59 protein-coding genes (1 of these 59 cut by a window edge) are annotated in these 56,717 nt (G+C 47.2%); 39 read left to right on the top strand and 20 right to left on the bottom strand.

All coding sequences use genetic code 11. The features are described from left to right. Positions 1-13 precede the first annotated feature (13 nt). From NSQ39_RS19360 to thiE, 5 genes are all read left to right on the top strand, one after another. Positions 14-442, top strand: coding sequence for a DUF5082 family protein (locus NSQ39_RS19360; RefSeq protein ID WP_175076521.1), 429 nt, complete (start codon positions 14-16; stop codon positions 440-442). Next, positions 439-708 carry a YwqI/YxiC family protein gene (locus tag NSQ39_RS19355; protein WP_175076520.1) on the top strand — a complete coding sequence of 90 codons (270 nt, stop codon included), beginning with the start codon at positions 439-441 and terminating at the stop codon, positions 706-708. Before NSQ39_RS19360 ends, NSQ39_RS19355 begins: the two co-directional genes overlap by 4 nt. A gap of 125 nt (positions 709-833) precedes the next feature. Continuing rightward, positions 834-1,748 (top strand): cidABC operon transcriptional activator CidR, encoded by a 915-nt coding sequence (gene cidR, locus NSQ39_RS19350; RefSeq protein ID WP_046130650.1) that lies wholly within the window; start codon positions 834-836, stop codon positions 1,746-1,748. Then, positions 1,748-2,560, top strand: a complete 813-nt coding sequence (gene thiM / locus NSQ39_RS19345; RefSeq protein ID WP_175076561.1) for a hydroxyethylthiazole kinase — start codon at positions 1,748-1,750, stop codon at positions 2,558-2,560. Before cidR ends, thiM begins: the two co-directional genes overlap by 1 nt. Position 2,561: 1 nt before the next feature. Continuing rightward, the gene (gene thiE / locus NSQ39_RS19340; protein ID WP_175076519.1) at positions 2,562-3,233 is read left to right on the top strand and encodes a thiamine phosphate synthase; all 672 of its coding nucleotides are present in this window, start codon (positions 2,562-2,564) and stop codon (positions 3,231-3,233) included. 16 nt (positions 3,234-3,249) lie between these two features. On the opposite strand, the gene NSQ39_RS19335 is transcribed toward thiE, so the two are convergent. Further along, complete coding sequence (locus tag NSQ39_RS19335) at positions 3,250-4,413, bottom strand: ROK family transcriptional regulator (RefSeq protein WP_175076560.1); 1,164 nt, start codon at positions 4,411-4,413, stop codon at positions 3,250-3,252. Positions 4,414-4,574: 161 nt separating this feature from the next. On the opposite strand from NSQ39_RS19335, the gene xylA reads away from it, so the two are divergent. After that, the gene (xylA, locus tag NSQ39_RS19330) at positions 4,575-5,921 is read left to right on the top strand and encodes a xylose isomerase (RefSeq protein WP_175076518.1); all 1,347 of its coding nucleotides are present in this window, start codon (positions 4,575-4,577) and stop codon (positions 5,919-5,921) included. After that, entirely contained in the window at positions 5,921-7,420 is a 1,500-nt protein-coding gene (xylB, locus tag NSQ39_RS19325) for a xylulokinase (RefSeq protein WP_175076517.1), read from the top strand. The genes xylA and xylB overlap by 1 nt, the downstream gene beginning before the upstream one ends. Before the next feature lie 40 nt (positions 7,421-7,460). On the opposite strand, the gene NSQ39_RS19320 is transcribed toward xylB, so the two are convergent. The 4 genes from NSQ39_RS19320 to NSQ39_RS19305 all read right to left on the bottom strand — a co-directional run bounded on the left by NSQ39_RS19320 (position 7,461) and on the right by NSQ39_RS19305 (position 10,669). Next, positions 7,461-8,999: a solute symporter family protein gene (locus NSQ39_RS19320; RefSeq protein ID WP_175076516.1), complete on the bottom strand. Its 1,539-nt coding sequence runs from the start codon at positions 8,997-8,999 to the stop codon at positions 7,461-7,463. Beyond that, entirely contained in the window at positions 8,996-9,310 is a 315-nt protein-coding gene (locus tag NSQ39_RS19315) for a DUF485 domain-containing protein (RefSeq protein WP_175076515.1), read from the bottom strand. Before NSQ39_RS19315 ends, NSQ39_RS19320 begins: the two co-directional genes overlap by 4 nt. A gap of 171 nt (positions 9,311-9,481) precedes the next feature. Continuing rightward, a complete protein-coding gene (locus NSQ39_RS19310; protein WP_175076514.1) occupies positions 9,482-10,042 on the bottom strand; it encodes a flavodoxin family protein in 561 nt (186 codons plus the stop codon). A 477-nt stretch (positions 10,043-10,519) separates the two neighbouring features. Further along, the gene (locus NSQ39_RS19305; RefSeq protein WP_046130642.1) at positions 10,520-10,669 is read right to left on the bottom strand and encodes an anti-repressor SinI family protein; all 150 of its coding nucleotides are present in this window, start codon (positions 10,667-10,669) and stop codon (positions 10,520-10,522) included. An 800-nt stretch (positions 10,670-11,469) separates the two neighbouring features. On the opposite strand from NSQ39_RS19305, the gene galE reads away from it, so the two are divergent. The 5 genes from galE (at position 11,470) to qoxD (ending at position 16,869) form a co-directional block, all read left to right on the top strand. Next, positions 11,470-12,462: a UDP-glucose 4-epimerase GalE gene (galE, locus tag NSQ39_RS19300; RefSeq protein WP_175076513.1), complete on the top strand. Its 993-nt coding sequence runs from the start codon at positions 11,470-11,472 to the stop codon at positions 12,460-12,462. A gap of 465 nt (positions 12,463-12,927) precedes the next feature. After that, positions 12,928-13,905, top strand: a complete 978-nt coding sequence (gene qoxA, locus NSQ39_RS19295; RefSeq protein ID WP_099047130.1) for a cytochrome aa3 quinol oxidase subunit II — start codon at positions 12,928-12,930, stop codon at positions 13,903-13,905. A gap of 17 nt (positions 13,906-13,922) precedes the next feature. Further along, complete coding sequence (gene qoxB, locus NSQ39_RS19290) at positions 13,923-15,872, top strand: cytochrome aa3 quinol oxidase subunit I (protein ID WP_046130639.1); 1,950 nt, start codon at positions 13,923-13,925, stop codon at positions 15,870-15,872. Between the two features lie 14 nt (positions 15,873-15,886). Next, positions 15,887-16,501 (top strand): cytochrome aa3 quinol oxidase subunit III, encoded by a 615-nt coding sequence (gene qoxC / locus NSQ39_RS19285; RefSeq protein ID WP_046130638.1) that lies wholly within the window; start codon positions 15,887-15,889, stop codon positions 16,499-16,501. Beyond that, positions 16,501-16,869 (top strand): cytochrome aa3 quinol oxidase subunit IV, encoded by a 369-nt coding sequence (qoxD, locus tag NSQ39_RS19280; protein WP_046130637.1) that lies wholly within the window; start codon positions 16,501-16,503, stop codon positions 16,867-16,869. The genes qoxC and qoxD overlap by 1 nt, the downstream gene beginning before the upstream one ends. Before the next feature lie 222 nt (positions 16,870-17,091). Here qoxD and NSQ39_RS23145 read toward each other — a convergent pair whose 3' ends face one another. Then, positions 17,092-17,205, bottom strand: coding sequence for a lariocidin family lasso peptide (locus NSQ39_RS23145; protein WP_425531895.1), 114 nt, complete (start codon positions 17,203-17,205; stop codon positions 17,092-17,094). Here NSQ39_RS23145 and NSQ39_RS19275 point away from each other — a divergent pair. Continuing rightward, positions 17,198-17,734 carry an ATP-binding cassette domain-containing protein gene (locus NSQ39_RS19275; protein ID WP_046130636.1) on the top strand — a complete coding sequence of 179 codons (537 nt, stop codon included), beginning with the start codon at positions 17,198-17,200 and terminating at the stop codon, positions 17,732-17,734. The two genes, NSQ39_RS23145 and NSQ39_RS19275, sit on opposite strands and share 8 nt — an antisense overlap. Before the next feature lie 61 nt (positions 17,735-17,795). On the opposite strand, the gene NSQ39_RS19270 is transcribed toward NSQ39_RS19275, so the two are convergent. Then, positions 17,796-18,056: a spore morphogenesis/germination protein YwcE gene (locus NSQ39_RS19270; RefSeq protein ID WP_046130635.1), complete on the bottom strand. Its 261-nt coding sequence runs from the start codon at positions 18,054-18,056 to the stop codon at positions 17,796-17,798. 234 nt (positions 18,057-18,290) lie between these two features. Further along, a complete protein-coding gene (locus tag NSQ39_RS19265; RefSeq protein ID WP_046130634.1) occupies positions 18,291-19,646 on the bottom strand; it encodes a YjiH family protein in 1,356 nt (451 codons plus the stop codon). Positions 19,647-19,921: 275 nt separating this feature from the next. Here NSQ39_RS19265 and NSQ39_RS19260 point away from each other — a divergent pair, with 275 nt between their 5' ends. Both NSQ39_RS19260 and NSQ39_RS19255 read left to right on the top strand, forming a co-directional pair. After that, complete coding sequence (locus NSQ39_RS19260) at positions 19,922-21,106, top strand: FtsW/RodA/SpoVE family cell cycle protein (protein ID WP_046130633.1); 1,185 nt, start codon at positions 19,922-19,924, stop codon at positions 21,104-21,106. Positions 21,107-21,239: 133 nt separating this feature from the next. Then, complete coding sequence (locus tag NSQ39_RS19255; protein WP_046130632.1) at positions 21,240-22,409, top strand: FtsW/RodA/SpoVE family cell cycle protein; 1,170 nt, start codon at positions 21,240-21,242, stop codon at positions 22,407-22,409. A gap of 33 nt (positions 22,410-22,442) precedes the next feature. Here the strand turns inward: NSQ39_RS19255 and NSQ39_RS19250 are convergent, their stop codons facing one another. After that, positions 22,443-23,624: a M20 metallopeptidase family protein gene (locus NSQ39_RS19250; protein ID WP_175076512.1), complete on the bottom strand. Its 1,182-nt coding sequence runs from the start codon at positions 23,622-23,624 to the stop codon at positions 22,443-22,445. Positions 23,625-23,754: 130 nt separating this feature from the next. On the opposite strand from NSQ39_RS19250, the gene nfsA reads away from it, so the two are divergent. Together nfsA and NSQ39_RS19240 are read left to right on the top strand one after the other, a co-directional pair. Then, on the top strand, positions 23,755-24,504 hold the full coding sequence (gene nfsA / locus NSQ39_RS19245; protein ID WP_175076511.1) for an oxygen-insensitive NADPH nitroreductase: 750 nt from the start codon (positions 23,755-23,757) through the stop codon (positions 24,502-24,504). A 305-nt stretch (positions 24,505-24,809) separates the two neighbouring features. Then, a complete protein-coding gene (locus NSQ39_RS19240) occupies positions 24,810-25,811 on the top strand; it encodes an LLM class flavin-dependent oxidoreductase (protein ID WP_175076509.1) in 1,002 nt (333 codons plus the stop codon). A gap of 2 nt (positions 25,812-25,813) precedes the next feature. Here the strand turns inward: NSQ39_RS19240 and NSQ39_RS19235 are convergent, their stop codons facing one another. Further along, on the bottom strand, positions 25,814-26,062 hold the full coding sequence (locus NSQ39_RS19235) for a hypothetical protein (RefSeq protein ID WP_046130628.1): 249 nt from the start codon (positions 26,060-26,062) through the stop codon (positions 25,814-25,816). Positions 26,063-26,196: 134 nt separating this feature from the next. Continuing rightward, the gene (locus tag NSQ39_RS19230) at positions 26,197-28,617 is read right to left on the bottom strand and encodes a S8 family serine peptidase (RefSeq protein WP_335497575.1); all 2,421 of its coding nucleotides are present in this window, start codon (positions 28,615-28,617) and stop codon (positions 26,197-26,199) included. 460 nt (positions 28,618-29,077) lie between these two features. Between NSQ39_RS19230 and NSQ39_RS19225 the strand changes: the two genes are divergently transcribed. From NSQ39_RS19225 to NSQ39_RS19205, 5 genes are all read left to right on the top strand, one after another. After that, a complete protein-coding gene (locus NSQ39_RS19225) occupies positions 29,078-29,365 on the top strand; it encodes a hypothetical protein (RefSeq protein WP_175076507.1) in 288 nt (95 codons plus the stop codon). A 42-nt stretch (positions 29,366-29,407) separates the two neighbouring features. Next, on the top strand, positions 29,408-30,238 hold the full coding sequence (locus NSQ39_RS19220; protein WP_046130625.1) for a PRD domain-containing protein: 831 nt from the start codon (positions 29,408-29,410) through the stop codon (positions 30,236-30,238). A 249-nt stretch (positions 30,239-30,487) separates the two neighbouring features. Beyond that, positions 30,488-31,870 carry a sucrose-specific PTS transporter subunit IIBC gene (locus NSQ39_RS19215; RefSeq protein WP_175076506.1) on the top strand — a complete coding sequence of 461 codons (1,383 nt, stop codon included), beginning with the start codon at positions 30,488-30,490 and terminating at the stop codon, positions 31,868-31,870. Positions 31,871-31,886: 16 nt separating this feature from the next. After that, positions 31,887-33,326: a sucrose-6-phosphate hydrolase gene (locus NSQ39_RS19210; RefSeq protein WP_175076559.1), complete on the top strand. Its 1,440-nt coding sequence runs from the start codon at positions 31,887-31,889 to the stop codon at positions 33,324-33,326. A gap of 15 nt (positions 33,327-33,341) precedes the next feature. Beyond that, positions 33,342-33,644, top strand: a complete 303-nt coding sequence (locus NSQ39_RS19205) for a hypothetical protein (RefSeq protein WP_046130623.1) — start codon at positions 33,342-33,344, stop codon at positions 33,642-33,644. Positions 33,645-33,716: 72 nt separating this feature from the next. On the opposite strand, the gene NSQ39_RS19200 is transcribed toward NSQ39_RS19205, so the two are convergent. The 4 genes from NSQ39_RS19200 to NSQ39_RS19190 form a co-directional block, all read right to left on the bottom strand. Further along, on the bottom strand, positions 33,717-34,280 hold the full coding sequence (locus tag NSQ39_RS19200; protein WP_341016985.1) for an IS3 family transposase: 564 nt from the start codon (positions 34,278-34,280) through the stop codon (positions 33,717-33,719). After that, positions 34,217-34,429 carry a transposase gene (locus NSQ39_RS23140; protein ID WP_396335458.1) on the bottom strand — a complete coding sequence of 71 codons (213 nt, stop codon included), beginning with the start codon at positions 34,427-34,429 and terminating at the stop codon, positions 34,217-34,219. Before NSQ39_RS23140 ends, NSQ39_RS19200 begins: the two co-directional genes overlap by 64 nt. Positions 34,430-34,605: 176 nt before the next feature. After that, positions 34,606-34,902, bottom strand: coding sequence for a transposase (locus NSQ39_RS19195; protein ID WP_046129823.1), 297 nt, complete (start codon positions 34,900-34,902; stop codon positions 34,606-34,608). Positions 34,903-34,988: 86 nt separating this feature from the next. Then, on the bottom strand, positions 34,989-35,801 hold the full coding sequence (locus NSQ39_RS19190; RefSeq protein WP_046130622.1) for a bifunctional hydroxymethylpyrimidine kinase/phosphomethylpyrimidine kinase: 813 nt from the start codon (positions 35,799-35,801) through the stop codon (positions 34,989-34,991). A 230-nt stretch (positions 35,802-36,031) separates the two neighbouring features. Between NSQ39_RS19190 and NSQ39_RS19185 the strand changes: the two genes are divergently transcribed. The 10 genes from NSQ39_RS19185 (at position 36,032) to NSQ39_RS19140 (ending at position 45,183) form a co-directional block, all read left to right on the top strand. Then, the gene (locus NSQ39_RS19185; protein WP_046130621.1) at positions 36,032-36,847 is read left to right on the top strand and encodes a glycosyltransferase family 2 protein; all 816 of its coding nucleotides are present in this window, start codon (positions 36,032-36,034) and stop codon (positions 36,845-36,847) included. Between the two features lie 19 nt (positions 36,848-36,866). Beyond that, positions 36,867-37,562: a uracil-DNA glycosylase gene (locus NSQ39_RS19180; protein WP_046130620.1), complete on the top strand. Its 696-nt coding sequence runs from the start codon at positions 36,867-36,869 to the stop codon at positions 37,560-37,562. 289 nt (positions 37,563-37,851) lie between these two features. Beyond that, positions 37,852-38,154, top strand: coding sequence for a YwdI family protein (locus NSQ39_RS19175; protein ID WP_046130619.1), 303 nt, complete (start codon positions 37,852-37,854; stop codon positions 38,152-38,154). 33 nt (positions 38,155-38,187) lie between these two features. Then, positions 38,188-39,489: a purine/pyrimidine permease gene (locus tag NSQ39_RS19170; RefSeq protein ID WP_046130618.1), complete on the top strand. Its 1,302-nt coding sequence runs from the start codon at positions 38,188-38,190 to the stop codon at positions 39,487-39,489. Between the two features lie 65 nt (positions 39,490-39,554). Beyond that, the gene (locus NSQ39_RS19165; RefSeq protein WP_046130617.1) at positions 39,555-39,926 is read left to right on the top strand and encodes a DUF423 domain-containing protein; all 372 of its coding nucleotides are present in this window, start codon (positions 39,555-39,557) and stop codon (positions 39,924-39,926) included. Between the two features lie 166 nt (positions 39,927-40,092). After that, positions 40,093-40,737 (top strand): response regulator, encoded by a 645-nt coding sequence (locus tag NSQ39_RS19160; protein WP_175077496.1) that lies wholly within the window; start codon positions 40,093-40,095, stop codon positions 40,735-40,737. Between the two features lie 9 nt (positions 40,738-40,746). Further along, positions 40,747-41,850: a sensor histidine kinase gene (locus tag NSQ39_RS19155; protein ID WP_046130615.1), complete on the top strand. Its 1,104-nt coding sequence runs from the start codon at positions 40,747-40,749 to the stop codon at positions 41,848-41,850. Between the two features lie 112 nt (positions 41,851-41,962). Beyond that, entirely contained in the window at positions 41,963-42,898 is a 936-nt protein-coding gene (locus tag NSQ39_RS19150) for an ABC transporter ATP-binding protein (RefSeq protein WP_175077495.1), read from the top strand. A gap of 16 nt (positions 42,899-42,914) precedes the next feature. Next, on the top strand, positions 42,915-44,036 hold the full coding sequence (locus NSQ39_RS19145) for an ABC transporter permease (protein WP_175077494.1): 1,122 nt from the start codon (positions 42,915-42,917) through the stop codon (positions 44,034-44,036). Position 44,037: 1 nt separating this feature from the next. Beyond that, positions 44,038-45,183, top strand: a complete 1,146-nt coding sequence (locus NSQ39_RS19140) for an ABC transporter permease (protein WP_175077493.1) — start codon at positions 44,038-44,040, stop codon at positions 45,181-45,183. 40 nt (positions 45,184-45,223) lie between these two features. Here NSQ39_RS19140 and gerQ read toward each other — a convergent pair whose 3' ends face one another. After that, positions 45,224-45,763, bottom strand: a complete 540-nt coding sequence (gerQ, locus tag NSQ39_RS19135) for a spore coat protein GerQ (RefSeq protein WP_175077492.1) — start codon at positions 45,761-45,763, stop codon at positions 45,224-45,226. Between the two features lie 255 nt (positions 45,764-46,018). Then, entirely contained in the window at positions 46,019-47,365 is a 1,347-nt protein-coding gene (locus NSQ39_RS19130; protein ID WP_046132440.1) for a TrkH family potassium uptake protein, read from the bottom strand. A gap of 317 nt (positions 47,366-47,682) precedes the next feature. Between NSQ39_RS19130 and bslA the strand changes: the two genes are divergently transcribed. Next, positions 47,683-48,225 carry a biofilm surface layer hydrophobin BslA gene (bslA, locus tag NSQ39_RS19125; RefSeq protein WP_046132439.1) on the top strand — a complete coding sequence of 181 codons (543 nt, stop codon included), beginning with the start codon at positions 47,683-47,685 and terminating at the stop codon, positions 48,223-48,225. 41 nt (positions 48,226-48,266) lie between these two features. Here the strand turns inward: bslA and hemQ are convergent, their stop codons facing one another. Continuing rightward, the gene (gene hemQ, locus NSQ39_RS19120; protein WP_341016556.1) at positions 48,267-49,031 is read right to left on the bottom strand and encodes a hydrogen peroxide-dependent heme synthase; all 765 of its coding nucleotides are present in this window, start codon (positions 49,029-49,031) and stop codon (positions 48,267-48,269) included. A gap of 267 nt (positions 49,032-49,298) precedes the next feature. Here hemQ and pta point away from each other — a divergent pair, with 267 nt between their 5' ends. Continuing rightward, the gene (gene pta, locus NSQ39_RS19115; RefSeq protein ID WP_216899271.1) at positions 49,299-50,270 is read left to right on the top strand and encodes a phosphate acetyltransferase; all 972 of its coding nucleotides are present in this window, start codon (positions 49,299-49,301) and stop codon (positions 50,268-50,270) included. 45 nt (positions 50,271-50,315) lie between these two features. Here pta and NSQ39_RS19110 read toward each other — a convergent pair whose 3' ends face one another. Both NSQ39_RS19110 and NSQ39_RS19105 read right to left on the bottom strand, forming a co-directional pair. After that, the gene (locus NSQ39_RS19110) at positions 50,316-51,269 is read right to left on the bottom strand and encodes an amidohydrolase family protein (protein WP_216899273.1); all 954 of its coding nucleotides are present in this window, start codon (positions 51,267-51,269) and stop codon (positions 50,316-50,318) included. A 17-nt stretch (positions 51,270-51,286) separates the two neighbouring features. Further along, positions 51,287-52,066 (bottom strand): IclR family transcriptional regulator, encoded by a 780-nt coding sequence (locus NSQ39_RS19105; RefSeq protein WP_216899275.1) that lies wholly within the window; start codon positions 52,064-52,066, stop codon positions 51,287-51,289. Positions 52,067-52,254: 188 nt separating this feature from the next. Between NSQ39_RS19105 and NSQ39_RS19100 the strand changes: the two genes are divergently transcribed. The 5 genes in view from NSQ39_RS19100 to NSQ39_RS19080 are tightly spaced (at most 29 nt apart) and all read left to right on the top strand, a layout consistent with a single transcriptional unit that may run on beyond the window. Further along, complete coding sequence (locus tag NSQ39_RS19100) at positions 52,255-53,733, top strand: aldehyde dehydrogenase (RefSeq protein ID WP_046132434.1); 1,479 nt, start codon at positions 52,255-52,257, stop codon at positions 53,731-53,733. Between the two features lie 14 nt (positions 53,734-53,747). Beyond that, positions 53,748-54,533 carry a 2-keto-4-pentenoate hydratase gene (locus NSQ39_RS19095; protein WP_216899277.1) on the top strand — a complete coding sequence of 262 codons (786 nt, stop codon included), beginning with the start codon at positions 53,748-53,750 and terminating at the stop codon, positions 54,531-54,533. A gap of 14 nt (positions 54,534-54,547) precedes the next feature. Then, on the top strand, positions 54,548-54,739 hold the full coding sequence (locus tag NSQ39_RS19090) for a 4-oxalocrotonate tautomerase (RefSeq protein WP_175077490.1): 192 nt from the start codon (positions 54,548-54,550) through the stop codon (positions 54,737-54,739). Between the two features lie 23 nt (positions 54,740-54,762). Further along, a complete protein-coding gene (locus tag NSQ39_RS19085) occupies positions 54,763-55,614 on the top strand; it encodes a DODA-type extradiol aromatic ring-opening family dioxygenase (protein WP_175077489.1) in 852 nt (283 codons plus the stop codon). 29 nt (positions 55,615-55,643) lie between these two features. Beyond that, a protein-coding gene (locus NSQ39_RS19080; protein WP_216899280.1) for an MFS transporter crosses the window boundary here: on the top strand, positions 55,644-56,717 show its 5' portion. 288 nt of this gene lie beyond the right edge of the window; 1,074 of the gene's 1,362 nt are visible here — the first part of the coding sequence; it begins with the start codon at positions 55,644-55,646; the stop codon falls past the right edge of the window.

Here is a 56,717-nt window from a genome sequence, read left to right as displayed (position 1 = left end):
AGAGGTGACAAAAATGGACTACTCAGGCACGCTGGAGAAGATACACGGGGTTCTCTCCCACAAGGCCCAAGAGCTCGAAGAACAAATTTCAAGACTGGAACGGGCAAAGCGCGATGTTGAAAGAGAACAAGGCTTAGGCATCGAAGAAATCAGACAGATTTTGCGTCCGGGTCTTGGAGAAGCATGGACCGGAAGCCGGGCAGCCGACTTTGATGAAGCACGTGATGAAGCGCACACCGCCATGTACAGGATATTTAACGATGATTATGAGAGGTATATCCATAAAATCGATTTGAAAATATTTGCATTAGACGCTGAAAAAGGGGCGGTCGAGGCTGCGAGCTGGTCTGCTGACCGGGCGGACTATCTGCTGGAAAAAGGGGATGAAGCGCTCGATGCCCTGCATAGTACAATCAACGGTCTAAAAGGGTGGTTGAAATGAGCAAAACGATCAAACTGAACCATGGCGCGGTCATGAAACAGCTGGATCAAGTGAAAAGGGCGCTTGACTCGCTCTCTCTGCAAGGGCCGTCTGCCGGATCGCTTGGGCAAAATAAGCTTGATTTTACAGCAAAGTGGCTTGAACGGGAGGAAACCATCCGCGATATGGTGAACCAGTACAAAGAAGCTGTTCAAAAAAATATCGAAGACACTTGTTCAAACGTGGATAGCCTGAAGGAGCAGGATGAGGCCATCGCCAGAAAATAAGCGCCGCCGGCAGCAAGCCGGCAGCGCTTTTTTATATTGGGCGGGGTGCAGAAAATGTTGAATTTGGTTTAAAATATGGTGTGAAGCGAAAATCGTGCACGAAGCTCTGAAAGGATGTCAACCAAATGGACATACGTCATTTAACTTATTTTTTAGAAGTGGCCCGCCTGAAAAGCTTTACGAAGGCTGCCCAGTCGCTATACATCTCACAGCCGACGATTTCCAAAATGATCAAGAATCTTGAAGAGGAGCTGGGAATCGAGCTGTTTTACCGGCGCGGAAGGCAGATTGAACTGACTGACGCCGGCCAAAGCATGTACGTGCAGGCGCAGGAAATCACGAAATCGTTTCAAAATTTAACTTCAGAGCTGAACGATTTGATGGACGTAAAAAAAGGGCATGTCAGGATCGGACTGCCGCCGATGATCGGTTCAGGCTTTTTTCCGAAGGTCATCGGTGAATTTAGGGACAAATATCCGAATGTCACGTTTCAGCTTGTTGAACACGGGTCTGTGAAAGTGCAGGAGGGCGTAGAGGACGGATCGCTCGATATCGGGGTCGTCGTCCTGCCGGCGAAAGAAGAGGTCTTTCACTCGTTTACGATCGTAAAAGAAGATTTAATGCTGCTCGTTCATCCGTCACACCGTTTTGCCGGCGAAAAGGAGATCGAGCTTCGCCAATTGAGTGAGGAACCGTTTATTTTCTTTCGCGAAGACTTCGTCCTTCATGAACGGATCATTACAGCATGTTTGAAGGCCGGATTTCGGCCGAACGTAATTTATGAAACATCCCAATGGGATTTTATCAGTGAAATGGTGTCGGCCAATCTCGGAATCGGCCTGCTCCCTGAAAGAATCTGCCGGGATCTTGACCCCGAGCGGGTGAAGGTCATTCCTGTTGTCAGACCGTCCATACCCTGGCATGTCGCCGTCATATGGAGAAAGGACCGCTATCTTTCATTTGCAGCCAGAGCCTGGATCGACCACACCAAATCGTATATATGGAGCCCGAACGAAAGAATAGGAAGGAATGAAGCATGATGAACCGACAAGATGCCGCCCAAGCAATAGAGAAAGTCAGAAAAGAAAACCCGCTCGTGCATAATATGACGAACAACGTCGTGACGAACTTCACCGCAAACGGCTTATTGGCCCTCGGCGCTTCCCCTGTTATGGCCTATGCAAGGGAAGAGGCGGCCGACATGGCGAAAATTGCCGGCGCTCTCGTATTGAACATCGGCACGCTGAGCCTTGAGGTCGTTGAGTCGATGATCATCGCCGGAAAATCGGCGAATGAACACGGCGTTCCCGTTATCCTTGACCCCGTCGGCGCCGGCGCGACGCCGTTTCGAACGGCATCCGCCCAGCGCATCATGCGAAAAGTCAAGATCTCTGCCGTCAGGGGCAATGCCGCCGAAATCGCCAACACGCTCGGTGAAGAAAGCTGGGTGATAAAGGGAGTTGACGCCGGAGAAGAAAAAGGCGACCGGATCGCTCTGGCCAAAAAAGCGGCCAGCGTCTGGAATACAACTGTTATCATCACCGGTGCCGAAGACGTCATCACCGACGGGACAAAGCTGTATACCGCCGGAAACGGGCATGAGCTGCTGACGAAGGTGACGGGTACGGGCTGTCTCTTGACGTCTGTCATCGGCGCGTTTTGCGCCGTTGAAAAAGAAGCCTGCAAAGCCGCTGTATCAGCCGCGGTTTTTTATGGCTGCGCGGCGGAAATAGCCGCCGAAAAAACGGCGCATCAAGGGCCCGGAAGCTTTCAGATTGAATTTTTGAATCAGCTTGCCGCCGTCAATTCAGAGGATATAGAAGAGCGCGGCTTGATCATGGAGGTGGAGTAGGATGGCGCGTATTGTGCGGAAAAACATGAAAGACATGCTGTCCGTATACTTTATTATGGGCTCAAATAATACGGACGGCGACCCTTTGGCCGTGATTGAAGCTGCCTTAGAGGGCGGCGCGACTCTCTTTCAATTCCGCGAAAAAGGAGACGGGGCGCTAAAAGCGGACGAAAAAAGAGCTTTTGCGAAAAAAGTGCAGGCTCTGTGCCGCGAAGCTGGAGTCCCTTTCATCGTCAATGACGACGTTGAGCTTGCCCTTGAACTTGACGCCGACGGCGTTCACATCGGCCAGGATGACGAAAAGGCCGGGGACGTCCGGGCCAGAATCGGGGACAGGATTCTCGGCGTGTCAACGCATACGCTTGAAGAAGTGCTGCAGGCGGAAAAGGACGGGGCCGATTATATCGGAGCAGGGCCGATTTATCCGACGGAAACGAAGCGGGATGCGAAAGCCGTCCAAGGCGTCGCCCTGTTGAAAGAAATGCGGAAGCGGGGCATCGGCATTCCTGCGGTCGGAATCGGCGGGATCACGCTTGAAAACTGCGCGCCTGTCGTGGAAGCAGGAGCGGACGGCATCAGCATCATCAGCGCCATCAGCAAGTCCTCTGATCCGAAACAGGCCGCTGCTCGGTTTCGCACGAAGGTTGAAGCCGTTAAAAGCGAAAATTCCTAAAACGGGGTTTGCGCTTTTAAAATTGTTCATCTATAAACCGCTCCAAGAACCGCTCAATGATAATATAGGAAACACCGAGCGATGAGGCGGTGCGGCCGAGGGAGGAAATGTTCAGACGGTAATCGGTCAGCGCTTCTTTTTTACTTCTTGACGAAATCGTCTTCTTAATCGAATCGACGATCGCCGGATAAGATTCGACAATCGTATTTCGCAAAATAATCGTCTCCGGATTCAACGTTTTGATGATGTTGACGAGTCCCACGCCTATGTAAAAGCCGAATGTCTCGAACGTTTCCAGCATCTTTTGATCGCCGCGGTCGGCCAGCTCCTTGACCGTTTGATACAAAGGGGCCTTGGTATGCGAAAGATACGGAGAAAAAACGGCTCTTTCCGACGCATACAGCTCCCAGCAGCCTTTATTTCCGCATCTGCATAGAGGGCCGTTAATGTCGATCGACATGTGCCCCGCTTCTCCCGAAAACCCTTGCACGCCCCTGAACAGTTTGCCGTTCATCAAAATTCCTAAGCCGATGCCGGCATTGATGCTTACGAAAATGGCGTGTTCCAAATGTCCGGAATCGCCGTACTCCCTTTCGCCGATGGCTCCGGCATTCGCTTCATTTTCAACGAAAACCGGTACATTGTACGCTTTCTCAAGAAGGCTTTTTACTTGGAGAAGGTGAATCGGTTTATTCGGGGTGAAAACGACGTTCTGGTCATTGTCGACCAGGCCCGGCACACACACTCCGATCCCTGTCAAACCGTAATGGGAATCAGGTATCTTTGCGATGGCAAGTTCGATCAGTTCAATGAGGGCCTGCTCTGTCGCCGGAATGTCCGTCTCATCAAGTTCACGCTCGTATTGCTCAATAATCTCGCCTTCCAGGTCGGTTAAAACGACGATGATGTAATTCGTTCCGATATCAGCCCCGATCGCATAGCCGGCTTTCCGGTTAAATTTCAGCATAACGGGCCGTCTGCCCCCGCTCGATTGACCGCGGCCCGTTTCAAAAATAATGTCCTTTTGCAGCAGGGAAGACACTTGGGAAGAGACCGTTGACTTATTAAGCCCGGTTATTTCTGAAAGCTTTGCCCTTGAGACGGGGGAATTGGCTATGATTTGCTCAAGGATGAGGGCTTTATTCATTTTTTTGACAAGTGCTTGGTCTGCTGTATTCAATCCGATCACTCGCTTTTGATGTAGTGCTTTCATTATAGTACAGCGAATTTAAAAAACTCAAATTTTTCTAATATTGTAATTGAAAGCGCTTCGATCATCTTGTAAAATAAATGGAAAGAAGTTAGTTTAATGGTTAAACAAACTTTTTAGGGGGACTGTGAATGTTTTTTAAAGAAGTAGAAACGGTCAAGTATGAAGGGGCAGACTCGGATCATCCATACGCTTTTAAATATTACAACCCTGATGAACGGATCGGCGGCAGAACGATGAAGGAGCATCTCCGTTTTGCTGTTTCTTATTGGCATACGTTTGATGCGGACGGAAGCGATCCGTTCGGAGACGGGACGATCAGCCGCTCATGGAACAGGATGACGCATCCGCTGGATAAGGCGAAAACGCGCGCTGAAGCGGCATTCGAATTTTTTGAGAAGCTCGGCGTGCCATACTTCTGCTTTCATGACGTTGACGTCGTTCAGGAAGGCGATACATTGCGGGAAACGTTTCTTTATTTGGATAAAATGGTGTCATTTCTTAAGGAGATGATGGAGACAAGCGGGGTGAAGCTATTATGGAACACAGCAAATATGTTTACGCATCCGCGATTTGTGCACGGCGCCGCCACATCCTGCAATGCGGACGTATATGCGATTGCAGCGGCAAAAGTGAAAAAGGGGCTGGAAATCGCCAAGGAGCTCGGCGCTGAAAACTATGTGTTTTGGGGAGGCCGGGAAGGCTATGACACGCTGCTGAATACAAACATGAAGCTTGAGCTCGACAATTTGGCAGCATTTTATCGAATGGCAGTCGATTATGCACAAGAGATCGGCTTTGACGGGCAATTTCTGATTGAACCGAAGCCGAAAGAGCCGACAAAGCACCAATACGATTTTGATGCAGCGACATCGATCGCATTTTTGGAAACGTACGGTTTAAAAGAGCATTTTAAATTGAATCTTGAAGCAAATCATGCCACTCTTGCCGGACATACGTTTGAGCATGAGCTGAGGGTGGCTGCGCTCCACGATATGCTCGGCTCGATCGATGCGAATCAGGGAGATTTGCTGTTGGGATGGGATACGGACGAATTCCCGACAGATCTGTACGGCGCAGTCCTCTCGATGTACGAGATTTTAAAAGCGGGCGGCTTTAAAACGGGAGGCATCAATTTTGATGCGAAAGTAAGGCGCGCCTCGTTTACGGATGAGGATTTGTTTCACGGGCACATCGCGGGAATGGACACGTATGCGCTCGGCTTCAAAGTCGCCTATCAGCTTTTGGAGAACCGGGCGATCGAAAGCGTCATAGAAGAACGCTATGAAAGCTATTCGAAAGGAATCGGCCTCGACATTGCCGAAGGAAAAACGGATTTGAAAAAACTGGCCGCCTATGCACTCGAAAACGACCGCATCGAAAATAAGTCAGGCCGGCAGGAAATGCTTAAAGCAATGGTGAACCGCTATTTATTGAATGCTTTACGGTCAGAGCCGGCAAGAAAGGAGAAACATTAGTGGAATATTGTATCGGGGTTGACCTTGGCACAAGCGCCGTCAAAGCGATCCTCGTCAACCGGCACGGCGGCATATGCGGGGAAGCCTCAAAGCCGTTTTCAATCATCGAGCCTCATGCCGGTTATTCCGAACAGGATCCGCGCGAGTGGGCGGAGAAAACGAAGGAGGCCATAAAAGAACTTGTCGGAGGGCACCGGGGAGGGGCCGATGAGATCAAAGGCATCAGCTTCTCCGGGCAAATGCACGGACTGGTGCTTTTGGACGGCAAAGGAGAAGTGCTGCGGAATGCGATATTGTGGAATGACACCCGTACGACCGAACAATGCCGGCTGATTAACGAAGTCATCGGTAAGGCGCGCCTTCTTGAGCTCGTTAAAAACCCTGCGCTCGAGGGATTTACGCTTCCGAAGCTTTTGTGGATCAAGGAACATGAACAAGAGCTTTTTCAAAAAGCGGCCGTATTTTTGCTGCCAAAGGATTATGTCAGGTATACCATGACAGGGTGCATTCAGAGCGAGTATTCAGATGCGGCGGGCACGCTGCTGCTTGACGTGAAGCATAAAACATGGAGCGGCGAAATGTGCCGGCGGCTTGAGATTCCTGAATCGATATGCCCAGAATTGGTCGAATCCGGAAGCTTTGTCGGCTGTCTCACTTCCAAATTTGCCGAAGAAACAGGCCTCACGCCTGAAGTAAAGGTTTTTGCCGGAGGGGCTGACAATGCATGCGGAGCGGTCGGCGCCGGCATATTACACGAAGGCACCGCTTTGTGCAGCATCGGCACGTCAGGTGTTGTACTCTCGTATGAAAAAGATCCAGATCAACAATTCCGGGGCAATATTCACTTGTTCAACCATGCGGCGCCTGGTGCCTATTATTCAATGGGTGTGACGCTTTCCGCGGGCCGCAGTTTCAGCTGGTTTAAGGATGTATTCGCCAAGGATGAAGCATTTGATTCGTTGATCGGTGAAGTGGAAGAATCCCGGCCCGGTTCAAGAGGTCTGCTGTTTACGCCTTATCTTTCCGGGGAAAGGACCCCCCATGCTGACGCGGAGATTCGCGCCAGCTTCATCGGAATGGACAGCGGGCACAGGAGGGCTGATGTTGTCAGAGCTGTTATTGAAGGCATCACATTTTCCCTTCATGAGAGCATCGAACAATTTCGCGCCGGAGGGAAAAACATCAGCCGCGTCATTTCGATCGGCGGAGGGGCAAAAAGCGAAGAATGGCTGCAAATCCAGGCCGATATTTTTAACGCCGAGATCATCAGGCTGAAAAGCGAGCAGGGTCCGGCCTTCGGAGCTGCGATGATCGCGGCGGTCGGCTGCGGCTGGTTTCCGACGCTGGAAGCTTGCGCTGAACGCTTCGTTCGCATAAAAGAGACGTTTCAGCCCCGCCCTGAATACAGCAGGCAATATCAACATATTTTTCCGGTTTACCGGGATGTTTATCGCCATACGAAGCCATTGAACGAGCGGCTGGCATTTTTGCGCGAATAGCCCGATGCTTTTCTTTTGAGCGTCGGGCTTTTGACGCGGGCTATGACTGGTCCATATGGACGCCCGTATGCGCCTTTACTTGAATTTCCGCAAATGCTTCATCGCCATTGTTTTTTGGCGATAATACCGTCCCGAGATAAGCACCTAAAAATCCGAGCGGAATAGAAATGATCCCCGGGTTTGAAATCGGAATCAGCGGATCTCCAACAAAGATTGCGTTCCCGGCGGGATCCCAAACACTCGGGCTCATCGACACGAGAATGAGGGCGCTCAGGAGCCCGGTCAAGCTGCCGGCCAGCGCTCCGACGGCGTTAAACCGCTTCCAAAAAACAGTGAAAATAATAAGCGGCAGATTGGCGCTTGCCGCAACGGCAAAGGCCAGCGACACAAGGAATGCGACATTCAGCGATTGAGCGAAGACGGCGAGCAGGATCGAAAGAACGGAAACACCGATGGAAGCCCATCTTGCCGCGAGCATCTGCTCTTTCTCCGTTGCACTTCCCTTTCTAATGATTTGACTGTAAATATCGTGTGCAAAAGCGGAAGCTGCTGAAAGGACAAGCCCTGTCACAACCGCTAAAATCGTAGCAAAAGCGATGGCCGAAATAAACGCGAACAAGAAATCGCCGCCGAGCGCCTGGGCCAGGAGCGGAGCAGCCATATTCCCCGCCTTATCCGCGGCCAAAATGTCTTCAAAGCCGACAAATGCGGCGGCGCCGAAACCGAGAAAGACAGTCATAATATAAAAAACACCGATAATCCATGTAGCAGATACGACCGACTTTCTGGCAGTCTTGGCATCCTTCACCGTATAAAACCTGATGAGAATATGGGGAAGTCCGGCTGTTCCGAGGACAAGCGCCAGATTCAGCGACAGCGTTTCAAGAGGAACTTTGTATTTATTGCCGGGATTCAAAAAATCCGCACCAAGTGGAGTAACGGTTTTCATTTGATCGAACATATTCGTAAGGCTGAATCCGAATTTTGAAAACACCATGATGGAAATAACAAGCGTCCCCGCCATTAAAAGAACAGCTTTAATGATCTGCACCCAGCTCGTTGCGATCATTCCTCCGAACACGACGTAGATCGTCATCAAAACGCCGACGATGCAAACAGCCAGCGTGTAGTCAATGCCGAGCAGAAGCTTGATCAGCGCACCGGCGCCGACGAGCTGTGCGATCATATAAAATGTCGATATGGCAATCGTGTTTAATGCAGCGACTCCGCGAACCTTCTTTTGCCGAAAACGGGAAGCGATCATATCCGCCATCGTAAACTTTCCAAGATTTCTGAGCGGCTCGGCCACGATATAAAGAACCACTAAATAAGCGACTAGAAAACCGATGCTGTAAAAAAAGCCGTCAAAGCCGTTTAGAGCGATCATGCCCGCAATGCCGAGAAAAGAAGCGGCCGACATGTAGTCCCCGGCGATGGCCAGTCCGTTTTGAATACCGGTAAGCCCCCCTCCGGCCGTGTAAAATTCACTCGCCGTTTTTGTCTGTCTTGCCGCAAAATACGTGATGACAAGCGTAAGGGCTACGATGATGAGAAACAGAATAAAGGCTGTCGCACTCATGATTCAGCGCCTCCAAATTCCCGTTTGCATTCATCCGCCATTCTGTCAAACTGATCGGCTTTTCTCGTGTAAAGAATGCACAGCGTCCATGTCATTGCAAATTGTGCAATCGCGAAGATCCACGCCCATGTAATCGGACCGGCGGCGGATTCGTTTAAAAACGTAAAATAAGACGTTAAAATCGGCAAAAGGAAATAAAAGATCAGAAAGAAAACCGTCATCGGTACGATAAAGGCACGCTTTTTCTTTAGAAGCTCTTGAAACGCCGGAGATGCAGCAGCCTTGCTGTAATCTATTGTATCTTCTTTCATTCGGTTCATCCCTCCTGTATTTGTCTTAAAAGATACAACAAGGTATGTCACAGGCTCCGGTTTTATTCTTCAAATTTCATACGCAACCTTATTTATATAAGATGAAAGCCCTGACGATCTCTAAAAAATACTGTTTCCATTGCGAGGATTGATTGTTCGCTTTTTCTTTTGTCATACTTTCCACCTCTTATTTGCCGCCAGTTGATGTTTTAGTTCGTTTACAGAAACAAGCGCTGCACGATCGTTTAAAATGCTGCCGGGCTGATTTGCTTTTCCGATAAGATAACCGCCGAATGTCATGCCCATGAAGTCAAAAATATATTGAAACTGCTGAATGAGGGGCAGGCCTTTGATATGGGGCTCGTCATCACCGACAGCGATGACGTATGCCGTTTTTCCGGACATCTGCCGTTTAAAATCATCTCTTCCTATTTCAACAAGCGATTGGGACCAGCGGTCAACAAAATGTTTCATCAGTCCCGACATGCCGTACCAATAGATTGGAGTGGCAAAAATGATGTCGTCTTTATCCAGGATTCGGCTTAACAGGTCTCTGTAATCATCGTCGGGGTAAACCGGAGAGCCTTCACTGTGCCGATAATCCTCCACAGCTTTGACATGATAGTCGGACAAACTGATCTTGTCTGCATCAAGTCCATCTATTAACCGGTTCACAAGTGTTTCTGTATTGCCGTTTTTGCGGGAACTCCCGCAGATTACTGCAATCCCCATAATAAATCTGCCTCCTTTTGTTTCAGTTTATAATGAAAAATAAAGATCAGTAAAATTGATATTTTAGTTTTTTTTCATCGAAAAAACCGATTTTAAAAGCGTATTATATCCGGTAAAAAAGCAGGCAGCCGGTGACATACCGGTTTAAGGGAAGGCTCTGTATCACGTCAGAAATGATGATCTATGGAGGGGGTTGCTGGATTGTGCATATTCGCGGATAAAGCGGAAAAGGAGGATTTGAATATCATATAAAAGAAAGTCAGCATCGGCCTGCCTCTGCCGGAACAAACAAGAGTGGCAGTATTCTCATCTGAACCTGCAGAAAGCCGTCTGAAAGGGCTGGGCAAACGAGGGCCTAGAGCTGAATTACGTCATTATCAATGTTAAATACTCTTTAAAACAGCCGGTTGGATCATCTTGAAAAATCAAGATTCAACAGAACCGCCTGTTTTATTAAATAATTGTCGGGCTAAATATCTACTGCTTCAGCTGTTTGCCGGCATCTTTCTGCTTGGATTGGGAGGAAAGAAATTTTTTGACATCCTCAATATCCAGGCCCAGATTTTTCGCCTCCTTCATTAAAATCACCCAATCTTTGTCCAGTTTGTGTTTCGTTTGAGTATTCATAGACTCCTCCAATATGATAAGACGTTTTACATCCCAAGAAAAAACCCGGATTTTTCCTTGAGATGTACTAAAGTTATAAAACAACACCTTTATGAAAACAATGACAAATTTCATAAAAAATTCACAAATCCAAAAAAATAAACCTACATATTCCCTAAATAAATGACTAAAAAACCCAAAAAATCTTAGATTCTTACTTATTATAATAAACAAACAATTACTGACTGGATAGTATTCAAATAAAAATGATTAATTCTCCCTATTAAAATATTCTCAAAAGAAGCCGACCATGCTTTGAATATTCAAAAAACAGAGGGGGTGATAAGGGGCGGAAACATCGAAAGAAGGGCCCGTGAACCCAGGTGCAGCATGGCATTCAGAAGACTAAGCCTGCCGGGAGGCATAAAGGGCTTTTTGCTTATCGCAAGGAGCGGCTGAAAGGCGGATAATCCAAAAATACTACCAATTCCCTTGTCAAAGTGGAAAAAAAGAACATTGTTTTCAAATGCAGATAAAAAAGTATAGCTTTTAGACGAAAACGACATTTTTTCTTCATGAAAATCTGCTTTAAAGAATAAAAAACCGAACCTTTGGGAATGAGGAGAGGACTTTCTCTTTCATGAAAATATTTTGACAATGCAGGCTGAAAAAGCTGGAAAATGGTAAAATGAAATGGCTTGATTCACTTGGAATGCCGCAGGCTGACCCGCGGCATCGTGAACTTCGGGTCAATCGAGAGCATATCGCAATGTAAATCATTTTGATGCCTGTTTGGCGTCTGTGAAAGGGGAAGAAATGGATTGGCAGTTTTAGTATGCGGAGGAGCAGGCTACATCGGCAGCCACGCGGTGGCGGAGCTGTTAAGCCGGGGTGAAGAAGTCGTCATTATTGATAATCTGCAGACGGGGCATGAGGAAGCTGCTCTCCCGGGAGCGTCTTTTTATAAAGGAGATTTGCGGGATGAAACATTTCTGAAGAATGTATTTCAGGAACATCCAATTGAAGCTGTGATGCATTTCGCCGCGGATTCTCTGGTGGGGGAAAGTGTAAGCGAACCTTTAAAATATTACGATAACAATGTGTATGGAGCAGTTTACTTATTGAAGGTAATGAAGGAGTTTGGCGTTCAACAGATCGTGTTTTCGTCAACTGCCGCGGTATACGGGGAGCCTGACCGGGTTCCGATCGTAGAAACAGATCCGGCAAATCCGACAAATCCGTACGGAGAGACAAAGCTTGCGATTGAAAAAATGCTGAAGTGGGCAGAAAAAGCACATGGGATCCGCCATGTTGTCCTGCGGTATTTCAATGTTGCCGGGGCTCATGTAAAAGGCCTGATCGGTGAAGACCATCAGCCTGAAACGCATCTGATTCCGATCATTCTCCAAGTTGCGCTCGGAAAACGGGACAAGATCATGATATTCGGCGACGACTATCCGACCCCTGACGGTACATGCATCAGAGACTACATCCATGTCATGGATTTGGTTGATGCGCATATTCTTGCCGTAGAAAGGCTCCGGAACGGGGGAGAAAGCGCCGTTTATAATCTTGGAAACGGGACAGGCTTTTCCGTTAAGGAAGTCGTTGAAACCGCCCGCCAAGTGACAGGGCATGAGATTCCGGCAGAGATCGCGGAACGGCGTGCCGGAGATCCGGCCCAACTCATCGCCTCCTCTGAAAAAGCCGTGAAGGAGCTGGGCTGGCAGCCGCAGCACGCCGACCTGGAAACCATCATTGAAAGCGCATGGAACTGGTTTAAAGCCCATCCATCAGGCTACAAAAAGCAATAAGAAGGAAAAAAGAGCTTTTCTTTAATTGAGGAAAAGCTCTTTTTTTGTGGACGTTCTATTAGCTGCCAGAAGTTTAAACCCACCTAAAATGGGGAAATATAAAAAGCAGTTGAAAAGTAAGTTAACCAAGAAAAAAATTAACAATGTTAAATTAATTATTGACCAAACTTTTTTATTGTGGTAAACCTAAATTTGACAGATTTTTTGTCCCGAAATGTCTGTTTCACTCTGCTTGCTAATTGTGTAAAAAGAACTAACATATTCCCAATTTCATCCTCCGATCATCATAATAATACAACGTAAATTTGACGATTTTGTGACATTTGGGTGAAAAAAAGGTGAACTTTCTAAAAAAATAAGGCTAATTGGTGAAGATTTTGTTAGCATAGCAAGGTAGAAGAAAAGTTTTTCAGAATCGCTGTATTCGATATTCTGACCAAATTTTATACATCATTAGGAAGGATGGTGATCCTCTTGTTCAGAGCACTCAAGCCGCTCTTGATGGTTGGGCTGCTTTCTGCTGTCTTTTTAATGGGCGGCTGCAGTCAAATCGCGGTGTTAGATCCTAAAGGACCTGTTGCTTCACAGCAAAGAGATCTTATTCTATTATCTATTGGATTCATGCTGTTTATCGTTGCGGTTGTATTTGTCCTGTTTACAGTCATGATCGTAAAGTACCGTGAACGAAAAGACAGAAAGTCTCCGTATAGTCCTGAAATGGAAGGGAATACGTTTTTAGAAGTTGTCTGGACAGTGGTTCCGATTTTAATTGTTATTGCGCTGTCTGTACCGACGGTTCGAACGATTTACTCTCTGGAAGAGGCCCCTAAAGCGTCAAAGGATAAAGAACCTTTGGTTGTTTACGCGACTTCTGTCGATTGGAAATGGGTATTCAGCTATCCGGACCAAAATATCGAAACTGTCAACTACTTAAACATTCCGACGGACAGGCCGATTAAGTTCAAAATCACTTCTGCCGATTCAATGGCATCGCTGTGGATTCCGCAGCTGGGCGGACAGAAGTATGCGATGGCCGGAATGGATATGGAACAATATCTCCAGGCGGATAAAGTAGGAACATATCAAGGACGCAATGCAAACTTCACCGGAGAAGGCTTTGCAGAACAAACATTCAACGTCAAGGCCATGAAGCAGAGCGACTTTAATAAATGGGTGTCAAAAACTCAAAAAACTGCGCCGAAGCTGACGAAGAGCAAGTACGACGAACTGATGCTTCCAAGGCACGCAGACAAACTGACGTTTTCTTCGACACACCTTAAATACGTAAATCACGGAAACGATGCAGAATATGCTATTAAAGCGCGTGAAAGATTAGGCTGGGAGCCGAAATCTCCGCACTCCAAATCAGACCCGTTTGCAAATGTGAAAACGGAAAACAACGAAAAACAAACTGACGAATCTAAAGACCAGGATTCTCAATAAGAAAGGAGGAAGCTTTCATGCATTTGAAATGGGACGAATTCATAATCACAGGTGATCCGCTAATCCTTGGAGCACAGATTTCCATTTTGCTTACGACGATTGCAATCGTCTTCGTTTTAACATATTTCAAGAAATGGAAATGGCTATGGAAAGAGTGGATTACCACTGTCGACCATAAACGCTTGGGGATTATGTATATCATCGCTGCAGTCATTATGTTTTTCCGCGGCGGTGTCGATGGATTAATGATGCGTGCCCAGCTCGCGCTTCCTGACAACCATTTTTTAGACTCAAACCACTATAACGAGGTATTTACAACTCACGGTACGATCATGATCATCTTCATGGCGATGCCGTTTTTAATCGGATTAATCAACGTTGTTGTACCGCTCCAAATCGGTGCGCGCGATGTTGCTTTTCCATACTTAAACAACTTGAGCTTCTGGACTTTTATGGTCGGAGCGATGCTGTTCAATATTTCCTTCGTTATCGGAGGGTCTCCAAATGCGGGATGGACCGCTTATATGCCGCTTGCCGGCAATGAAATGAGCCCGGGACCGGGGCAGAACTATTATCTGCTCGGATTGCAGATCGCCGGGATCGGTACGCTGTTGACCGGGATTAACTTCATGGTCACGATTTTAAAAATGCGTACAAAAGGCATGACGATTTGGCGTATGCCGATGTTTACATGGACGACGCTGATTACTTCTGTCATCATCATTTTCGCTTTCCCTGTACTGACGGTGGCGTTGGCGCTGATGTCGTTTGACCGTTTATTCGGAACGGCGTTTTTCACCTTGCAGAACGGGGGGATGCCGATGCTTTGGGCGAACCTGTTCTGGATTTGGGGGCATCCTGAAGTATACATCGTTATCTTGCCTGCTTTCGGTATTTTTTCAGAAATCATTGCGACATTTGCGAGAAAGCAGCTGTTCGGTTATAAAGCGATGATATATTCTATCATTGCGATTTCCGTGCTGAGCTTCGTCGTATGGCTGCACCACTTCTTCACAATGGGGAACAGCGCGTCAGTCAACTCGTTCTTCTCGATTTCGACGATGGCCATTTCCGTGCCGACAGGGGTTAAAATATTTAACTGGCTGCTGACGTTGCACCGGGGCAAAATCAAAATTACAACGCCTATGCTGTGGTCGCTTGCATTTATTCCTAACTTTGTTATCGGCGGGGTTACAGGCGTTATGCTGGCAATGGCTGCAGCGGACTACCAGTATCACAACACGTACTTCCTTGTATCGCACTTCCACTATGTGTTGATTGCGGGTACTGTGTTTGCATGTTTTGCCGGATTTATCTTCTGGTATCCGAAAATGTTCGGCCACAAGCTGAATGAACGAATCGGAAAATGGTTTTTCTGGCTGTTTATGACCGGATTCAACATCTGCTTCTTCCCGATGTATTTCCTAGGATTGCAGGGAATGCCTCGACGTATTTACACATATGGAGCAAATGACGGCTGGACGGCATTGAACATGATCGCTACATTTGGCGCATTGCTGATGGCTGCAGGATTCATCGTTCTTTGCTACAACATTTTCTACAGCTTCCGCCATTCAAAACGGGAGGAAAGCGGAGATGCTTGGGGACAAGGTCGTACGCTTGAATGGGCTACGTCTTCTGCGATTCCGCCGCACTACAACTTTGCGGTGCTTCCAGAGGTCACTTCGCTTGACGCTTTCTGGAAAATGAAAGAGGACAAAGTCGATATTCACCCTGAAAGCAAATTTAAGAAGATTCATATGCCGAACAACTCTGGGCGTCCGTTTATTATGTCCCTATTCTTCGGATTTGCGGGCTTCGGACTCGTCTTTGAATGGTATTGGATGGGAGTCGTCGGCCTTATCGGCGTATTCCTCTGTATGATTCTTCGTTCATTTGAATATGATGACGGCTATTACGTAAGCGTTGAGGAAATAAAAGAGACTGAACGAAAGAATGCCAAGTAAAGGAGGCGTGAATGATGGGACATGCAGAACAAGGCAATTCTAACGCTCCTATGGAATACCGGTCTGAAACAGGAAGGCTGAACATCCTCGGCTTTTGGATCTTTTTAGGGGCGGAGATTGCGTTATTCTCTACGCTGTTTTCGACCTACGCTGTTCTTCATAACAGAACAGCCGGAGGTGTATTGCCGGCAGAGCTGTTTGACGCCAAGCTCGTTTTAATCATGACGTTCCTGCTGTTAACGAGCAGTTTCACGTGCGGTATCGCCGTGCATGAAATGCGTCGCGGAAGCTTAAAAGGTGTGATGATCTGGATGATCATTACACTCCTGCTTGGCGCAGGCTTTGTATTCTACGAGATTACGGAGTTCACACATTATGTACATGAAGGTGCCACTTTATCAACAAGTGCTTTCTGGTCGGCGTTCTTCGTCCTGCTGGGAACGCACGGAACACACGTGTCGATCGGTATCTTCTGGATTATCGGTATTTTAATCCAAACGAAAAAGCGCGGACTGACTCCGCAAACTTCTACAAAACTGTTTATTTCTAGCTTATATTGGCACTTTTTAGACGTGGTATGGATCTTCATCTTTACCGGAGTCTATTTGATAGGGTTGGTGAATGTATAATGGCGGCAAAACAATCGGCTGAACACAGCCACTTTCCTTGGAAGCATATTGTCGGGTTCGTGTTGTCCATTGTGCTGACCTTATTGGCCCTATGGGTGATCTATACCGATTTAAGCATGGCTGCCAAGCTGTGGATTATTTTCGGGTTTGCCATCATCCAGGCTGGACTGCAGCTCTTGATGTTCATGCATATGACTGAAAGTGACAGCGGAAAAATTCAAGTCGGGAACACGCTATTTGCAGCTTTTATAGCAGTTGCCATTGTCGTTGGTTCTATTTGGATTTTCGCTGCTCACAGCTATCATGGAGACAACCCTGAAGGCGGATCTCCGGGTGCGAAACATTCTGAGCATAGCGGACACGAATAAACAAGAAAGTTCAACTGATTAAAAAAGAGGCCGGGTTTACCCGGCCTTTTTTATTTTATCGGCTGTAAAGCCGGAGGTATAAGGAAGATTCCGAATTGCCGGCTTTGTCATTTTTCCGTGCATAATTGCAGCCGGTTTGCTGTATGTTTTTCACCCGCGAACCCAGGCGGATACAAAGAAAAGAGGGCCTAAAAAAGGCCCTCTCTCCGCATGTGTCGGTCATTATCCTTTTTTCCCCCGGCCAAATTTGCCATCTCCCGGTTTGCTCTTTTTAGAGAGAGTAACTGTTAGGAAAGCACCATAGCTTTTCACTTGAGCAGCTTCCAATTTGCGCATATTTCGCTCAAACGCGACAGCCGTTTTTCAGGATTTTTTGCGGTATGAGATGAGCCTTAAATTAAATATCGGCCTCGGGGAGGTCTCCTCCCGCAACGACTTGGCCAAAATAGAAAAAGCCGCTTTGTTCGGGGGTGTCAATCTGTTTTTGAATAAGCTTGAAAACGGTTATGATACAGAGCTCGGCAGACTTTTCGGCGGGAGAAATTTATCGGGAGGAGAATGGCAGCGTGTCGCCATATCGCGCGCTTTTATGCGCGATGAATCGGCGGACCTGTTTATATTTGACGAGCCATCGTCTGCATTGGATGTATTCATTGAAGAAGAAATATTCGATAAACTGAGCAGAATGACGGAAGGAAAAACCGTCATTATTGTCTCGCACAGGTTGAGCACGGCCCGTTTTGCCGACCATATCATCTTTTTAGAAAATGGAAGAGTCATAGAGACCGGGACGCACGATGAATTAATGGCCAATCAGGGCAAGTATGCCGAATTGTATCATTTGCAAGCCGAAAAATATGTCTAGAAGGAGAATGCCCGAAAAGGCCGGTCCAAAGACCGGCCTTTTTCATGGTGTGAGCGCTTTTTTAGCGGTTCATCCTTTTTCTGATCAATGGAAGTCCATAAATTAAAAAGGCGGCGATATGAGCGATGATGACGTTGATGATAAAGAGTGCGATCATGAGAGAGTGTCCTGCAGGAGAAAGACTGCTTGTCATGTAGAAAAAGAAGAATACCCACATTAAAATAATAGGCGGGATCGATGAAAGTGCGATCTTCTTGTTGTCCAGCCATAAAAATAACGGAGTGGCGCTTGCAATCAGCAAGTAAGCGAAAAACATATCCATGCGTTTTCAGCCCCTTTCAAAAATGATAGCGCTGTCATTAATGGCGGGTTGGATATTTAAGATGTGTCTAATTAGAGGATATTTTGTGAACATTCTGTTACAATCATTATACCACGTTATGAAAAAAATGATACATACTGGAAAACATTTTCCGCTCCAACTATTGAACCAATTTTCTCTGGGCGCAATGGGGTAAAAAAGCCCTTGGCGCGGAAGCCAAGGGCTTATATCGCTTTAAAAAATAAAGTGTGCGCAAATGACGATGACGGGCAGCGTAATCAATGTCCGAACGATAAAGATCAAGATTAAGTCGAAGAACGTCACCGGAATCTTGGAGCCCAGCAAGAGGCCGCCGACTTCAGACATATAGATCAATTGGGTGACAGATAGACAGGCGATAATAAACCGCGTCATCTCGCTTTCGATTCCGCTTCCCAGTACGGACGGAAGAAACATGTCGGCAAAACCGACGACGAGCGTCTGTGAGGCCGCAGCCGCCTCCGGAACCTGCAGCAGTTCAAGCAGCGGGATGAACGGGACGCCGAGCCATTTGAAGATCGGCGTGTACTGGGCCACGATGAGCGCCGCTGTTCCGAGCGCCATCACGACGGGGGCAACGCCCATCCACATGTCAAGAACGTTCTTGGAGCCCTCTTTGAGAAAGTCTTTCACATTCGTATTCTGCCTGGCTTTTTCAACAGCCTGGCTCATTCCCCATGAAAACGGAGTATAGCCTTCCGGAATCGTCTCCTGATCTGTATCGGCTGTGTCCGTAATGTAGGTATCGGCCTTCCTTGATAAAGGAGGAATCCGCGGGCTGACGACTGCCGCGACGACCCCGGCCAGCAAAATAGTCAGGTAAAACGGAACGAAGAGATGGCTAAGGCCTACTTGCGAAATAATCACGAGGCAAAACGTAATCGAAACGACAGAGAAAGTCGTACCGATGATCGCGGCCTCGCGCTTTGTATAAAAGCCTTCTTCATACTGTTTGCTCGTCAGGAGAACGCCGATCGTTCCGTCTCCAAGCCATGAAGCCATGCAGTCGATCGAAGACCGCCCGGGGAGCTTAAAAACCGGTCTCATAAACTTTTTCGTCAATGATCCGCATAATTCCAGCAGCCCGAAATTCAGCAGAAAAGGCAGGAAAAGTCCGGCAAACAAAAAAACGGAAAACAGAACCGGCAGAAGATCGAACAATAAAGTGCCGCCCGTGCTGTCCGCATATACGGCCTCAGGTCCGATCTTGAAATACGTCAAGATCGCAAAAACCATTCCGCAAAAACGGACGATATACCAGAATGCCGACACATTCAGCAGGTTATAGAAAAAATCGCTTTTTTTTATGAATGCCGGTTGAAACGTTTTGGCGATAAACGTCATGATGAATGTCACGGTAACGATCACCATCATGATCAGCGGGAGCTGCTGTTGTAGCAATCCCTGCAATCCCTTGGAAAAGACTGCAATCGGTATCGTCAGCTCTCCCCCGATTTTCATCGGAATCATAAACAGGATGATTCCGATCAGTGAAGGAACCAAAAATTTGATCAAATCTGCTTTTTGATGCTTTTGAATCGCTTTATCCAAAAAGAAAAACTCCTTATGCTCTATGATTCTCCAAATCTGATAAAAGTTTAATTTTATGCAACATTACACATTTTAATACAATCAGCACAGAAATCAATAACTTCCCTGAAATTCGACAATAGGAAGAAACATCCTTTAAAATAAAAAATGAATGATTTTGTGTGAGATTAATCCGAAACATTTTGTGCGTTTGTACGTCATATCATTTGTGAGGAAGTCGGTTTAAGCCTTTCCTATACAATTTCATCGTGTCAGAAATAAGGGCGGGATTTCGAATGAATCAGAAAAAAAACATTACAAATCCCTTTTACCAGGGGGATTTGATTTTTGCTTTCATTGCTTTTTTTATCACGAGCATTGTGGCGGTTTACGCCGCTCAGCAGTTTAACCAATATAATGAACCTTTTGCGATGAAACAGTCCCTTTATTATTTGCTTGGGGCGCTTATCATCATTGTATTTCTCTACTTTGACCTTGAACAGCTTCAAAAGCTCAGCTTTTATTTTTATCTGTTCGGCATCTTCATGCTGATCGTATTAAAATTCAGTCCTGCATACATCGGGGGCTACCGGTTTGCTCCGGTCATCAACGGAGCTAAAAGCTGGTTCATGCTCCCGGGATTTACTTTGCAGCCGTCCGAATTTATGAAAATCGGCCTGATCATGTATCTGGCATCGTTTATGTCAAAACACGGACCGAACGGCAAGCGGACGATAAAAGAGGATGCCATCTTCCTGTTAAAGATCTTCGGAATTGCCATCGTTCCCTTCGGCTTGATTTTGGAGCAGGATACGGGAACAGCGGGGATCGTCATGTTTGTCATCCTCGTGATGGTGTTCCTGTCAGGGGTGAACTGGAAATTAATTACGATCATTTTTTGCTCGGGCGCCGCTTTGGTCACGATGATCCTGTATGTGATCATTCAATTTCCAAACGTCGCAGAGTCCTTCGGGGTTGAGAAATATCAAATCAACCGCGTGATGACCTGGGTCAACCCGAGCCAACAGAGCGCCGATAATAAATTGCAGGTCGATAAAGCGCAAATGGCGATCGGCTCCGGAAAAGTGTTTGGAAACGGTGTAAGCAACCTTCGCGTCTACGTCCCTGAAGCGCAGACAGACTTCATTTTCGCAGTGATCGGGGAAAGCTTCGGGTTTGTCGGCTGCACGTTTGTCGTCATCATGTTTTTCTTCCTGATTTACCGGCTTGTCGTACTGATCGACCGAATACACCCGTTCAGCAAGTTTGCGTCATTTTTCTGCGCAGGCTACACGGCTTTGATCGTTATCCATACGTTTCAAAACATCGGAATGAACATCGGCATTATGCCTGTGACGGGTGTTCCGCTGCTTTTGGTCAGCTACGGAGGAAGTTCGGTCCTTGCCACTTTAATCGGTTTTGCAATCGTCTATAACGCAAGCTGCCAGTTAACGAAATACCAAAGATATATGTTTAAATAACGGCCTGTTTTCAGGCTGTTATTTTATTGAAGCAGAGCGATTGTCAGGAAACGCCCCCTTTCCGTATATTCTTCGGCATGATTCATGTATAATGAGGGATGGCTGTTTTTGAAAAGAAGTAAGGCGGGGTATTATGAGTCAGAGAAAAAATCATACAAGTCCCTATTACCAGGGTGATTTAATTTTTATATTAAGCGTGTTTTTAATTATCAGCGTTGTCGCTGTTTATGCTGCGCAGCCGTCGTTTTCTTTATTGGGATATCCCGGGAAACAATTGATTTTCTATATTCTCGGTATTTTCATTATCGCCGGCTTTCTTTATTTTGATTTAGAGCAGATTGAAAAGCTCAGCATATACGTCTTTATAATGGGAATCGTGCTGCTGATCGTATTAAAATTCAGCCCGGAATCGATTGCACCTGTGAAGAACGGGGCGAAGAGCTGGTTTCAATTGGGCCCAGTGACCTTGCAGCCTTCAGAGTTCATGAAAATCGGTTTGATCATGATGCTGGCTTCGGTCATTTCAAAAGCGAGTCCAAAAGGTTCCCGCTCCATGCGCGAGGATGTTCACCTTTTGCTGAAGATCGCCGGGTACTCCGCGGTGCCGGTTGGATTAATTTTGATGCAGGATGCGGGTACAGCGGGCATCTGTATGTTTTTTGTCGCCGTGATGGTGTTTTTGTCAGGGGTGAACTGGAAGCTGATCGGCATTATTGCAGGTTCGGGCATAACGCTCGTTTTGCTTGTGTTGTTTTTGGTCATTAATTTCCCTGATTTTTCCAAAGAAGTTCTCCACATTAAGCCGTACCAGATCAACCGCGTCATGACATGGGTCGATTCGGGCCAGCAGTCTGCGAATGATAAGTATCAGACAGAACAGGCCGTGACGGCGATCGGATCAGGAGAAATTTCCGGTACCGGCATTAATCATTTGAAAGTGTATGTTCCTGAAGGCGAGACCGATTTTATCTTCGCCGTTATCGGAGAGAGTTTTGGCTTTATCGGGTGCACGTTTATCGTCATTATGTTCTTCCTCTTAATCTACCGGCTTGTCGTGCTAATCGACAGAATTCATCCGTACAGCAGGTTTGCGTCGTATTTCTGTGTGGGCTATACGGCTTTGATCGTCATTCATGCGTTCCAGAACATCGGCATGAACATCGGCCTGATGCCGGTTACAGGCGTTCCTTTGCTGTTTGTCAGCTACGGGGGAAGCTCGGTTTTGTCCGCGCTCATCGGCTATGCGATCGTATACAATGCGAGCTGCCAGCTGACAAAATATCAAGGCTACATGTTTAAATAAGCGGAAAAAAAGACAGCCTCCACGGGCTGTCTTTTAATGTTGTTCCAAAAACTCCAGAGCCGACGACACGAGGATCTTCGCGGCATTCAGCATTCCTTCCTCATCGATGTCAAATTTGGGATGATGGTGCGGATAGACGGCTCCCGTACGTTCATTTCCCGCTCCGGTAAAAAAGAACGATCCCGGGACGCGCTCAAGATAATAGGAAAAATCTTCGCCGATCATATTGGGCGCAAGCTCGATGACGGCTTCTTCGCCAACGATCTGATTTGCGCATTTCCGAACGATAGCGGTTTCCTTCTCATGGTTGATGACGGGCGGATAGCCCTTTTCATAGTCGAGGCTGAAAGACGCTCCATTGCTGTCGCAAACGCCTTTGATGACACGCTCCATCTCGGTGATGATCGTCTCCTGAACCTGCTTCGAAAAGGTGCGGACCGTTCCTTCGATAACCGCCTCTTCGGCGATGACGTTGAAAGCCTGGCCGGAATGGAATGTCCCGATTGAAATGACGGCCGCTTCCGTCGGATCGACTCTGCGGCTTACGATTTGCTGAAGGTGACTGACGACGGAAGCTCCCGTCAGCAAGGCGTCTGCCGTCAGGTGAGGCGCGCCTCCGTGACCGCCGCGGCCCGTAATCGTGATTTTAAATTTGTCCGCCGCGGCCATCATGGCGCCGGCCTTTACCCCGACCTGCCCGACCGGCATTGGAGCCCAAATGTGGGTGCCGAAGATGGCATCCACCCCGTCAAGACAGCCGTCCTCGATCATCGGCTTTGCCCCGCCCGGTGTGACCTCTTCTCCAAACTGGTGGATCAGGACGACGTTTCCTTTCAAATCCTTTTGATGCCTGCTCAGTGCTTTTGCGGCGACCAGAAGCGCCGAGGTATGCGCGTCATGGCCGCAGGCGTGCATGACGCCGGGGACGGTTGACCGATACGGCACATCTTTTTGATCCTGTAAAGGAAGCGCGTCAAAGTCGGCTCTGAGGGCGACCGTTTTCCCCTGACGGCCCCCTTTGATGATGCCGACGACCCCTTGGCCGCCGACATTTGTCCTAACTTCGACGCCGAGGCTCTCCAAATATTTTGCAATGGTCAGCGGTGTGTTGACTTCTTGATGGGACAGCTCTGGATATTGGTGAAAATGCCTCCTGAGCTCGACCATTTCCGGATATAATTCATCTAATTTATTTATTAAGGACTCCACCGTCATCTTCCTTTCCGATCAAAATATTAAAATGATTCTATCATTTTAACATACGGAATTGAACACTTTTTCAAGACGTTTTGCTTTAGAGATATGCAGATGTTGGATATGATAAAGACAAAGAGGAGGTCTAAAGATGAATAAAACGATTGAAACGATATTACATCACCGTTCGATCAGGTCTTTTACAGATCAGCGCCTGACGGAAGAAGAAATCCGCGTTCTTGTGGAAAGCGCCCAAAGCGCATCGACTTCAAGCTATATTCAGGCGTACTCGATCATCGGCGTAACCGATCAAAGCAAAAAACGGGAACTCGCAGCATTGGCCGGGAATCAGCCGTATGTCGAGAAAAACGGCCATCTGTTTGTTTTTTGCGCGGACCTTTACCGGCATGACAAAATCGCCAGGAATAAAGGAGAGGACATCAAGGAATCTCTGGAAGGAACGGAGACATTTATGGTCAGCGTCATTGACGCGGCTCTTGCCGCCCAGAACATGGCGATTGCGGCGGAATCGATGGGGCTTGGCATCTGCTATATCGGCGGAATTCGAAACGACCTGGATAAAGTCGCGGAGATATTGAAAACGCCTGAATACGTGCTTCCGCTGTTTGGCTTTGTCGTCGGCCACCCGGCCAATCCGTCTTCGAAAAAGCCAAGGCTGCCGCTTGAACATATCTATCATGAAAATACCTACAATCTGGATGAACGCGATTTTCAAAAGCATCTGACCGCATATGATGAAACCATTTCAAGCTATTATGAAAACAGGACGAACGGCAAGCGGAACGACAAGTGGACAGAGCAGATCACCCAAAACCTCAAAGAGCCGAAACGAGCGTACATGAATCGGTTTGTGAAAGAAAAAGGGTTTAATAAAAGATAAAGTGGAGGGGGCGGCAAAAATCCCCGCTTCCAAAGCAAAAGGCTGCCGATCGTGTCGGCGGCCTTAACGCGTGCCTTGTCTCTACTTGATGATGAAATGCTTGATCAGAAGGTAAACAATTAGCCAAATCGGAAGACTGAAAAGGATTCCGAATAAACAGCCTTTTGCAAAGTTTTCTTCTTCATGTGGCGCGTCCGTTTTTTGTATGGGCTCTTTTTCATTCATCAATCCTTATGCTCCTTTGATGTTTGCTTAGATACTATTATTTCTTTTTGCGTCAAAAAAGTAAACCGGGGTGAAACAACATGATATCGCTAAGTATATTGGATCAGTCGCCCGTTTCCGAAGGGAGCACGCCTGAAGCGGCTTTGCAGCAGACGGTGGAGCTTGCGCAAATGGCTGAAAAGCTCGGATACAGAAGGTTTTGGGTATCAGAGCACCATTTTTCGAGAAACCTTGCAGGATCAAGCCCGGAAGTCTTAATGGGGTATATCGCAGCCAAGACGGCAAAAATTCGCGTAGGATCAGGAGGCGTCATGCTGCCTCATTACAGCGCCTACAAAGTCGCTGAGAACTTTCGGGTGCTGGAAGGTCTTGCACCAGGCAGAATTGATGCCGGGCTCGGGCGGGCGCCGGGGGGCATGCCGATCGCTTCGATGGCTTTGCAGGACGGCGGCAGGCGCAAGACCGACAAGTATCCGGAGCAGATTCAGGACCTCGTCACATATCTGCATGATCAAGCTGATGAACACCACCGCTTTCCCAATTTAACCGCATCTCCGAATGTCGGCTCGGCTCCTGAGGTATGGATGCTTGGGTCGTCAGGAGAAAGCGCGAGGCTAGCCGCGCAAGTCGGCGCTTCTTATACCTTTGCCCTTTTTATTAACGGCGAAGGCGGTGAAGACGCTGTCAGGCTTTATAAAGAAAGGTTCAAGCCTTCAGTATTGGGAGACCGGCCGAAGGTGACCGTCGCCGTGTTCGTCATTTGTGCGGAGACGGAAGACGCGGCGGAACGCCTTGCCAAAAGCCTTGATTTTTCATTATTGGCGAATGAACAGGGTATGGTGACAGACGGTTTTCCGTCCTTGGAAACGGCTTTATCGTATCAATATTCGCCTTATGAGAAGAAGAGAGTCGAGGAAAACCGCAAGCGTATGGTAATCGGCACAAAAGAGCAGGTGAAACAACAGCTGCTTGCCCTGGCCGGCGCATACGGAGCCGATGAAATCATGGCGGTGACGATCACGCACGATTTCCGGGATAAACTGAATTCATACCGCCTTTTGGCTGAAGCGTTTCAAAACTGAATTTACCGTTTTCTCTGGAAGATCGTTAACATAAAGCGGACGGGGATCAGGAAGAAGAGGCCGGTGGTATAAGCGGCTGTAAACAGCCAGCTGAGCGGCAAAAGGAGGACGGTGTCAACCGTTTGCTCCGCCGCTTTCTGAAACGGATTCGCTTGCTTTTGCTGCAGATTGACTGCGGCATACAAAACCGTGAAAAAGATAAAGCAGACAGCCATGAAGGATAAGCTGAACAATACGAGAAATGAAATCATGTATACGCAGTCCTCCGGTCGCTTTTTTCACGTTTTTGAAGAGAAGAAGTTCTCCCGTGAACGCGAGGAAATTTTTGTTATCCGTATTTTAACATAAAAAAGCCTTGTTGAGTGATTCTCAACAAGGCTTGTCATTATTCGACGATAAACGGTTCCTCCGTCAGGACGTAGCTCGATTTCCCCTTTGAAACGGCATAAGCGAGCATGTAGTACTCACCAGGTTCAAGTGAGGCTGAATTGTTGATTTTGCCGTTCCACCCGTAGGACTGATAGCCTTTCCCCTGATTTTTATAGACGCCGGCCTGACCGATAAACTCAAGGTTCTTGTCATAAACGAGAAATGCAAGCTCTTCCGCTCCGCCCGGCAAATAGGCTTCAACCGTATATGTTCCCTGCTTTGCGCCCGTTTCAACGGTTACCGATGTCACGCGCGGGTAGTCGGGCTCTTTCACGATTAACAAGGTTGGGATTTCGGCAACTTTCTGGCCTCCCTCGCGGACGGTGACGGTGCCTTCATAAGTCCCCGCTTTTGTTTTGGCCGAGTTGACGGTTACTTTTGCAACGGCTTTTCCTGTTTTGTGTGCTGGGATTGTGACCTGCTTCGTGCCTTTGACGGAAATGCCCTGCCCTTTAAAAGAATAGTCAAGCTGGTAGGCCTTTCTGTATGATGAAAGGTTTTCGATCGTAATCGTCTGTTTTTTTGTTTGCTTTCCTTTGTCCTTCATGAATGTTCCATAGGAATGGCTGCCCGGCGCCACGATTGAAGAAGCCTTGAGGGCGTCCATGATCCGGATGCTGCCCGCCCCTTGAGTGTTGTGAGGATAGAGCTTTCCGTTTTCATCCGTTAATTTTGCCGCAGTATTCATGAGAACGGCTTTGATTTGCTCAGGCGTCCAGTCCGGCTTGGCCTGCTTTAGAATCGCAGCCGTTCCGGCCACATGAGGCGAAGCCATGCTTGTTCCCTGCATGGACGCGTAGCCGTGCGGATGCTGCGGATCGTGCGTAGGAACCGTGCTGACGATATTGACGCCAGGCGCCGCGACATCCGGCTTGATCATCCAAGTATCCATGACAGGTCCTCTGGATGAGAAGGATGCAATCGTTTCACCAAGCTCTTTTGCCAATGTAAACGAGAAGGCCGCCGAGTGCTTACCGGCCTTTATCTGCTGAACGAGGCTTTCCCCTTCTTCCTTCGACAGCTTGATCGTCGGAACGGCCATGCCGATTACATTGGCTTCGATTTCGCCGGCCGCATTATTGTAGACAACGGCTCCGATCGCTCCGGCTTTTTTCGCATTTTCCGCTTTATCCACAAACGGAATAGCCCCTCTTTGGATTACCGCAACCTTGCCTTTCAGATCCTTCCCTGAAAAATCGTCAGCTTGTCCAAGTCCTGCATCAACAAGCTCAACCTCTTTGTTGTTCAGCGCCTGTACGTCTTTTTCTTCATCGTATCCCATCAGCCTAGCCGTGGAATACGAAGAAAATTTCACAGCATATTCGTTGTAAGGAAGCTGGGAGGCGCCTACGGAAATCGCTTCCCGCGAGGTTCCAGGCGATCCGACGGTCCAGTTGTCCGGTCCGCTGTTGCCGTTTGATGTAACGGCGGTTACGCCTTCGGACATCGCCCAGTCAAGCGCAATGCTCGTTGCATAATCGGGGCTGTTCAGCGAATTCCCCAAGGAAAGGTTCATAACTTTCGCTCCGTCGGCGACGGCTTTTTCGATTCCTGCAATCACGTTTTCGGTCGTTCCGGAACCGCCGGGGCCGAGCACGCGATAAGCAAGGAGGGTAGCTTCAGGCGCCACACCCTTGATTTGTCCGTTGGCGGCGATTGTACCGGCAACGTGAGTACCATGGTCAGTTGCTTCTCCGCGGGGATCCCCTGCCGGCGTTTCCTGCGGATCGTAATCATTATCCACAAAGTCATAGCCTTTGTAAGGACCGAAATTTTTCTTCAGGTCAGGATGTGTATAATCAACGCCGGTGTCGATGACGGCAACTTTAATGCCTTTCCCGGTGTATCCCGATTTCCATGCTTGATCCGCGCCGATGAACGGCGCGCTTTTATCCATCTGTGGATAAATCTCGTCAGCGGCCAGCGTTACATTTTTGCTCTTGATATTGTCCGGTTTATAGGTCACGTTAGGATAAACGGCTTTCACCTCTTTGACGGACAGAAGCTTTGGAATCTCACTGGCGGGCAGCTTCATAGAAAACCCGGAAAAAACCCTGTCATATTCGCGTTTGATCTTTGCTTTTTTGATCGTTTTAAAAGCTTTGTCTTTCGCTTTGCTGCGCGCCGTTTTTAAGGAGGCCCTTGTTTGTTTTTCCCCTTCGGCCTTTGCTTCAGCCAGCGATTTTTCTTTCAATTCAACGATGACGGTTGTCTGTTTGTCAGATGTCACGTCAATATCTCCGAAAATCTCGGCTTTCTCCAGTTCAGGAGATGCTTTCACAGATGCCGTTTTTGCCTGAACTCCGGTGAGGAAAGCAGATAGAGTGAAAAATAGAATGAAAGCAAAAATGGAATAGCGGATAACCCTTTTTTTCAACACGTTTTCCCCCTTTGTTTACGATGTTTAGAGTTTCGAACTTTTTAAAAATTCTCTCATTTTTACCGAAATCCTTCTTTATATAGAAATGATTTTCAGAGATTCAATGAATTGGTGAATGGCTATTCGTGTTTATTCACATTTTATTGTGTATATGTTAATAAACTTGTGTATAGATATAGTGGGGAATATTTGTTCTTGTACTAAATGTTGAATAATCATGTGGATATGTGGATATGTATTGTGGGTAATCTGTGTTTATCCTTAGGATAACGTGTGAATAAGTTTAAAACGGCTGTGTGCGATCTTTTCAAGCCGATTCCTTCAGTTTTCAACAAAACTTCTAAAAACTAGTATCTTTTTTCACTCACATTGTGACAAACATTTTCATTTTGGCGGGATAAGATAGTGTCAGGAGTTTTCATAGAGTTGCTAGTTTTAAAAAATTGGAGGGATTGGTGTGAAGGGTATGATTTCTTTTTTAAAAATGTGGATTACCGTACTTCTGGGCTGGGTGATGCCCGTACGCGGGAGTCTGGAGAAGATGCTCAAGGAAGCCGGGCGTACATATGAGCAAAGAGCGGTGTATTCCGGAGGGGTTGCCAAGCAACCGGAAAGGAATGGGGAGCTCATGCTGGAATACAGGCGGGTATTGCCGGCAGATGCCATGAAAGAAAGGGGCCCTGATGTGTGCAAAAAAACGTCAAGACGGGTGAGAGCAGGACCTGAACTTTACATCATCACATAAACAAGGTAAAATCCCACTCATAACGGGAAGTGGGTGACAGCCTTGAAAATCTATAAAGTGTTGAACAACAATGCAGCAATAATAAAGGAGGATGGTCAGGAAAAGATTGTCATGGGCCCGGGAATCGCTTTTCAAAAAGGTAAAAATGACACCATTTCAGCACAAAAGGTGGAGAAAATTTTTACCATTCATGAAGAAAACGAGAAATTCAAACAAATCCTCGAAACGCTTCCGGAAGAACATATTGAAGCTGCCGAAGAGATTATCAGCTATGCGGAAGGGCAGCTGTCCGCACCGCTGAGCGATCATGTCCACATCTCCCTTGTGGATCATTTATCATTTGCCATTGAACGAATCCGCAAAGGATTCGTAATTCAAAATAAATTATTAAATGAAATCAAAGCGCTTTATAAAAAAGAATATGAGATCGGACTCTGGGCGATCGGCTTCGTAAAAGAGAGGCTCGGTGTCGATTTGCCTGATGATGAAGCGGGTTATATCGCGCTGCATATTCATACCGCAAAAATGGATGCGGAAAACATGCAGAAGACGATTAAATACACGACGATCATCAAAGAAATGATTGAAAAAATCGAATGCTGCTTCAATCGGACGATTGATGAAGACAGCATTTCCTATCAGCGTCTTGTCACGCATTTAAGGTATGCGGTCAATCGGCTGGAATCAAATGAGGCATTTCACGTGATGGACGATGACATGCTTTATTTCATCCGGAAGAAGTATCCTGAAAGCTACCGGTGTGCGGCAGGGCTGGCGGATTACGTAAAAACCGAATATGATCTTGATCTCCCGGAATCGGAGGTCGGCTACATTACGCTGCATGTCCAGCGTTTACAAGATTCCCGTATGTGATACCGCCTGATGTTCGTGCAATCAGGCTTTTTTTCGTTCAATTTTCCTATATTTTTTAAAAAAACAATTGACGAAAGCGCTGTCACATAATAAAATGAAAGCGTATCAAAAATAAATACCGGGGATTGTGACTGGTAAAGCAGGCAAGACCTAAAATTTGCTTACATGAGTGGGGAAGAATATGTCCTCTATTCGTTGGCGAATTTTAGGTCTTTTCTGCTTTTTTTAAAACAAAAAGGAGGAGTCATCATGAATCACAAAGAAATTGCCGAACGCCTCATCGAGCTGCTCGGCGGGGAAGACAATATCATCAGCGCGGCTCATTGTGCGACAAGACTGCGCTTGGTCATGAAAGACCAGGAAAAAATCGATCAGGAAAAGATAGAAGAGCTTGACGGCGTAAAGGGAGCCTTTTCCAGTTCAGGCCAATACCAGATTATTTTTGGAACGGGGCTTGTCAATAAAGTCTACGAGCAATTTGCAAAAGCGCTTCAGCTTGATCAAAAAGAGACGGTTCAGCATAATGAAGCTGCAAAGCAAAACATGAACCCTGTAGCCCGATTCGCGAAAACGCTGTCAAATATTTTTGTGCCGATCATTCCGGCCATTGTTGCAAGCGGTTTATTGATGGGTCTTTTGGGAATGATGAAAGCGTTTCAATGGGGCAGCCCGGATTCGGCGCTTTTTAAGCTGCTTGACATGTTTTCAAGTGCTGCATTTATCATTCTGCCGATTTTGATCGGTGTCAGCGCGGCGAAGGAATTTGGCGGAAATCCGTATTTGGGGGCTGTCATCGGGGGGATTTTGATTCATCCAAGCCTCCTCAATCCATGGGGACTTGCTGAAGCAAAGCCGGAAGTATTGCACTTTTTCGGTATACCAATTGAGATGCTGGGCTACCAGGGAACAGTGATTCCGATTCTCTTGGCAGTTTATCTCATGAGTAAAATTGAGAAGTGGACAAGAAAGCTTGTCCCTAATGCGATTGACCTTTTGGTAACACCGTTTTTGACGATCATTTTAACTGGATTTATCGCTTTTATTGCGATCGGGCCGCTGGGAAGAGGACTCGGTTCGGGAATTACGAATGTTTTGACCTTCGTGTACGATCATGCTGGACCTGTTGCGGGATTGATTTTCGGCGGGACATATTCCCTTATCGTTCTTACCGGCGTTCATCACAGCTTTCATGCGATTGAGGCCGGCCTCATCGCCGATATCGGCCGAAACTACCTGCTGCCGATCTGGTCGATGGCGAATGTCGCCCAAGGCGGTGCAGGGCTTGCCGTCTTCTTCCTGGCAAAACGGGCGAAGACAAGAGAAATTGCGTTGCCGGCTGCTTTCTCTGCATTCCTTGGCATTACCGAACCGGTCATTTTCGGAGTCAACCTTCGCTACCGCAAGCCGTTCATCGGCGCGATGGCGGGCGGGGCGCTCGGCGGAGCATATGTCGTCTTCACAAACGTTGCGGCAAACGCCTACGGCTTGACGGGAATCCCGATGATCGCGATCGCCGCACCGTTTGGAACGGCGAATATTGTCAACTATTTAATCGGAATGGGCATTGCTGTCGTCACTGCATTTATCACAGCTTATTTCTTAGGGATCAATGAAGATGAAAAAAAGAACTGATGGAGGATCGGCAAATATGAACCTTCGTGACCAGGAACTTCGCGAACAAGCCATGAAACGGGTTGCAAAGTATGAAGATATTGTCAATCAAGATCCATACCGCCTGCATTATCACATCATGCCGCCTGTCGGACTGCTGAATGACCCAAACGGTTTCATTCAATGGAAAGGCACATACCACCTTTTTTATCAGTGGATGCCTTTTAAGACGGGACATGGCGCCAAATGCTGGGGACATTATTCTTCCAGGGACCTTGTCCGCTGGCGACACGAAGAGATCGCCCTTACGCCAAGCGATTGGTATGACCGAAACGGATGCTATTCAGGCAGCGCGATCGCTGAGAATGACATGCTGCACGTCTTCTATACAGGGAATGTCCGGGATGAGGAAGGAAACCGTGAGACCTATCAATGTCTTGCTGTCTCAAAAGACGGCATTTCATTTGAAAAACGGGGAGTCGTCGCAAGACTTCCCGAAGGATATACGGCACATTTCCGCGATCCGAAAGTGTGGAAAAAAGACGGGCGCTGGTACATGGTGCTCGGCGCACAGACAGAGCGGCTTGAAGGAAGGGCGGTGCTGTTTACTTCCCAAAACTTGACGGAATGGTCGTTTCTCGGCGACTTGACCGGCTCTAATACAGATCAGCTCGGCGAGTTCGGGTATATGTGGGAATGCCCGGATATGATCACACTCGATGGAAAGGATATACTGATCGTCTGCCCGCAAGGATTAAAAGCGGAAGGCTTCCGCTGTCAAAATGTATATCAGTCGGGATATTTCGTCGGGGAAATAGATGAGCGGAAACCGGCGTTTAGGCACGGCGATTTTGAAGAGCTTGACCGCGGCTTTGATTTTTATGCGCCGCAGACGACACAGGATGAATCAGGCAGGCGGATTTTAATAGGCTGGATGGGGGTTCCCGATCAGGACGAACAAAGCCAGCCGACGATTCCGAATGAATGGGTGCATTGTATGACATTGCCGAGGGAATTATCGCTGAAAAACAACCGGCTGGTTCAAAAGCCGGTTCAGGAGCTGCGAACCCTGCGTCAAAACGAAAAAAACGCTCACATTTCTCTCAAGCAGGATACTGAAATGCTCGATGTAAACCAACCTGAAAAAGCGGAGATTTTGCTGATTCCGCAGCATGTAGAAGAAGGGTTTGAGATATCCTTCAGAGGAGCGGCCCGCCTGATTTACAGCAAAACGGACGGTCTCTTGACTTTAGAAAGGAACAGCTATGTTGATGAAAGAACGGAAGCAAGACACTGCCGGGTTGAGAGGCTTAAAGATGTAAACATCTTTTTGGACTCGTCTTCTATAGAAATTTTCGTCAACGGCGGAGAGGAAGTGTTTACAGCGCGATATTTTCCTTACCCGGGAAATAATCCTGTGTCGATCTCCGCCAGAAAAGAGATCAATGCGGATGTGACATCTTGGACATTGGCTTGAAAATCCCTTTATGATATGCTTTTTTTAGATATTGTGCAGTGCAAAGGGGTTGTTTCTTTGGAAAAACGATTGACAGCATCGCATTTGAAAGAAATAGCAGAGCATATTGAGGATACGAGGGAAGAATACAACGAATTGCTCCTGCAAGTAAGGAAGCTGATCCGTGATATTGACGAACAAACCATTCCAATGGAAAAGATAAAAGAGAGCCTTTCAGGCACGTACGAACAAATGAAAGAATATGCCCTTTTTGTAGAATCGATCGAAGCTTTTTTAAAATCATCGGCAAGAAATATAAGCGCGAATCAGGACGGGTAATCCTTCCGTCAAGAATGAAAGAACCCCTTTAATGGAGTGATCCCTGTCAAGTAGACAGCTTTTAAAAAGGTACTAGGCAGCCTGAGTCCTGTATTGATAGGGGCTCAGGTTGTTTAATTTCTTTTGGAACCGTTGATGGTTGTAGAAACGAATGTATTTACATACAGCGTCCTTAACTGCTTCAGCTGTTTTAGACGAATATAAGTAAATGCATTCCGTTTTAAAGTGGCTAAAGAAATTTTCCATACATGCATTGTCCCAGCAGTTACCTTTTCTGGACATACTGGCTTTCATCTGATATTTTTTAATTAGGTTGTTATATAAGCGGGATGTATATTGGAACCCCTGATCGCTATGCAGGAGAACTCCCTTTACATTCCGTTTTTTCTTTGCCTTCTTAAGGGTGTCTACCACAAGCTTCAAATCATTCCTTCGACTGACTTGGTAAGCAACAATTTCATTATTGTACAAGTCTTTAATGGCGGACAAATACAGTTTTTGACCGTTAAACATTAAATAGGTAATATCCGTTACCCATTTTTGATTAGGCGCGGAAGCCGTAAAATCTCTGTTCAGATGGTTGTCTGACATGACATATGCTTCCTTCTTTCCGTAATATGGTTTCTTCTTTCGGATGACTGCCGGATCCCCAATTTATTCATAAGGCGTTGAATACGTTTGTGGTTAATATGTAATCCATATGTTTTTTTCAACCATATCTGTACTCTCCGGTATCCGTAAATCCCCCTATGTTTTTTATGACACTCCATGATTCTTTTTTTCATACTCTCGTCCTTTAACTGCTTTTCAGAAGGCGTTTTTTGTCTTTTTAGCCACTTGTAATAACCACTTTTAGATACTCCAGCTATCTGACATAATAATTGAATAGAACTATTCCCCGCAGACATTTCTTTGATAACTTCAAACTTCTTGCGTGTTGGTACCTCATCCATTCCCCCTTTTACATCTTTAAGAGCTTTTTTAGCATTTCCACCTCTGCTTCAAGGCGTTTGATTTTAGATTCAGGATCTTCAAGGCGTTTTTTTGGTCTGCCCTTGCCAGATCCTGTTGCTTTTCCTCGTTTTTCTTCCAATCCCTTCATTCCCTCGGCCTCATAATACTTCACCCAACGAGCTACCATTGATTTAGATATTCCTAATTCTTTAGCAACCGTCTTGAAACCCATCCCATCTTTCATGTGTAAATCGACTGCTTTTTTCTTGAAAGTCACATCGTATGTTTTCATGATTTCTCCCATAAAAAATCCCCTCCATAGTAGACAGATTAATATCCTTTCTTTTTTCTGTCTACTATGAGGGGATCATATCATTAAAAGGGGTTCTCTTATTTTCCGCTGAGCCGGTGAGCAGAGTGTTTTGTCGGCCCGATGTATTCATTTAAGCGGAATGATTCGCGAATGGCTTCCGTAATGAATTCTTTGGCTGCATAAATGGCTTCTTTTACGCTTGAACCTTTAGCAAGTTCGGCCGTTATCGCCGCCGAGTAGGTGCAGCCTGCGCCATGTGTGTATGGGGTGTCGATCCGCTCCCCTTCGATCACTTCAGCTTCCCGTCCGTCGAATAGCACGTCAACCGCTTTTTCGTGATTCAGCTTGCCTCCTCCGGTGATGAGGACGTGCTTGGCACCAAGGTCATGAATCGCTTTTGCCGCTTCCTTCATCTGTTCAACGGTCGTGATTTCGCCAAGACCGCTGAGCTGTCCGGCTTCAAACAGATTCGGCGTTATAACCGTCGCAAGGGGCGCCAGAAGCTCCCGCAAAGCTTTGGCATGCTCGGGATACAATACTTCGTTTGCTCCTTTGCATACCATGACCGGATCAATAACGACATTTTTCATATTGTGTTCTTTGATCGTTTTTGCCGCAATCTCGATAATTTCAACGGTAGGCAGCATTCCCGTCTTCATCGCATCGACGCCGATGCCATCGACGATCGTAGCGAGCTGTGCCTTAATAGTATTCGTATCGACCGGGAACACCTGGTGGTTCCAACTGTTTTCCGGATCCATGGCGACGATCACCGTTAAGGCCGTCATCCCGTATACGTTCTTTTCCTGGAATGTTTTTAAATCCGCTTGTATTCCGGCGCCTCCGCTTGAATCGGAGCCGGCGATTGTCAGCGCTTTGTGCATTGTCATGATTGTCAAGCCTCCATAAAAGAGATTCCATCTTCAGATTGGTATAGTTTTTATTATAGACAGCTTTTTATAAGAGTACAATGAATTGACTGAAATGTTATAGGCAAGCGGTCCTTCAGCCATTTATCATATGAAAAAGCCAGGGCGCCTTTTGATGCATGTGAAATCGTTCTTTTTATGATTTAATAAGGAAATAAACTGAAAGATGAAGGAGCGCTAATAAACCTGTTATGAATATATCGGTCGTAATCGTAACGCACAATCGGATTCACGCTTTGTGCGAATTGCTTGAATCCATTGCCAAACAATCTGTTAAGCCGTTTGAAGTGATCATCGTAAATGACGCAGGCGAAAAAGTTGACGTTGTGCAGTATCTTTATTCAGAACTTCCGATCAAGGTGATCGATCTGAAAGAAAATGTAAAACATGTAAAAGCGAGAAATATAGGGGTGAAAGAAGCGGCCGGAGATGTTATTATGCTTTGTGATGACGATGACTTTTTCACTCCGTGCCATATGGAAAGAATGGCAAAAGCTCTTGAAACGGCGGATTTTGTTTATTCAGATGCCGAAATCGTATCGTTTGAAACCAAAGGCGATGCGCGAATCCCGACAAGCCGTCAGCTTTTCGCTTATTCGTTTGATGTGGAGGAAATGAGGAAGTTTTCTACATATGTCCCTTCAGGAAGCATGTATAAACGATCTCTCCACGATGAAATCGGATATTTTGACCCGGATGTCCACAATTATTGGGACTGGGACTTTTTCCTGCGTGCAGCAGAGAAGTTTCATATCAAAAGGGTGCCTGCCGCGAGCGTCATTTATGCTTTTTCAGAGCAGGGAGACAATCAATCCGGAAATCTGGGCGGAATGAGGCAGTATTATTTGGACGTATTGTGTGAAAAACATCAACTCGGCAAGCTGCCGACAAAAAACTTTTTCGTGCTTCTTAAAGAGCCGGCCATGAGAAAGAGAGAGGCCGAAAGTGAAATCGTATGGGACGGAGAGCCTGTCATTTCGAGACTCGTCAGCGTAAGTTCAGTATAACGTTAGGGAGGTTGAACCGTTGAAGCAGATTTTGAATGACAGCTGGTGGGAACAGCTGCATCAAGAATTTGAAAAGCCATATTATCAAGAGCTCAGGGAAATGCTGAAAAGAGAATATTCGGAGCACACGGTCTACCCTGAACCGCACGACATTTATAATGCTTTGCATTACACATCCTATGAAAAGGTCAAGGTCGTGATACTCGGCCAGGACCCGTACCATGGACCGGGACAGGCGCACGGCCTGAGCTTTTCCGTTAAGCCGGGAGTGAATCCGCCGCCTTCGCTGAAAAATATATTCATAGAATTGCAAAACGACGTCGGCACCGACATCCCGAACCACGGCTCGCTCGTGAGCTGGGCCAAACAGGGCGTCCTGCTGTTAAACACGGTGTTGACCGTAAGGCGGGGGCAGGCGAATTCCCATAAAGGAAAAGGATGGGAGAGGCTGACTGACAGCGTGATCGACGCTTTGAATAAAAGAGAAAAACCGGTCGTCTTTATTCTTTGGGGCCGGCACGCTCAAGCGAAAAAGGAGAGAATCGACACCACGAAACACTTTATCATCGAGTCGCCGCACCCAAGCCCGTTCTCGGCAAGATACGGCTTTTTCGGAAGCCGGCCGTTCTCAAGGGCCAATGAATTCTTGAAAAAAATCAATGAAGAGCCGATCGACTGGGCCATTCCGAGCCTGGAAAAACTGGAGAACCGCTGAATGCAGGCGGTTCTTTCCTTCTTTATATGAAGTTGTCTGCTTGTTTGAAAACGTTTCCGCCGGGTTTCCTTCATTATGTGTGAACGGCATTTTAACTGTCAACTTCTGATTCCGCGGTGAAAACCGGCTTTGCAGATGTTTAGAAGATGATGAAAGACCGCAAAAAATGAAGAGCCGCGGGTGGAAAACGGATTTTTATTGTTGCAAAATAGAAAAGTGCGTTCTGCATATGCGAAGGTAATTTGTTAAAATGAAGTGGACATTGAATATGGTTTGGAGGACAAATTTTATGAACATACATATATCAAGTCTGCTTCAAAAGATGGAGGAAGAATTGAAAAAGGCAAAAAATTGCCATCGGGAGAATGAGCTGAAAATGCACGTAGCCGTTATCCGTTCCCTCTGCGATGTTATCGTCGAGCAAGAGCGGCCGGCCGCTCAGCCTTCACCTTACATTCAGCCGGCGAAATCTGCGAGCGACCAGCTGATGCTGGAAAAAATGATGGGAAGCGCCGGTGCCGAACAATATCAAAAACAGGAGAAACAAAATAAGGAGGAAGACGGCAACGGGGATTCAATTTTTGATTTCTAGGCCGTTCTGTTTTTAAAAAGAGAGGTTGATAAAATGAAACTGCTTTTTGGGGCTTTGCAATGGACGGCGTTCATGATCGCCTCATCCATCGTTGTGCCTATAGCGATCGGGCAGTCGTTTGAGCTGAATCAGGCGGAGACAGCAGAATTGATTCAAAGCACGTTTTTCGTGTTGGGAACGACGGCCTTTATCCAATGCTTAACGGGGCACCGTTTACCGATTAATGAGAGTCCGGCCGGCCTTTGGTGGGGGGTCTACACGATCTATGCGGGCCTTACGGGGACCGTGTTTGCCGCATATGCCGAGACGCTTCAAGCGCTTCAGGGCGCAATGCTTCTTAGTGCGGTGTTCTTTTTCATATTCAGCTTGTTTAAGATTATAGAAAAGCTGGCTGTACTGTTTACTCCCGTCGTGACCGGAATCTATTTGCTGTTATTGGTCATGCAGCTGAGCGACCCGATTGTGAAAGGAATCATGGGGATCGGCTACCGCAAAAACGAATTTGACGGTCCAGTCTTTTTGATTGCCGTCGTCATCATGCTGGCGACGTTTCTCATGAGCAGGTCGAATGTGGCCTTTCTCAAACAGTATTCGATTTTAATTGCGCTTTTCGGCGGCTGGGTGTTATTTGCCGTTGTCGGCGTCGCAAAGCCTGTGCAGCACGCGAAAGAGCTCTTTCATTGGCCTGAAATCTTTCCGTTCGGAATGCCGGTGTTTGACAGCGGTTTGGTCGTAACGTCTTTATTTATCACCGTGCTTTTGATCGTCAATATGCTGGCGAGCATCCGTGTGGTGGAAGGGGCGGTCAGGCAGTTTGAAAAACTTGAAGAAAAAAAGCGCGCCCGTCCAGCTGGTTTCATCGCAGCTTTCGGCCATGGTCTGAGCGGCCTGCTCGGCGCAGTCGGAACAGTGCCGATTTCCGGAGCGGCAGGCTTTATTCAAACGACGAGAATCTCCTCGAAAAAGCCGTTTTTGCTGGGGAGTATGATCGTGGCTTGCATCAGCTTTTTTCCGTTTATCATGAATGTATTTGCAAGCCTTCCGTCTCCGGTCGGCTTTGCGGTTAACTTCGTCGTGTTTTCGACCATGGTCGGATTGGCATTTGCCGAATTTGATTCGTATGGAAAAGGCGAACTCGGCCGCGTCCGCTTTGTCGCCGGAGTTGCGCTTTTAGCCGGCGTCGGCGTCATGTTTGTTCCCGAGAGCGCGCTCGAAGGGATGCATCCTGTGCTTGTCTCTATTTTAAGCAACGGACTTGTCCTCGGGACGGTTGTGGCAATCGCGGCAGAGCAGATGCAGTTGAGAAAAAAGAAATTTGACAAAATCGTGTCATAGCGTTTTGAAAGTTGAAATCTTATGCCTGTACGCTATGATGAGTAGAGAAAGGCGGTCGATTGACAATGAAATTATTCTTGATTCTAGGTTCGATAAATGCAATGCTTGCGGTTGCCCTTGGGGCCTTTGGAGCTCACGGGCTTGAAGGGAAAATTTCTGAGAAATATCTGCAAATCTGGCAGACGGGCGTACAATATCATATGTACCACGCACTCGGATTGCTGGCCATCGCGCTCATCGCCGGGAAGCTTTCGGGCGCAGGAAGCATTACTGCGGCAGGCTGGCTGATGTTTGCGGGAATTGTCTTATTTTCAGGAAGCTTATACATCCTCAGCCTGACGCAAATCAGCGTCCTCGGCGCCATTACTCCGCTTGGAGGCGTGGCATTCATCGCGGCATGGATCATGGTCGCCGTGTCGGCGGTCAAATACTTATAGTTTCTATAAAAGCCAATCTTTTTAAGAGATTGGCTTTTATTATTTTAACGCAAACTGATTCATGATAAATTTAATGTTATCCAACAGATGCGGAGGCCCTGCTGAAGCATGTTGTATAGAAGGGGTGTGCACGCTGCGGGGTCTTAGGTCTCACGCGCGAAAAACGATGAAAATTAAAGTGATGATTGCGGATGATAATTCATTTATCAGAGAAGGCATGAAGATTATCCTGAGTACATACGATGAAATAGACGTGCTGGACACGGTGGAGGATGGTCGGCAGGCAGTAGAATATTGCAGGAAACATGATGTGGATATTGCACTCCTGGATGTCCGCATGCCAAATATGAATGGGGTCGAAGCGGCGGAGTTCATTTCGAGACAAACGGAGACAAAGCCGCTGATTTTAACAACGTTTGATGATGATGAATATATTGTGGCAGCCATCCAAAACGGTGCAAAAGGATATTTGCTGAAAAACACCGAGCCGGAACGGATCAGGGATGCGATCAAAAGCGTGTATCACGGAAGTATCGTGATGCAGGACGTTGTCCTCGATAAAATCAAGTCGAATTTAACCGGACGTAAAGAGCCGGAACAAAAAATTGACAAAAGCCTGTTCACTGAAAGAGAGCTTGGCATTATGGCTTTAATCGCCAGAGGGCTTTCCAATAAAGCGATTGCGAAAGAGCTTTTTATCTCGGAAGGGACGATAGCGAATTATATTTCTTCGATATTGGGGAAGACGGGGCTCGAACACCGCACACAGATTGCGATCTATTATTTAACCGGAAAATCGAATCTGGACTGAGGAACCGAAATGGAATTTTGGATGATCATTGTCAAGCTTCTTATGCTTGGATATATCGTATTAAGCTGCATACAATCGCCTGTCGGGAATCTCCCATGGATCGTTTTTTGTTTAATTCTTTACTTTTGTGTCAATATCATAATCGGCATTTTAAAAAGGAGTGCGCTCAAAAAGGGGATCGCCGTCTTATCGATTATTATTTCGGTTGTTTCCTATCAGCATGTCCATCCTCTATTCATTTTGCTGATGCCGCTTAGCGTGTATGAATTGCTGTTTGGCGTGCAGCCTAAGTGGATGATATTGACGTTATCTCTTATACCCGCCGCTTTTATCGGCGAATCGCTGCTGGCGATTTACGGACTGACGGCTTTGCTTCAATTTCTAATATTCACTATATTAAAACAAGATTCGGCCCGGATTCGGATGCTTGAAGATCATATTGATCAGACGAGGAAGGATATGCAGACCTTAACAAAGGCTTTGCATGACAATAAAGAGTTTCTCAGACAGTCTGAATATACGTTTAAATTAGAGGAACGAAACCGCCTGTCACAGGAAATTCATGATAAAATCGGCCATTCGATGACAGGGGCGCTCATTCAGCTTGAAGCGGCCAAGCGCCTGTTTGATACAGACAAACAGAAAGCGTCTGAGCTGCTGCAAAACGCGATTAATATTTCGAAAGACGGAATCGAAAAAATCAGGCTGACATTAAAGAACATCAAGCCGCCTCCTGAACAGATGGGCATCCATAAGCTGAAATTGTTCATTGATGAATGCTCGGCGCGGCATCATATCGATATTTCTTTTCTGCATAAAGGCGATTTGGACGTCATTACTCATATTCAATGGAAAATCATATTTGAAAATATTACGGAAGCGCTGACCAACACGATGAAATATGCGGATGCAACCCGGGTATCGATCGAAATCCATGTGCTGAATACGCTTATCAAAACCGAAGTAAAAGACAACGGAAAGGGACAAGAGAAGGTTAAAAAAGGCATGGGAATCATCGGGATGGAGGAGCGGGCCGCGTCTGTCAACGGAAAGGTAATCGTCGACGGATCAAACGGTTTTTCTGTGACGACGCTGTTGCCGAAGCATGAATGATTTCATGAAAAGAATATGAAATTTCTCATGTGAAAAAGATGAATTGCTGCACTGCCGCGGATTCATCTTTTTTTTTATAATCATTTTCGTAAAGTCAAAATGAGGTGAAAAGATGAATGTATTAGAAATCAATAACCTTACGAAAAAATTCGGGGATTTTGTCGCTGTTGATAATATGTCGCTATCCATAGAAGAGGGGGAAATATTCGGTTTGCTCGGCGCAAACGGCGCGGGGAAAAGCACGACGATCAATATGATCTCAGGCCTTTTGCGAAGCAATGAGGGAGAGGTCCTCATTCTCGGCAAAAACATCGCTGCATTCAGGAAGCACGCCAAAATGAATATTGGCATCGTTCCCCAGGATTTGGCGATTTACGAAGATTTGACGGCCTATGAAAATGTGAAATTTTTTGCCGGGCTCTACGGGCTGAGGGGATCCCTGTTACAAGAACGCGTTGAGGAGGCATTGCAATTTGTCGGGCTTGGCGATAAACACAAAAGCTTCCCGAAAAACTTTTCGGGCGGGATGAAAAGACGGCTGAATATCGCATGCGCCATCGCCCACAGGCCAAAGCTGATCATCATGGATGAGCCGACAGTCGGCATCGATCCGCATTCGCGAAATTACATTCTGCAATCTGTGAAAAAGCTGAATGACATGGGATCGACCATTATTTACACAAGCCATTATATGGAAGAGGTCGAGGAGATTTGTACGCGGATAGCCATCGTTGACCATGGAAAGATTATCGCGGAAGGCACGAAAGAGCAGCTGAAGGCGATCATTACCGACACGAAAGATATTTGGATTACCGTTAAATCAGCCGAGAATGTTGACCTCGGCAAACTAAAAGAGATCAGGGGAGTCGAGACGGTTTCTCTTGAGGAAAATACGATGAAAATCAACTCTGATACAGGTGTCAGCAATTTAAACCAAATCATTGAATATCTGTTGGCAAACGGTGTCGAGATTCGTTCATTGGAAGAAAAAGCGCCAAACTTGGAAACCGTGTTTCTGACGCTGACAGGAAGAAATTTACGCGACTAGAAAGGGGGTCAGAGGCTTGAATATCGTAAACATCGCAAGAAAAGAAATTCTGTCGTCTTTTCGGGATAAAAAAACACTGATATTTATGCTGGCGTTTCCGATCGTGCTGATTGTGATTTTGGGAACCGCGCTGTCAAACGAATTCAATCATCAAGTATCGATTGAAGATATTCACGTTTTGTATAAAGACCAATCAGACGGGGAATTGTCCCAAGGCTTTAAAGTTTTTGCAAAGGAAGCAAAAAAATCGGGTGTACATTTTAAAAAAGCGCTAAGCGATATGGATGGACGGAAAGAAGTCAAAAAAGGACGCTACGATGGATACATCGAAATCGAGGGCAGCGGAATCAAGCTGTATAAAAGCGACCAAAACAGTATTAAAGGAAGCATTATTCAAGGCATGCTGTCCGCGTTTACGGATAGGTACAAAGCCGTAGCAGAGATTTACAAGGTCAACCCGAATCAGGCTGGCTCAGTGCTCGCAAAAGGCATTCATGATGATTATATTAAAGACACGTCGCTAGATTCCGCAAAACGGCCCAGTGCTATCGATTATTACGCTGTTACGATGACAACGCTGATCGCTCTTTACGGGGCTTTAAGCGCCAGCTACTTAATTCGCGGGGAAAGGCTCCGCAACACAGCCGACAGGCTGGTGGCCGCTCCCGTTCAAAAATGGGAGATTTTCGCCGGAAAGCTGATTGGCGGGATTGTGACAAATGCGCTCTGTATTTTTCTCGTTGTCGCTGTCAGCAAATTTTTGTTTAAAGCCAATTGGGGAGAGCATATCGGCCTTGTCCTGCTTGTGCTGTTCACCGTCGTGCTGTTTGCGGTGAGCCTTGGGGTCGGCGTCAGCTATTTGACGAAAACGGGAGAAGCGGCAAAGACGATGATCAATGTGCTGATTCCGCTGGTTGCTTTTTTTGGCGGCGCTTATTTCCCGATAGGCGATACAGAAGGTATTTTACGCATGATCACGAATCTTTCCCCGATCAAATGGTCGAGTGAGGCCATGATGAAAATCATTTATGCAAACGATTTGGCTGCAGCGGTTCCGGCGGCCGCTCTGAATATCGGTTTATCCGTGTTCATGCTTCTGATCGCCGTTGCCGGACTGCGCAGAAGGGAGGGGCTGTAAGATGAAAGAAATGCTTTGGCTCGTGAAAAATACGCTGAACGTGACATTTAAAAACAAGAAAAATATCTTCCTGTTTCTGTGTCTTCCGCTGCTGGGAATCTTCGTTGCCCTTATGACGCAGGGAAGCACAGACAAAACCGATCTGAACGTCGGGATTGTCGATCATGAAAAAAGTCAGATTACCGCTGACACGGCGGCTTTTTTAAAGGGGCTTGACAATGTAAAGGTAAGCGCGGTGAGCAGGTCGGAAGCAGCAGAGAAAATCGCCTCTGGAACGCTTGATTGTGCGATTACTTTTGATAAAGGGTTTACCGACAGCGTGCTTGACGGAAAGCCGGGACATGTCGGGATTTCATCTGTTAAAGGCGCTGAAGTGACGGGGTTTGTGAAATCGTATTTGTATCATTACATTGACAATATCGCAGCGATGGGCAAATCGGCGCAAGGAGATTCGCAAACCTTTGAGAAAATCTACAAAAACTATCAGAGCTCAGGCGTGACGCTAAAAACGCAAACGCTCGATGATACATCGAAAAATAACAAAATGACGTATCAAACGGTTGGATTTCTCCTGATGGCAATGCTCTTTTCAGCAGGGAATTTGTCTGAAATTCTTGTGAAAGAAAAGGAAAACAGGACTTATTTCAGGCTGTTGACTACGCCGATTACGGCAAGGCAGTACGTATTCTCAAATATAACCGTAAGCTTGTTTGTCATGATATTTCAAACTCTTTTTACATTGTTCATGATGAAAAACGTTTTTCATATCGATCCCGGCATTCCGTTCTGGCAGATGGCGGTTGTGCTCTCGATATTTGCGCTGAGCGCCATCGGTCTTGCATTGATCACGGTCGTTTTCTCAAACAGCTCCAAGGGTGCTGGCGCCTTGCAGAATCTCATTTTCATGCCGACGATCATGCTTTCCGGATGTTTCTGGCCTGTTGAGATCATGCCGCTTTTCGCTCAAAGAATCGCGGAGTTCCTTCCGCAGCGGTGGGTGCTGGACACATTGACAAAGCTGCAGGATGGACAGCAATTTCAGAGCTTATATTTGAATATCCTGATATTGTTCGGCTTTGCGGCTGCATTTTTCTTACTCGTCATTTATAAGTTCAGCCGTAATAATGATGCGCGTAATTTCGTCTGATGATAAAAAAAGGGTTCGGGTTCAAAGAGAACCGAACCTTTTATCTAGGCGTGTATGAAGCCATTGAGTACGGATAGTCGTAAACGATCGGTTCATCGAACGTAATGTAATCAAGGTAAACCATCAGAAGCAAGTAGCGGGTGCCCGTTTTTCTGTCGCTTAAAATGATATGATCGCGCCCGGCTGCTTCAATTTCTCCGCGGAACACTTTTGCATTCCATTGCGGATTGTTTTCAAACGTCATGTATACGGTCGCGATTTTCCCCCGGTTGAGCCGCAGAATATTTTCGATATACGACTGCTCTAATGGCAGCATGCCAGGAATGCTCGGACCGGTTTGCTGCGCCGAAGGCATGGTTGGGACCTGAACGCCCGCCGGCTGCGGCTGGGTCAATTGGACGGGCTGCTGAAAGGTTTGCTGGCCGCCCATTTGCGGGAATTGCGGCTGCCCCTGCTGCTGATACATTTGGCCCATCTGTCCCATTTGCCCCAATTGCGGATAAGGGTTGGCACCCATTTGCCGAAAGTCCGGCATTTCAATCTCTTGGAGCGGCTGAAATAGATTTTTCTTAGGTTTCATGTTGTTCCTCCTTATGATGTCATTGAATCAAAATCAGACCTTTACCCGGCTTACATGTTTGGCACTGATCGGGATCGGCGTCAAGAAAGTCCGCTTTAGCACGGTTGGGGTTGATGTCAGGTGAAAGTTCAATGTTTCTCATCCCTTTAACAGTATGAGGAAGAAGTCTGGAATATGACCAACAAAAACGGCTTGCCGGTTCTTGCGAAAGAAAACGAAAAGACCGCTCTGATATCGAGCGGCCTTTCCCGTCATTTATCCTGTAATAACTTCTTCTTCAGGATGACGAATCGGCGTTTTCTTCGGTTTTGCCAAGGTAAATGCAATGGTTAGCGGTCCGACGCGGCCGATGAACATCATCATCATAATGACCGCTTTTCCGGGGAGTGTTAATTCAGGTGTCAGTCCCATTGATAAGCCGACCGTTCCAAAAGCGGAGACCACTTCAAAGACGATATCCAAAAACGGGGCGTGTTCTGTTATGGTCAATAGAAACATCGCCATCAGCACAAATAGAAAACTGATGACGATGATCGCCAATGCTCTTAAAATCGTTTTCATTTTGATCGCCCTGTTAAAAACGACCGTTTCGCTTTTTCCCCTTAAAAAAGTGAGCGTCGCCAATATCGTGATGATAAAGGTTGTCAGCTTAATTCCGCTTCCTGTTGATCCGCTTCCCGCCCCGATGAACATCAGAATGGTGATAAGGAGGAGGGAAGGAGGTGTCATTTGGGCGATGTCTACCGTATTAAATCCGGCTGTTCTCGGGGTAACGCCTTGAAAGTAAGCGCCCCATAATTTTTCCGTCAATGGGAGTTTCCCCAAGGTTCCTGGATTTGAATACTCAAGCAAAAAAATCGCCAGTGCGGCGGCCGCGTTAATGATCAATGTTCCGACGATCATTAATTTTGAATGAAGCGACAATTTTCGGAAATTCCGCTTTGTCCATAAGTCCAAAAGAACGGTAAAGCCAATGCCTCCGGTGATGAAAAGTCCGGTGATGACAAGGTTGACGACCGGATCCCCGACATACTTCATCAAGTTATCCGGCCACAAGGAAAACCCCGCGTTATTAAAAGCCGAAACCGTGTTGAACAAACTGTGGAACAGGCCTTTTTGAAAGCCGTACTCAGGAACCCATCTGATCGAAAGAATGAGAAATGCGACACATTCAAAAACAATGGTGAAAATAAACAAATGTTTAACAAGCCGGACGAGTCCGCCCAAAGACGTCTGGTTAAATGCCTCCTGAACGAGAATCCGCTGCTGCAGGCCGATTTTTTTGCCGATCATCATGACGACGAGAACGGCAAAGGTCATTAATCCCAAGCCCCCGACTTGGATCAGCAGCATAATCACGGTTTGTCCGAAAACCGTATATTCTGTACCGATGTTTACGACGGACAGGCCGGTTACAGTCGTTGCCGATGTCGCCGTAAATAAAGCATCAGCCCAGGAAATGTAAGCTGTCGATGCAATCGGAAGCTTGAGCAGGCAAGCGCCGATTGCAATGATGATGATGAAGCTGAGCGCCAGCGTTTGCGGCGGGCTGATATTGATGATCTTTCCTTTTACGAGATTTGAAGACATCATCTTAGGCATTTTGTTTTGATCCTTTCTCTGAATAATGTCAATAATGTACTTCCCAATATCAGGTTTGTCAACATAAAAACGGCTCCCTCAAATGGTTCGTTAGGCCTCTTTTAATGAATGGATCAAAAAAATCAAGAGAAGCATCGCCTGGTCACATTCTATTATTTTTAAAATATTCCACATAATACATTTACTGGGTTGCAAGAAAATGATAGCTTTTAATAGAAAAGGATAAACTTGGAGGTGGGACTCGCGTTTCGTTAGGATGTAGTCTTGTACTTTTTGGGCCATGTGTAAAATTGAAATGATAACAGGGGGATTTTGCAATGTTAAAAAGAGTGTTTCGTTCTAAATTGTCGATGTTGATGGCCGGCCTTGTCATCATGGCTTCGGTTTTTCTGCCTTCTTTTCATGCCGATGCAAAGGCTTTAAAAACGGAATCAATAAACCGTCCGGCTGCAAAGGCTTCGCTATTTGCGGAGATATCGGGGAACAGCAAGCAGGAATGGTCTTTCTCCGATATTGAGCTGACATACAGGCCGAACTCGATTTTGGCGCTGGGGACGGTTGAATTTACGTTGCCTTCGGGGTTTGCAGCGACAACGAAAGATACGGTAAATGGAAGGGCGCTTACGACCGGACAGATTTTGAACAACGGAAAAACGGTGAGACTCCCGCTGACGATTGATTTATTGGGCATCGCCGAGTTCAGGCTCGTTTTGGCGAATAAAACGCTTCCTGCGGCCGGAACGTATACGTTCAGAGCGGAGAACAGGGTGTTGGGCCTCGGCTCGACTTTCTATGCCGAAGACTCAATCGAAGTGCAAAAAAGAGCGACTCCGCCGACACAGCCGTGCAATTGCAAGTAAAAATCAAGCTCCAAAGACGATTGTCTTTGGAGCTTTCCTCATTAAACATGCAAAAATGCAGGCAGCTGTTCATTTGACAGGCGGTTGCCGACGAAGAATGAACCGAATTCCCCGTAACGCGCGCTCACTTCGTCAAAGCGCATTTCATAGACGAGCTTTTTAAACTGCAGCACATCATCCGAAAAGAGCGTTACACCCCATTCATAATCGTCAAATCCGACTGAACCCGTAATAATCTGTTTGACTTTGCCGGCGTATCCCCGTCCGATCATGCCGTGGCTGCGCATCAGATTTCTCCGCTCTTCCATTGAAAGCATGTACCAGTTGTCATCACCTGATCTTCTTTTATCCATCGGATAGAAGCAGACATATTTGGCTTTAGGGAGCTCTGGGTACAGGCGCGCACGAATTTGCGGATTTTCGTAAGGGTCTCCGTCTCCGCTTCCCATATAGTTGCTAAGCTCGACGACGGATACATAGGAATAGGCGGGAATCGTGTACTCCGCAAGCTTCGACTTATTGAATTCCAGTTCGATTTGATTCAGTTCCTCCATCGTCGGACGCAAAATCATCAGCATGAAATCGGCTTTCTGGCCGACGATGCTGTACAATGTATGGCTTCCGTTTCCTGCTTTTTCGACAGCGCCCCATTTTTCAAGGAGTCCGGTAAATTCGCTGATGATGATCTGGCGTTCGCCGCTTGAGAGCGTCTTCCAGGCGGCCCAGTCCATCGTCCGGAAATCATGAAGGGCATACCAGCCGTCAAGCGTTTGTGCGGCTTCATTTGTTTTCTGCTGTTCGCTCATATTTTCACTCCTCATTCGTATGTAATTGTCTTCATCATACCATAGTTTCCGTTTCTTCATCTTCTTAGAAGTCTTGGCCGGAAAATGAAGTCCGCTGCATAAGCGGGGCAGACCGTTGTATAATAAATATAATTGCCGATTAATTTAATTAAAAAAAAGAGTTTTTTAAATGAAAGCGTTATAATTAAGGCTGAATGATTGAATTTATACCGCAAAAGAGTATCCTAAATAGAGGAGTTTTTTGTATTTATTCAAGGAGGGTATACAGTGGCAGATTTATTTTCAACAGTACAAGAAAAAGTAGCAGGAAAAGGAGTTAAAATCGTATTTCCGGAAGGTATGGACGAGCGTATTTTGACGGCGGTCGCAAGCCTTGCAGAAAAAAACGTGCTAAAGCCGATTCTCGTAGGAAACGAACAGGAAATTGCTGCAAAAGCAAAGGGATTGAATGTGACGCTTGACGGAGTTGACATATATGATCCTCATACATACGAAGGAATGGAAGACCTTGTACAAGCTTTCGTAGAGCGCCGCAAAGGAAAAGCGACGGAAGAACAGGCCCGCCAAATCCTTTTGGACGAAAACTATTTCGGCACGATGCTTGTATACAAAGGGCTGGCAGACGGCCTTGTCAGCGGTGCGGCCCATTCGACTGCCGATACGGTGCGTCCTGCCCTGCAAATCATTAAGACAAAAGAAGGCGTGAAGAAAACATCCGGCGTCTTCATTATGGCCCGCGGCGATGAACAGTATGTGTTTGCAGACTGCGCGATCAACATTGCGCCTGACAGCGAAGATCTAGCCGAAATTGCCATCGAAAGCGCCAACACGGCTAAAATGTTCGACATCGAGCCGCGGGTAGCGATGCTCAGCTTCTCAACAAAAGGATCTGCAAAATCGGATGAAACCGAAAAAGTGGCAAATGCGGTGGCGATCGCCAAAGAAAAAGCGCCTGAGCTTACGCTTGACGGCGAGTTCCAATTCGATGCTGCATTCGTTCCGTCTGTCGCGGAGAAAAAAGCGCCGGGCTCCGTTATTAAAGGCGATGCAAACGTATTTGTGTTCCCAAGCCTTGAAGCGGGGAACATCGGCTATAAAATCGCTCAGCGCCTCGGCAATTTTGAAGCGGTCGGACCGATTCTGCAAGGCCTGAACATGCCTGTAAACGATCTGTCCAGAGGCTGTAATGCAGAGGATGTTTACAATCTGGCGCTGATTACGGCTGCTCAAGCGCTGTAATGTAATGTGCTTCAAAACGGTGAACGATGTGCGTTCACCGTTTTTTTATTGCGTTTTGATTTTCAACATGAGCAGAGCTTCGGCCCCCTTGCCGCTTATGTCAGGCGGCGGCCATTCGCAAAGATCGAAAGGATAATCTGAGCCTTGCACCAGCCTCTCATCCCCAACAAGCTCTTTCAGAAAATGTATGCCCTTTTCGTTCCATAACACGGTATCAAACCAAAACCTTCGCAAGTATTCGACGGGCGGGGCCGTAAGCGATGCAGCGGCTTGCGGCCACATATCGCAGCCTTTCTTCAGTCTGCCGATTTGATAAGGGAGAAATCCGCCCCCGTGGGCCAGCACAATTTTGACATCCGGAAAGCGGTCGGTAATGCCGCTCAATAATAAGTCTGCCGCACAGACGGTCGTTTCCCACGGTACGCCGATCAAATTGGGCAGCATTTTGCGGCGGAGCCGCGGATCTTCGGAAAGGAGCGGATGGATGAAAATGATCGCTTTCAGCCTGTCGGCTTCTTCCCAAAAAGGTATAAATGCGTCATCGGAGAGCAACTTTTCCGATGCGCCCGGTCCGATGATTGCCCCTTTAAGGCCGAGACTCATTGCTTCATTCAACCTGACGCACGCTTTTTCGGGACTGTTGAGCGGGATTGTGCCGAGCCCTGAGAGCCTTTGGCTGTGCGTTTTTGTCCATTTGGCCAGGGCCGTGTTGTAAACCGCTGAAATGTCGTCTGTAATCTCATCTCTGAGATCGTAAAGAAAAAGCTGGGGAACCGGTGAGACCAATGAATGCAAAATGCCCGCTTTTTCCTGCTCTTCTAAGTATAAGTCCTCCTCATAAAACTGTTTCTTTAATTCAAAGCCCCACTTGTGATTGACGGTCAGAAATTCCGCTTTATCCGGCGACTTTTTTTCCCATGCCGCCTGAACGGTCCTTTTATTGTCTCTCAGCCAAAGCAGGACATCCTCCGGAATAAAATGCGTATGGACATCAAACAAAGCTAAACCCCTCCCGTTTACGGCCGTCTCCAGTACCCAAGCTTCTCAGAGATGCCGCGGGCGGCCTGTTTTACTTTAAAAATGATTTTTTCCTGCGAGGCTTTCATTCGTTTTGTGGGGCCGACGACGCTGACAGCGTATTTGACATCTCCGAGATAGTTTCTGATGGGTGCGGAGACGGAAGTGATTCCTTCGATAAATTCACCGTGACTGACGTCAAATCCGTTTTCTCTGATTGTTTTTAGCACGTTTCTAAGTTTGTTCTCATCTGTCACCGTTTTCTGCGTATAGCGTGTCAGGCCGCTTCTCACATATCGTTCCAATAATCCGTCGCCGCCGTATGCAATAAGCACTTTGCCTGAGCTTGTACAATGCATCGGATTTTGCCGGCCGATATGTGATAGAAGCTCAACCGGACGGGGACATTCCGTGCGATTGATATATACTACGTTGAAATCGCCGCATACCGCGATGTGAGACGTCTCGCCCGTTTCTTCTGTCAGCTTTTCGAGAACAGGCTCGGATTCCCGGTTAATTTCAAGAGTCGAGGTGACAATTGTATTCAACTGCAAGACAGATAACCCCAACTTGTATCTTTTGGATTCCGGATCCTTCATGACAAACCCTTCGCTTTCAAGCGTACTCAACAGCCGGGAGACCGTGCTTTTCCCCAGGCCGAGAGATGCGGCGAGCTCGGTGACTTTTTTTTCAGGCGTATCCAGTGTAAACGATTGAAGCAGCCGAAGAGCATTCTTTACAGACCCAAGCGTGTAGTTCGGTTTTGCCTCTGCGGACATTGATTTCCTCAACTCTTTCATTGTTTTTGTTGCCTTTTGTTCCATAATATAACATAAAGTGAGGATAAAAAACGAAAAATATCAAATTTTCGGAAAAAATAACAGCATTGTTCCACATAGAGGAACAACGCTGTTTTCTTCACAAATAAAATCATTTAATTTAAGTGGAAAAGGAGGATTGATTTTCCATGAATGTGCAGACGGCAACATTGGTAAACCGCGTACAACCATTTGACTGCAGGCATTTTATAAACGGGAGATACTTTTCGTCAGAAAGCGGCAAAACGTTCGACAATATGAATCCGGCCACACAGGAAGTCATCGGCAAGGTTTCCGAGGGCGGAAAAAAGGAGATCGATCTGGCCGTCGCCGCGGCAAGGCGCGCATTGAACGGGCGCTGGAAAAACATGACCGGCGAGGAAAGGATTCGAATCATCAGAAAGATCGGCGACATCATTCTTGAACGGAAAGATGAACTGGCAAAGCTTGAGACGCTTGATACGGGAAAACCCCTCTCATTATCCAGCACGATGGATATTCCCCGCGCCGCCTTTAACTTTCATTTTTTCGCAGACTTTATGAGAGGAGTCGGAACAGAGGCCTATCAAACCGATGACATCGCGATCAATTATGCGGTCCGCCGTCCGGTTGGCGTTGTCGGATTAATCAACCCATGGAACCTGCCGCTTCTCTTATTGACCTGGAAGCTGGCTCCATGCTTGGCGGCAGGAAATACCGCCGTCATCAAGCCGGCCGAGCTGACGCCGCTGACAGCCACGCTTTTGGGGGAAATCTGTCAGGAAGCGGGCCTGCCTGACGGAGTGGTCAATATCGTCCACGGATTCGGCCCGGAATCAGCCGGCTCCGCGCTTTCCGAGCATCCTGACGTCGATGCGATTTCCTTTACCGGGGAAACGACGACCGGAAAAATCATTATGGAAGCCGCCTCAAAAACGTTAAAAAAACTCTCGTTTGAACTTGGCGGAAAAAACCCGAACATCATTTTCGCTGACGCCGATATCGATGAAGCGGTTGAAACGACATTGAAATCGAGTTTCGTCAATCAGGGGGAAGTCTGCATGTGCGGTTCCCGCATTTATGTCGAACGGGAAGCGTATGACGAATTTCTCGACGCCTTCATTTCAAAGACAAAGGAACTTCGTGTGGGCGATCCGTTTGACCCGGAAACAAATATCGGGGCTTTGATTTCGGCTGAACATACCGAACGGGTGATGAATTACATAACGCTGGCGAAAAAAGAAGGCGGTGACATTGTAACCGGGGGAGGGCGCCCGGAAGGCCTGGAATCAGGCTGCTATCTCGAACCGACGATCATTACTGGAATTTCCAGGAGCTCCAGGGTTGTCAAAGAAGAAATTTTCGGCCCGGTCGTGACGGTGATTCCATTTGACGATGAAGACGAAGTTATCGCTCAGGCGAATGACACCCACTATGGGCTCAGTGCAACCGTTTGGACGAACGATCTCCGCCGCGCGCACCGCGTCGCCGGACAGATCGAAGCCGGGATGGTCTGGGTCAACACCTGGTTTCTCAGGGATTTGCGGACGCCGTTTGGAGGAATGAAGCAAAGCGGACTCGGTCGCGAAGGCGGAATTCACAGCTTCGAATTTTTCAGCGAATTGTCAAACATTTGCATCAAGCTGTAAAGGAGGAGAGCGGAATGAATGCACAGGCATTAAAAGAAACGGCGCGGACGCTGTACACGGCGGAAGCGGAAAAACGGGAAATCGTCAGAATCACAAGGGACTATCCAGAGCTGACGGTTGAAGACGCCTATCATATTCAAGAAGAGCTCGTTGAGCTGAAATTAAAGCGGGGGAACGGGATCATCGGCCCGAAAATGGGGCTGACGAGCCGGGCGAAAATGCAGCAAATGAACGTTGAAGAACCGATTTACGGGTATATCTTTGACGATATGGTCGTGCCGAACGGCGGTACACTCGAGTTTGATGAGCTGATCCACCCGAAGGTTGAAGCGGAGATTGCCTTTGTACTCGGCGAGGATATCGAAGGGCCGGGGATTGCCGGAGAGCAGATTCTGGCGGTGACCGAATATTTCATCCCCGTGCTTGAAGTGATCGACAGCCGCTATGAGAATTTTTCTTTTACGCTGCCTGACGTTATTGCCGATAATGCGTCATCGTCAAGGGTCGTGTTCGGTGAAAAGGTTAAAAAGCCGGATCGTCTCAAACTCGATAAAGCCTCGGTTTCTTTAGTGATTAATGGCGAAGTGAAAGAGCGGGGGACGGGTGATGCGGTTCTGGGGCATCCCGCCAATTCGGCAGCAATGCTTGCCAATATGCTTGCCCGGAAGCAGCAAAAGCTTAAAGCAGGCAGCGTCATTTTGACCGGCGGGGTAACGGGGGCTGTCATGCTGAAGCGCGGGGACAGCGTCTCGGCGCATGTAGAAGGGCTTGGAGACGTTTCTTTTACAGTCAGTTCATAATGGGGGAGATATTTTTGCCGATCGTTCACATTCAGCTGTTAGAAGGCCGGCCTGCGGAAAAGGTGGAGGAAGTCATTCAAAGTGTAACAGATACAATCAGCGCCACCCTGGGTGCCCCAAAGGAAAACGTTCGCGTACTCGTGACGGAAATTCCGAAGAGCCACTGGGGAATAGGCGGAACGCCGGCGTCAAAAGCAAAACCGTAAAACTGGTTATGGGAGGAATCGACATGCCGATCGAACTCGCGGCACTTGTTCCGCATACACCGCGAATGTGTTTTGAAGAAAAAACGCCTGATTTTCAAAAAGAGCTTGTCAAAGGAATGAAACAGCTTTCCGCAATCATTGAAAACATACAGCCGGATGCCGTTGTCATCATTTCGTGCCACTGGACGTCGAGCTTTGACCACCTCGTCGATGCGACGCCTGAACATCAAGGGATTTTGACTGCGCTCGAATGTCCGAATTTAATTTCCGATGTGCCTTACGATTATCCGGGAGATCCCGGGCTTGCGGGAGAACTTGCAGAAGCCGGCGTCAAAGGCGGGCTTCCCGTCATTCCCGTCAATGATCCCGCCTATTGCTGGGATTACGGAACGGTCGTCCCCCTCCGCTATCTCATTCCGAAAGGGGATATTCCGGTCATTGATTTATCGGTAACGCTTGCAGCAAACCTTGATGAAACGTATCGTTGGGGGCAGCTTGCCGGCAAAGTGTTGAAGGAAAGCGGGAAAAAAACCGTCTTCATCAGCAGCGGCGCGCTCAGCCATCATTTGGTAAGGGGGCCGGAATGCATGCCGACGTTAGCGGAACAGGCCCTTGACTCGCAATTTCTAGCTTATTTAACGGACAATGATCTGCAATCCGCAAGGTCAATGCTGCCCCAGTACGCCAAAAACGCCGGGCTCGAAGCGGGAGGACGCCATATTGCCATGCTGCTGGGCGTGCTTGAGGATGGCTGCAGGAGCGCATTTTACGGGTATGGCCAATCGTCAGGGAGCTCCAACGTCGTCATGACGTTTGAACCGGCAAATAAAGCGGCGCGCTCCGGGAGGATCGTGAAACAAGGCGCCGTACGCTAAACATTTTGTGACCATGAGGTGGAGGGAAAATGAGAAAACGTTTTGTTCATCCCGCAGAAGTGATGGCCGCCGGCAAATTTAGCAAAATCCATCTGACCGTTTTTCTCTGGTGTTTTTTTGCGATCGCCTTTGACGGATATGACATTGCGATGTACGGCGTCAGCCTGCCGTGGCTGATGGAGGAATGGGGCCTTACGCCCGTTCAGGCCGGGGCGGTCGGGAGCTACACATTGGTCGGGATGATGCTGGGCGCGCTCCTTTTTTCACCGATCGCCGATAAATTCGGCCGGAAAATGGTACTCGGCCTCTGCATGTTTTTGTTCAGTCTGTTTACTGCGGCGGCCGGACTGATCGATTCTCCGGCGCTGTTTACGATCATGCGCTTTATCGCGGCTCTCGGAATGGGCGGCCTGATGCCGAACGCCATTTCCCTTATGACCGAGTATTCGCCGAAAAAGCACAGGGCTGTCATCGTCGCTGCGATGTACTGCGGCTATTCTGCGGGCGGGGTATTTGCGTCCCTGGTCGGCATGTTTGCCGTACCGGCTGCCGGCTGGAGGGTTCTGTATCTGATCGGCGTCATTCCGCTGTTTGTGCTGCCTTTCTTTTTCAAACGGTTTCCCGAATCCCTGTCATTTTATATTTTGAAAAAACAAACGCCAAAAATAGCGGAGATTCTCAACAAAGTCGATCCTTGCGGACAATACAGCGCAAGCGATGATTACCAATTTTCCAGCATCGCGGAAAAAACAAAAGGCTTTCCGGTCAAAAAACTGTTCGAACAAAAGCGGGCATCGAGCACATTCGCCTTTTGGCTTTCTGTTTTCAGCTGCCTGCTCATGGTCTACGGACTGAATACATGGCTTCCGAAAATGATGCAGGAGTCAGGCTACGGCCTTTCGTCAAGCCTGTCTTTCAATCTTGTCCTCTGCGTTGGACAGGCAGCAGGCGCCCTCATCGGCGGCTATTTGGCCGACAAGGCCGGTCATAAAAAAGTGCTTGCCGCTATGTACGTGCTTGGAGCCTTCTGTTTTGCGGCTTTCGGGTTAACGGTCAACCCCGTGCTTTTGTATGTGCTGATCGGTTTAGGCGGAGCATGTACG

The organism is Bacillus sp. FSL W8-0848, assembly GCF_038007805.1.
GTDB lineage: Bacteria > Bacillota > Bacilli > Bacillales > Bacillaceae > Bacillus > Bacillus glycinifermentans.
This window is presented reverse-complemented; position numbering and strand designations above follow the sequence as displayed.

What these genes read in the sequence shown, in the direction of transcription:
- NSQ39_RS19360 (WP_175076521.1), top strand. Translation starts at nt 14, where the DNA reads ATGGACTACTCAGGCACGCTGGAGAAGATACACGGGGTTCTCTCCCAC.
- NSQ39_RS19355 (WP_175076520.1), top strand. Translation starts at nt 439, where the DNA reads ATGAGCAAAACGATCAAACTGAACCATGGCGCGGTCATGAAACAGCTG.
- cidR (WP_046130650.1), top strand. Translation starts at nt 834, where the DNA reads ATGGACATACGTCATTTAACTTATTTTTTAGAAGTGGCCCGCCTGAAA.
- thiM (WP_175076561.1), top strand. Translation starts at nt 1,748, where the DNA reads ATGAACCGACAAGATGCCGCCCAAGCAATAGAGAAAGTCAGAAAAGAA.
- thiE (WP_175076519.1), top strand. Translation starts at nt 2,562, where the DNA reads ATGGCGCGTATTGTGCGGAAAAACATGAAAGACATGCTGTCCGTATAC.
- xylA (WP_175076518.1), top strand. Translation starts at nt 4,575, where the DNA reads ATGTTTTTTAAAGAAGTAGAAACGGTCAAGTATGAAGGGGCAGACTCG.
- NSQ39_RS19320 (WP_175076516.1), bottom strand. Translation starts at nt 8,999, where the DNA reads ATGAGTGCGACAGCCTTTATTCTGTTTCTCATCATCGTAGCCCTTACG.
- NSQ39_RS19315 (WP_175076515.1), bottom strand. Translation starts at nt 9,310, where the DNA reads ATGAAAGAAGATACAATAGATTACAGCAAGGCTGCTGCATCTCCGGCG.
- NSQ39_RS19310 (WP_175076514.1), bottom strand. Translation starts at nt 10,042, where the DNA reads ATGGGGATTGCAGTAATCTGCGGGAGTTCCCGCAAAAACGGCAATACA.
- NSQ39_RS19305 (WP_046130642.1), bottom strand. Translation starts at nt 10,669, where the DNA reads ATGAATACTCAAACGAAACACAAACTGGACAAAGATTGGGTGATTTTA.
- qoxB (WP_046130639.1), top strand. Translation starts at nt 13,923, where the DNA reads ATGCATTTGAAATGGGACGAATTCATAATCACAGGTGATCCGCTAATC.
- qoxC (WP_046130638.1), top strand. Translation starts at nt 15,887, where the DNA reads ATGGGACATGCAGAACAAGGCAATTCTAACGCTCCTATGGAATACCGG.
- qoxD (WP_046130637.1), top strand. Translation starts at nt 16,501, where the DNA reads ATGGCGGCAAAACAATCGGCTGAACACAGCCACTTTCCTTGGAAGCAT.
- NSQ39_RS23145 (WP_425531895.1), bottom strand. Translation starts at nt 17,205, where the DNA reads ATGCGCAAATTGGAAGCTGCTCAAGTGAAAAGCTATGGTGCTTTCCTA.
- NSQ39_RS19270 (WP_046130635.1), bottom strand. Translation starts at nt 18,056, where the DNA reads ATGGATATGTTTTTCGCTTACTTGCTGATTGCAAGCGCCACTCCGTTA.
- NSQ39_RS19260 (WP_046130633.1), top strand. Translation starts at nt 19,922, where the DNA reads ATGAATCAGAAAAAAAACATTACAAATCCCTTTTACCAGGGGGATTTG.
- NSQ39_RS19255 (WP_046130632.1), top strand. Translation starts at nt 21,240, where the DNA reads ATGAGTCAGAGAAAAAATCATACAAGTCCCTATTACCAGGGTGATTTA.
- NSQ39_RS19250 (WP_175076512.1), bottom strand. Translation starts at nt 23,624, where the DNA reads ATGACGGTGGAGTCCTTAATAAATAAATTAGATGAATTATATCCGGAA.
- nfsA (WP_175076511.1), top strand. Translation starts at nt 23,755, where the DNA reads ATGAATAAAACGATTGAAACGATATTACATCACCGTTCGATCAGGTCT.
- NSQ39_RS19240 (WP_175076509.1), top strand. Translation starts at nt 24,810, where the DNA reads ATGATATCGCTAAGTATATTGGATCAGTCGCCCGTTTCCGAAGGGAGC.
- NSQ39_RS19235 (WP_046130628.1), bottom strand. Translation starts at nt 26,062, where the DNA reads ATGATTTCATTTCTCGTATTGTTCAGCTTATCCTTCATGGCTGTCTGC.
- NSQ39_RS19215 (WP_175076506.1), top strand. Translation starts at nt 30,488, where the DNA reads ATGAATCACAAAGAAATTGCCGAACGCCTCATCGAGCTGCTCGGCGGG.
- NSQ39_RS19210 (WP_175076559.1), top strand. Translation starts at nt 31,887, where the DNA reads ATGAACCTTCGTGACCAGGAACTTCGCGAACAAGCCATGAAACGGGTT.
- NSQ39_RS19205 (WP_046130623.1), top strand. Translation starts at nt 33,342, where the DNA reads ATGCTTTTTTTAGATATTGTGCAGTGCAAAGGGGTTGTTTCTTTGGAA.
- NSQ39_RS23140 (WP_396335458.1), bottom strand. Translation starts at nt 34,429, where the DNA reads ATGAAAAAAAGAATCATGGAGTGTCATAAAAAACATAGGGGGATTTAC.
- NSQ39_RS19195 (WP_046129823.1), bottom strand. Translation starts at nt 34,902, where the DNA reads ATGGGAGAAATCATGAAAACATACGATGTGACTTTCAAGAAAAAAGCA.
- NSQ39_RS19190 (WP_046130622.1), bottom strand. Translation starts at nt 35,801, where the DNA reads ATGACAATGCACAAAGCGCTGACAATCGCCGGCTCCGATTCAAGCGGA.
- NSQ39_RS19185 (WP_046130621.1), top strand. Translation starts at nt 36,032, where the DNA reads ATGAATATATCGGTCGTAATCGTAACGCACAATCGGATTCACGCTTTG.
- NSQ39_RS19175 (WP_046130619.1), top strand. Translation starts at nt 37,852, where the DNA reads ATGAACATACATATATCAAGTCTGCTTCAAAAGATGGAGGAAGAATTG.
- NSQ39_RS19170 (WP_046130618.1), top strand. Translation starts at nt 38,188, where the DNA reads ATGAAACTGCTTTTTGGGGCTTTGCAATGGACGGCGTTCATGATCGCC.
- NSQ39_RS19165 (WP_046130617.1), top strand. Translation starts at nt 39,555, where the DNA reads ATGAAATTATTCTTGATTCTAGGTTCGATAAATGCAATGCTTGCGGTT.
- NSQ39_RS19160 (WP_175077496.1), top strand. Translation starts at nt 40,093, where the DNA reads ATGAAAATTAAAGTGATGATTGCGGATGATAATTCATTTATCAGAGAA.
- NSQ39_RS19155 (WP_046130615.1), top strand. Translation starts at nt 40,747, where the DNA reads ATGGAATTTTGGATGATCATTGTCAAGCTTCTTATGCTTGGATATATC.
- NSQ39_RS19150 (WP_175077495.1), top strand. Translation starts at nt 41,963, where the DNA reads ATGAATGTATTAGAAATCAATAACCTTACGAAAAAATTCGGGGATTTT.
- NSQ39_RS19140 (WP_175077493.1), top strand. Translation starts at nt 44,038, where the DNA reads ATGAAAGAAATGCTTTGGCTCGTGAAAAATACGCTGAACGTGACATTT.
- gerQ (WP_175077492.1), bottom strand. Translation starts at nt 45,763, where the DNA reads ATGAAACCTAAGAAAAATCTATTTCAGCCGCTCCAAGAGATTGAAATG.
- NSQ39_RS19130 (WP_046132440.1), bottom strand. Translation starts at nt 47,365, where the DNA reads ATGCCTAAGATGATGTCTTCAAATCTCGTAAAAGGAAAGATCATCAAT.
- bslA (WP_046132439.1), top strand. Translation starts at nt 47,683, where the DNA reads ATGTTAAAAAGAGTGTTTCGTTCTAAATTGTCGATGTTGATGGCCGGC.
- hemQ (WP_341016556.1), bottom strand. Translation starts at nt 49,031, where the DNA reads ATGAGCGAACAGCAGAAAACAAATGAAGCCGCACAAACGCTTGACGGC.
- NSQ39_RS19105 (WP_216899275.1), bottom strand. Translation starts at nt 52,066, where the DNA reads ATGTCCGCAGAGGCAAAACCGAACTACACGCTTGGGTCTGTAAAGAAT.
- NSQ39_RS19100 (WP_046132434.1), top strand. Translation starts at nt 52,255, where the DNA reads ATGAATGTGCAGACGGCAACATTGGTAAACCGCGTACAACCATTTGAC.
- NSQ39_RS19095 (WP_216899277.1), top strand. Translation starts at nt 53,748, where the DNA reads ATGAATGCACAGGCATTAAAAGAAACGGCGCGGACGCTGTACACGGCG.
- NSQ39_RS19085 (WP_175077489.1), top strand. Translation starts at nt 54,763, where the DNA reads ATGCCGATCGAACTCGCGGCACTTGTTCCGCATACACCGCGAATGTGT.